Origin of the sequence: Mucilaginibacter aquaedulcis (assembly GCF_030409325.1) — a bacterium.
GTDB lineage: Bacteria > Bacteroidota > Bacteroidia > Sphingobacteriales > Sphingobacteriaceae > Mucilaginibacter > Mucilaginibacter aquaedulcis.
Genome location: NZ_JAUFPR010000001.1, coordinates 519,042 through 575,863 on the forward strand (window position 1 = coordinate 519,042; position 56,822 = coordinate 575,863).

The 56,822-nt window shown below is 42.1% G+C and carries 61 protein-coding genes (1 of these 61 only partly in view); 24 read left to right on the forward strand and 37 right to left on the reverse strand.

The features are described 5' to 3' along the window. Window positions 1-201: 201 nt before the first annotated feature. The 3 genes from QWZ01_RS02020 to QWZ01_RS02030 form a co-directional block, all read right to left on the reverse strand. Complete coding sequence (locus QWZ01_RS02020; protein ID WP_290321545.1) at window positions 202-714, reverse strand: GNAT family N-acetyltransferase; 513 nt, start codon at window positions 712-714, stop codon at window positions 202-204. A gap of 63 nt (window positions 715-777) precedes the next feature. Then, window positions 778-1,272: a c-type cytochrome gene (locus tag QWZ01_RS02025; protein ID WP_290321546.1), complete on the reverse strand. Its 495-nt coding sequence runs from the start codon at window positions 1,270-1,272 to the stop codon at window positions 778-780. Window positions 1,273-1,368: 96 nt separating this feature from the next. Further along, window positions 1,369-2,223 (reverse strand): SDR family oxidoreductase, encoded by an 855-nt coding sequence (locus tag QWZ01_RS02030; RefSeq protein WP_290321547.1) that lies wholly within the window; start codon window positions 2,221-2,223, stop codon window positions 1,369-1,371. Between the two features lie 174 nt (window positions 2,224-2,397). Between QWZ01_RS02030 and QWZ01_RS02035 the strand changes: the two genes are divergently transcribed. Further along, complete coding sequence (locus QWZ01_RS02035) at window positions 2,398-2,754, forward strand: BlaI/MecI/CopY family transcriptional regulator (RefSeq protein WP_290321548.1); 357 nt, start codon at window positions 2,398-2,400, stop codon at window positions 2,752-2,754. Between the two features lie 11 nt (window positions 2,755-2,765). Then, complete coding sequence (locus QWZ01_RS02040; RefSeq protein ID WP_290321549.1) at window positions 2,766-4,358, forward strand: M56 family metallopeptidase; 1,593 nt, start codon at window positions 2,766-2,768, stop codon at window positions 4,356-4,358. Between the two features lie 5 nt (window positions 4,359-4,363). On the opposite strand, the gene QWZ01_RS02045 is transcribed toward QWZ01_RS02040, so the two are convergent. Both QWZ01_RS02045 and QWZ01_RS02050 read right to left on the reverse strand, forming a co-directional pair. Further along, window positions 4,364-5,449 carry a DNA topoisomerase IB gene (locus QWZ01_RS02045; RefSeq protein ID WP_290321550.1) on the reverse strand — a complete coding sequence of 362 codons (1,086 nt, stop codon included), beginning with the start codon at window positions 5,447-5,449 and terminating at the stop codon, window positions 4,364-4,366. A 97-nt stretch (window positions 5,450-5,546) separates the two neighbouring features. Then, window positions 5,547-6,080, reverse strand: coding sequence for a hypothetical protein (locus tag QWZ01_RS02050; RefSeq protein WP_290321551.1), 534 nt, complete (start codon window positions 6,078-6,080; stop codon window positions 5,547-5,549). A 225-nt stretch (window positions 6,081-6,305) separates the two neighbouring features. Between QWZ01_RS02050 and QWZ01_RS02055 the strand changes: the two genes are divergently transcribed. Then, the gene (locus tag QWZ01_RS02055; protein WP_290321552.1) at window positions 6,306-6,824 is read left to right on the forward strand and encodes a YceI family protein; all 519 of its coding nucleotides are present in this window, start codon (window positions 6,306-6,308) and stop codon (window positions 6,822-6,824) included. Between the two features lie 93 nt (window positions 6,825-6,917). Here the strand turns inward: QWZ01_RS02055 and QWZ01_RS02060 are convergent, their stop codons facing one another. Then, window positions 6,918-7,937 (reverse strand): threonine aldolase family protein, encoded by a 1,020-nt coding sequence (locus QWZ01_RS02060; protein WP_290321553.1) that lies wholly within the window; start codon window positions 7,935-7,937, stop codon window positions 6,918-6,920. A gap of 185 nt (window positions 7,938-8,122) precedes the next feature. Here QWZ01_RS02060 and QWZ01_RS02065 point away from each other — a divergent pair, with 185 nt between their 5' ends. Continuing rightward, complete coding sequence (locus QWZ01_RS02065) at window positions 8,123-8,797, forward strand: hypothetical protein (protein WP_290321554.1); 675 nt, start codon at window positions 8,123-8,125, stop codon at window positions 8,795-8,797. 56 nt (window positions 8,798-8,853) lie between these two features. On the opposite strand, the gene QWZ01_RS02070 is transcribed toward QWZ01_RS02065, so the two are convergent. After that, window positions 8,854-9,351 carry an NADH-quinone oxidoreductase subunit C gene (locus QWZ01_RS02070; protein WP_290321555.1) on the reverse strand — a complete coding sequence of 166 codons (498 nt, stop codon included), beginning with the start codon at window positions 9,349-9,351 and terminating at the stop codon, window positions 8,854-8,856. Continuing rightward, window positions 9,348-9,995, reverse strand: coding sequence for a pyridoxamine 5'-phosphate oxidase (gene pdxH / locus QWZ01_RS02075; protein ID WP_290321556.1), 648 nt, complete (start codon window positions 9,993-9,995; stop codon window positions 9,348-9,350). Before pdxH ends, QWZ01_RS02070 begins: the two co-directional genes overlap by 4 nt. Window positions 9,996-10,102: 107 nt before the next feature. Between pdxH and QWZ01_RS02080 the strand changes: the two genes are divergently transcribed. Continuing rightward, entirely contained in the window at window positions 10,103-10,663 is a 561-nt protein-coding gene (locus QWZ01_RS02080; RefSeq protein WP_290321557.1) for a YqgE/AlgH family protein, read from the forward strand. A gap of 101 nt (window positions 10,664-10,764) precedes the next feature. Here the strand turns inward: QWZ01_RS02080 and purE are convergent, their stop codons facing one another. From purE to QWZ01_RS02100, 4 genes are all read right to left on the reverse strand, one after another. Further along, window positions 10,765-11,262 (reverse strand): 5-(carboxyamino)imidazole ribonucleotide mutase, encoded by a 498-nt coding sequence (gene purE / locus QWZ01_RS02085; protein WP_290321558.1) that lies wholly within the window; start codon window positions 11,260-11,262, stop codon window positions 10,765-10,767. 47 nt (window positions 11,263-11,309) lie between these two features. Then, window positions 11,310-11,660: a four helix bundle protein gene (locus tag QWZ01_RS02090; protein ID WP_290321559.1), complete on the reverse strand. Its 351-nt coding sequence runs from the start codon at window positions 11,658-11,660 to the stop codon at window positions 11,310-11,312. A gap of 77 nt (window positions 11,661-11,737) precedes the next feature. Next, window positions 11,738-12,877, reverse strand: coding sequence for a 5-(carboxyamino)imidazole ribonucleotide synthase (locus tag QWZ01_RS02095; protein WP_290321560.1), 1,140 nt, complete (start codon window positions 12,875-12,877; stop codon window positions 11,738-11,740). A gap of 63 nt (window positions 12,878-12,940) precedes the next feature. Further along, window positions 12,941-13,324, reverse strand: a complete 384-nt coding sequence (locus QWZ01_RS02100; protein WP_290321562.1) for a hypothetical protein — start codon at window positions 13,322-13,324, stop codon at window positions 12,941-12,943. A gap of 181 nt (window positions 13,325-13,505) precedes the next feature. On the opposite strand from QWZ01_RS02100, the gene QWZ01_RS02105 reads away from it, so the two are divergent. The 4 genes from QWZ01_RS02105 to QWZ01_RS02120 all read left to right on the forward strand — a co-directional run bounded on the left by QWZ01_RS02105 (window position 13,506) and on the right by QWZ01_RS02120 (window position 17,114). After that, window positions 13,506-14,960 carry an NADP-dependent isocitrate dehydrogenase gene (locus QWZ01_RS02105; RefSeq protein WP_290321563.1) on the forward strand — a complete coding sequence of 485 codons (1,455 nt, stop codon included), beginning with the start codon at window positions 13,506-13,508 and terminating at the stop codon, window positions 14,958-14,960. Window positions 14,961-15,099: 139 nt separating this feature from the next. Then, window positions 15,100-15,762, forward strand: a complete 663-nt coding sequence (locus QWZ01_RS02110) for a hypothetical protein (protein ID WP_290321564.1) — start codon at window positions 15,100-15,102, stop codon at window positions 15,760-15,762. Beyond that, window positions 15,763-16,302 carry a hypothetical protein gene (locus tag QWZ01_RS02115; protein ID WP_290321565.1) on the forward strand — a complete coding sequence of 180 codons (540 nt, stop codon included), beginning with the start codon at window positions 15,763-15,765 and terminating at the stop codon, window positions 16,300-16,302. Window positions 16,303-16,520: 218 nt separating this feature from the next. Next, entirely contained in the window at window positions 16,521-17,114 is a 594-nt protein-coding gene (locus QWZ01_RS02120) for a fasciclin domain-containing protein (protein WP_290321566.1), read from the forward strand. A gap of 103 nt (window positions 17,115-17,217) precedes the next feature. Here the strand turns inward: QWZ01_RS02120 and QWZ01_RS02125 are convergent, their stop codons facing one another. Continuing rightward, window positions 17,218-17,709: a hypothetical protein gene (locus tag QWZ01_RS02125; RefSeq protein ID WP_290321567.1), complete on the reverse strand. Its 492-nt coding sequence runs from the start codon at window positions 17,707-17,709 to the stop codon at window positions 17,218-17,220. A gap of 116 nt (window positions 17,710-17,825) precedes the next feature. On the opposite strand from QWZ01_RS02125, the gene QWZ01_RS02130 reads away from it, so the two are divergent. After that, a complete protein-coding gene (locus tag QWZ01_RS02130) occupies window positions 17,826-18,437 on the forward strand; it encodes a hypothetical protein (protein ID WP_290321568.1) in 612 nt (203 codons plus the stop codon). A 243-nt stretch (window positions 18,438-18,680) separates the two neighbouring features. On the opposite strand, the gene QWZ01_RS02135 is transcribed toward QWZ01_RS02130, so the two are convergent. Together QWZ01_RS02135 and QWZ01_RS02140 are read right to left on the reverse strand one after the other, a co-directional pair. Further along, entirely contained in the window at window positions 18,681-19,163 is a 483-nt protein-coding gene (locus tag QWZ01_RS02135; RefSeq protein ID WP_290321569.1) for an NADH-quinone oxidoreductase subunit B, read from the reverse strand. Then, entirely contained in the window at window positions 19,156-19,770 is a 615-nt protein-coding gene (locus QWZ01_RS02140; protein ID WP_290321570.1) for an NADH-quinone oxidoreductase subunit A, read from the reverse strand. The genes QWZ01_RS02135 and QWZ01_RS02140 overlap by 8 nt, the downstream gene beginning before the upstream one ends. On the opposite strand from QWZ01_RS02140, the gene QWZ01_RS02145 reads away from it, so the two are divergent. Further along, window positions 19,769-20,983: a BaiN/RdsA family NAD(P)/FAD-dependent oxidoreductase gene (locus tag QWZ01_RS02145; protein ID WP_290321571.1), complete on the forward strand. Its 1,215-nt coding sequence runs from the start codon at window positions 19,769-19,771 to the stop codon at window positions 20,981-20,983. The two genes, QWZ01_RS02140 and QWZ01_RS02145, sit on opposite strands and share 2 nt — an antisense overlap. Before the next feature lie 369 nt (window positions 20,984-21,352). Here the strand turns inward: QWZ01_RS02145 and QWZ01_RS02150 are convergent, their stop codons facing one another. Then, window positions 21,353-21,814, reverse strand: a complete 462-nt coding sequence (locus QWZ01_RS02150; protein ID WP_290321573.1) for a DinB family protein — start codon at window positions 21,812-21,814, stop codon at window positions 21,353-21,355. Window positions 21,815-21,826: 12 nt separating this feature from the next. Beyond that, complete coding sequence (locus QWZ01_RS02155) at window positions 21,827-22,708, reverse strand: glycosyltransferase family 2 protein (RefSeq protein ID WP_290321574.1); 882 nt, start codon at window positions 22,706-22,708, stop codon at window positions 21,827-21,829. Between the two features lie 240 nt (window positions 22,709-22,948). Between QWZ01_RS02155 and QWZ01_RS02160 the strand changes: the two genes are divergently transcribed. Further along, the gene (locus QWZ01_RS02160; protein ID WP_290321575.1) at window positions 22,949-23,797 is read left to right on the forward strand and encodes a cupin-like domain-containing protein; all 849 of its coding nucleotides are present in this window, start codon (window positions 22,949-22,951) and stop codon (window positions 23,795-23,797) included. 356 nt (window positions 23,798-24,153) lie between these two features. Beyond that, entirely contained in the window at window positions 24,154-25,350 is a 1,197-nt protein-coding gene (locus QWZ01_RS02165) for an NADH-quinone oxidoreductase subunit D (RefSeq protein ID WP_290322078.1), read from the forward strand. A gap of 326 nt (window positions 25,351-25,676) precedes the next feature. Here the strand turns inward: QWZ01_RS02165 and QWZ01_RS02170 are convergent, their stop codons facing one another. The 3 genes from QWZ01_RS02170 to QWZ01_RS02180 form a co-directional block, all read right to left on the reverse strand. Further along, on the reverse strand, window positions 25,677-25,871 hold the full coding sequence (locus QWZ01_RS02170; RefSeq protein WP_290321576.1) for a hypothetical protein: 195 nt from the start codon (window positions 25,869-25,871) through the stop codon (window positions 25,677-25,679). A gap of 107 nt (window positions 25,872-25,978) precedes the next feature. Further along, the gene (locus tag QWZ01_RS02175) at window positions 25,979-27,088 is read right to left on the reverse strand and encodes a S1C family serine protease (protein ID WP_290321577.1); all 1,110 of its coding nucleotides are present in this window, start codon (window positions 27,086-27,088) and stop codon (window positions 25,979-25,981) included. 19 nt (window positions 27,089-27,107) lie between these two features. Further along, entirely contained in the window at window positions 27,108-27,674 is a 567-nt protein-coding gene (locus QWZ01_RS02180; RefSeq protein ID WP_290321578.1) for an RNA polymerase sigma factor, read from the reverse strand. A 344-nt stretch (window positions 27,675-28,018) separates the two neighbouring features. Here QWZ01_RS02180 and QWZ01_RS02185 point away from each other — a divergent pair, with 344 nt between their 5' ends. From QWZ01_RS02185 to QWZ01_RS02195, 3 genes are all read left to right on the forward strand, one after another. After that, complete coding sequence (locus QWZ01_RS02185; RefSeq protein ID WP_290321579.1) at window positions 28,019-28,237, forward strand: hypothetical protein; 219 nt, start codon at window positions 28,019-28,021, stop codon at window positions 28,235-28,237. Window positions 28,238-28,414: 177 nt separating this feature from the next. Continuing rightward, window positions 28,415-28,627 (forward strand): hypothetical protein, encoded by a 213-nt coding sequence (locus QWZ01_RS02190; RefSeq protein WP_290321580.1) that lies wholly within the window; start codon window positions 28,415-28,417, stop codon window positions 28,625-28,627. A 122-nt stretch (window positions 28,628-28,749) separates the two neighbouring features. Beyond that, complete coding sequence (locus QWZ01_RS02195) at window positions 28,750-29,193, forward strand: hypothetical protein (RefSeq protein WP_290321581.1); 444 nt, start codon at window positions 28,750-28,752, stop codon at window positions 29,191-29,193. Between the two features lie 70 nt (window positions 29,194-29,263). Here QWZ01_RS02195 and QWZ01_RS02200 read toward each other — a convergent pair whose 3' ends face one another. Continuing rightward, complete coding sequence (locus QWZ01_RS02200; RefSeq protein WP_290321582.1) at window positions 29,264-29,725, reverse strand: PA2169 family four-helix-bundle protein; 462 nt, start codon at window positions 29,723-29,725, stop codon at window positions 29,264-29,266. A gap of 101 nt (window positions 29,726-29,826) precedes the next feature. Next, on the reverse strand, window positions 29,827-29,997 hold the full coding sequence (locus QWZ01_RS02205) for a hypothetical protein (protein WP_290321583.1): 171 nt from the start codon (window positions 29,995-29,997) through the stop codon (window positions 29,827-29,829). A 716-nt stretch (window positions 29,998-30,713) separates the two neighbouring features. On the opposite strand from QWZ01_RS02205, the gene QWZ01_RS02210 reads away from it, so the two are divergent. From QWZ01_RS02210 to QWZ01_RS02225, 4 genes are all read left to right on the forward strand, one after another. Next, window positions 30,714-32,219 carry an ATP-binding cassette domain-containing protein gene (locus tag QWZ01_RS02210; protein WP_290321584.1) on the forward strand — a complete coding sequence of 502 codons (1,506 nt, stop codon included), beginning with the start codon at window positions 30,714-30,716 and terminating at the stop codon, window positions 32,217-32,219. 202 nt (window positions 32,220-32,421) lie between these two features. Beyond that, complete coding sequence (locus QWZ01_RS02215; protein ID WP_290321585.1) at window positions 32,422-35,961, forward strand: DUF8693 domain-containing protein; 3,540 nt, start codon at window positions 32,422-32,424, stop codon at window positions 35,959-35,961. Between the two features lie 158 nt (window positions 35,962-36,119). After that, window positions 36,120-39,698, forward strand: a complete 3,579-nt coding sequence (locus tag QWZ01_RS02220) for a DUF8693 domain-containing protein (RefSeq protein ID WP_290321586.1) — start codon at window positions 36,120-36,122, stop codon at window positions 39,696-39,698. A gap of 4 nt (window positions 39,699-39,702) precedes the next feature. Beyond that, a complete protein-coding gene (locus QWZ01_RS02225; protein ID WP_290321587.1) occupies window positions 39,703-39,933 on the forward strand; it encodes a hypothetical protein in 231 nt (76 codons plus the stop codon). Window positions 39,934-40,010: 77 nt separating this feature from the next. Here QWZ01_RS02225 and QWZ01_RS02230 read toward each other — a convergent pair whose 3' ends face one another. From QWZ01_RS02230 to QWZ01_RS02255, 6 genes are all read right to left on the reverse strand, one after another. Next, entirely contained in the window at window positions 40,011-40,673 is a 663-nt protein-coding gene (locus tag QWZ01_RS02230; RefSeq protein WP_290321589.1) for a DUF4136 domain-containing protein, read from the reverse strand. A 67-nt stretch (window positions 40,674-40,740) separates the two neighbouring features. Continuing rightward, window positions 40,741-41,319, reverse strand: a complete 579-nt coding sequence (locus tag QWZ01_RS02235) for a Maf family nucleotide pyrophosphatase (RefSeq protein WP_290321590.1) — start codon at window positions 41,317-41,319, stop codon at window positions 40,741-40,743. Window positions 41,320-41,461: 142 nt separating this feature from the next. Beyond that, window positions 41,462-41,983 carry a KdsC family phosphatase gene (locus QWZ01_RS02240; protein WP_290321591.1) on the reverse strand — a complete coding sequence of 174 codons (522 nt, stop codon included), beginning with the start codon at window positions 41,981-41,983 and terminating at the stop codon, window positions 41,462-41,464. Window positions 41,984-42,071: 88 nt separating this feature from the next. Beyond that, on the reverse strand, window positions 42,072-42,314 hold the full coding sequence (gene iscX / locus QWZ01_RS02245) for a Fe-S cluster assembly protein IscX (protein ID WP_290321592.1): 243 nt from the start codon (window positions 42,312-42,314) through the stop codon (window positions 42,072-42,074). 96 nt (window positions 42,315-42,410) lie between these two features. Continuing rightward, window positions 42,411-42,743: a 2Fe-2S iron-sulfur cluster-binding protein gene (locus QWZ01_RS02250; protein ID WP_290321593.1), complete on the reverse strand. Its 333-nt coding sequence runs from the start codon at window positions 42,741-42,743 to the stop codon at window positions 42,411-42,413. A gap of 19 nt (window positions 42,744-42,762) precedes the next feature. Further along, complete coding sequence (locus QWZ01_RS02255) at window positions 42,763-43,545, reverse strand: Rossmann-like and DUF2520 domain-containing protein (protein ID WP_290321594.1); 783 nt, start codon at window positions 43,543-43,545, stop codon at window positions 42,763-42,765. A gap of 82 nt (window positions 43,546-43,627) precedes the next feature. On the opposite strand from QWZ01_RS02255, the gene QWZ01_RS02260 reads away from it, so the two are divergent. Next, window positions 43,628-44,548, forward strand: coding sequence for an alpha/beta fold hydrolase (locus QWZ01_RS02260; protein ID WP_290321595.1), 921 nt, complete (start codon window positions 43,628-43,630; stop codon window positions 44,546-44,548). A 257-nt stretch (window positions 44,549-44,805) separates the two neighbouring features. Here QWZ01_RS02260 and ccsA (QWZ01_RS02265) read toward each other — a convergent pair whose 3' ends face one another. Beyond that, the gene (gene ccsA / locus QWZ01_RS02265) at window positions 44,806-47,268 is read right to left on the reverse strand and encodes a cytochrome c biogenesis protein CcsA (protein ID WP_290321596.1); all 2,463 of its coding nucleotides are present in this window, start codon (window positions 47,266-47,268) and stop codon (window positions 44,806-44,808) included. Between the two features lie 9 nt (window positions 47,269-47,277). Then, complete coding sequence (locus tag QWZ01_RS02270; RefSeq protein WP_290321597.1) at window positions 47,278-47,688, reverse strand: cytochrome c maturation protein CcmE domain-containing protein; 411 nt, start codon at window positions 47,686-47,688, stop codon at window positions 47,278-47,280. A 277-nt stretch (window positions 47,689-47,965) separates the two neighbouring features. Between QWZ01_RS02270 and QWZ01_RS02275 the strand changes: the two genes are divergently transcribed. Further along, window positions 47,966-48,145 (forward strand): hypothetical protein, encoded by a 180-nt coding sequence (locus tag QWZ01_RS02275; protein WP_290321598.1) that lies wholly within the window; start codon window positions 47,966-47,968, stop codon window positions 48,143-48,145. A gap of 419 nt (window positions 48,146-48,564) precedes the next feature. On the opposite strand, the gene QWZ01_RS02280 is transcribed toward QWZ01_RS02275, so the two are convergent. From QWZ01_RS02280 to QWZ01_RS02295, 4 genes are all read right to left on the reverse strand, one after another. After that, window positions 48,565-50,001 carry a Glu/Leu/Phe/Val family dehydrogenase gene (locus QWZ01_RS02280; protein WP_290321599.1) on the reverse strand — a complete coding sequence of 479 codons (1,437 nt, stop codon included), beginning with the start codon at window positions 49,999-50,001 and terminating at the stop codon, window positions 48,565-48,567. A 157-nt stretch (window positions 50,002-50,158) separates the two neighbouring features. Then, entirely contained in the window at window positions 50,159-50,368 is a 210-nt protein-coding gene (locus QWZ01_RS02285) for a CcmD family protein (protein ID WP_290321600.1), read from the reverse strand. Further along, a complete protein-coding gene (ccsA, locus tag QWZ01_RS02290; RefSeq protein ID WP_494337319.1) occupies window positions 50,368-51,048 on the reverse strand; it encodes a cytochrome c biogenesis protein CcsA in 681 nt (226 codons plus the stop codon). Before ccsA (QWZ01_RS02290) ends, QWZ01_RS02285 begins: the two co-directional genes overlap by 1 nt. Window positions 51,049-51,326: 278 nt before the next feature. Then, a complete protein-coding gene (locus QWZ01_RS02295) occupies window positions 51,327-52,517 on the reverse strand; it encodes a carboxypeptidase-like regulatory domain-containing protein (protein WP_290321602.1) in 1,191 nt (396 codons plus the stop codon). 217 nt (window positions 52,518-52,734) lie between these two features. On the opposite strand from QWZ01_RS02295, the gene QWZ01_RS02300 reads away from it, so the two are divergent. After that, window positions 52,735-53,334 (forward strand): hypothetical protein, encoded by a 600-nt coding sequence (locus QWZ01_RS02300; protein ID WP_290321603.1) that lies wholly within the window; start codon window positions 52,735-52,737, stop codon window positions 53,332-53,334. Window positions 53,335-53,358: 24 nt separating this feature from the next. Here QWZ01_RS02300 and QWZ01_RS02305 read toward each other — a convergent pair whose 3' ends face one another. Next, a complete protein-coding gene (locus QWZ01_RS02305) occupies window positions 53,359-54,042 on the reverse strand; it encodes a heme exporter protein CcmB (RefSeq protein ID WP_290321604.1) in 684 nt (227 codons plus the stop codon). Window positions 54,043-54,154: 112 nt separating this feature from the next. Here QWZ01_RS02305 and QWZ01_RS02310 point away from each other — a divergent pair, with 112 nt between their 5' ends. Then, the gene (locus QWZ01_RS02310; protein ID WP_290321605.1) at window positions 54,155-54,640 is read left to right on the forward strand and encodes a methylated-DNA--[protein]-cysteine S-methyltransferase; all 486 of its coding nucleotides are present in this window, start codon (window positions 54,155-54,157) and stop codon (window positions 54,638-54,640) included. 6 nt (window positions 54,641-54,646) lie between these two features. On the opposite strand, the gene QWZ01_RS02315 is transcribed toward QWZ01_RS02310, so the two are convergent. Further along, window positions 54,647-56,575 carry a hybrid sensor histidine kinase/response regulator gene (locus QWZ01_RS02315; protein ID WP_290321606.1) on the reverse strand — a complete coding sequence of 643 codons (1,929 nt, stop codon included), beginning with the start codon at window positions 56,573-56,575 and terminating at the stop codon, window positions 54,647-54,649. Between the two features lie 26 nt (window positions 56,576-56,601). Continuing rightward, window positions 56,602-56,822: the end of a chemotaxis protein CheB gene (locus QWZ01_RS02320; protein ID WP_290321607.1), read on the reverse strand. 349 nt of this gene lie beyond the right edge of the window; only the last 221 of its 570 coding nucleotides appear in the window; the start codon falls outside the window, past its right edge; it ends in the stop codon at window positions 56,602-56,604.

Sequence of the window (56,822 nt, forward strand, 5' to 3'; positions counted from 1 at the left end):
AATAATTAAGGGGATCTTGAATAACAATGATCTAATAAAACTGCAACTAATACCTAATAGTTAAATTTACTCATTTATTAAGTAATAAATTATTTTTTTACATTATCCTCCCTAAAGTATAGGAAAACCATGAAGTTTTGATGATTTTTAAGAGAAGTAACGGTTAGGATGAAACTAACATGCAAAAAATACAATTGGGAGTTAATCGCGCTCATCAAGCAGTAATTCCATAAAAAGCAGATCGAGCCAGCGGTTAAACTTAAAACCCACCTCTTTAAAATGAGCCACCTGCCTGAATCCGAGCGACTGGTGTAAATGATAGCTCACCTGGTTTTCGCTATCAATACCGGCTATCATGGCATGGATACCGTTTTGCTGCGCCAAATTGATAAGCGGCCTAAGCAAAAGCTTGCTGATGCCCTGCCCCCTGAACAAAGGATCGATATATACAGAATGTTCAATGGTAAAGCGGTAACATGGCCATGCCCTGAAATGCCCGTACGAACAAAAGCCTGCAACTTTGCCGGCTGCTTCGGCCACCAATACCGGGAAACCATTGCTTAGCCTTTCCTGGTACCAGGCCTGGCGCATTTCAATGGTGTGGGGCTCCTCGCTGTAAACAGCGGTAGTATTCAGAATGGCATCGTTATAGATGTTAAGTATAGGTAAAAGATCGTTGTCACTCGCGTTCCGGATATTTACTACACTGGCCATAACTGTTATAAATTAAAAACACCCCTGATTTTTGATCAGGGGTGTATATTTTGTGTTAAAATATTAGTTACTTTTTTCGGGAGCGGCGCCGGCTGGTGCAGGTGCCGGGGCTGGTGCCGGACCAGGTCCTGGGCCATGGCCTTCGGGTACCACAACTTCTGGGTGGGCCGTACCGCGGTGGCAGGTATTACAATTAACGCCTGATTGCATGATCATACCTAATGAATCTTTTTTGGCACCAAAATATTTCTGGTTCAATTTATTCATCATTTTGTACATATCACGGGCCATTTCTTTTTCAGGTTTCGATTCATTTGCCCAATCCATCTTTTTGGTTTCCTCATTACGCACATGGCAAAAGTTACAATGTACACCTAATGAATGCTCCCACTCTTCCATTATCTTATGAAGATTATCGCCGGAGATATTTTTAGGAAGCACCTTCAGGTTTTTGAATCCTTCATCCTGAGGCTTTTTAGGGGTCATGGATGTCATGGCACCAAGTACTACAACCGATAATAAACCGAGGGTAGCTATAAATTTTTTATTCAAAGGCATTATTGTCATATTTAAGTCATCTAAAATAACCAATAACTTTCAATGTTACAACTTTTAACCTTTATACTGAAGGTAATTTTTCAGATACAAGAAAGCCTAAACCTTGGGCCAAACCAGGTAGCGTGAAAGTAGCTTTTCGCTGATAGCCCAAAGTTTATTCCTCGATTCAGAATCAGTTGCTACGGCCGATGTATTTGTTTTCTTTTTCTTTTTAAAGTAGGCGCCATTATATTGATCAAGCCTTGGGGCAGTAGCCAAAAATATGGTTGTTTCGGCACCCTGTTCAGGAGTGATCATGAACGGACGCGCCAGCCGCATCAGTACTTTTCCTAAACCCTGCAGTGTACCCCCAAATGCTGTATTTACCAAACCCGGATGGAGCGCAAAAGCAAGAATACCTTTATGAGCGTATTTCTCGGCCAGCGACTGGGTAAAATAAATATTGAATAGTTTATTCATGCCATAGGCCTTAAAAGAGTTGTATGCTTGCGTCCATTGCAGATCATCAAACTGGGGTTTGCCAATTTTATGCGCCTCCGAACTTACGTTAATGATACGAGCCTGCCCTTTTTCGAGCAAAGGCATCAGGTGCTGGGTTAATAAAAAATGGCCAAGGTGATTGGTAGCCAAAGTCATCTCGAACCCATTTTTACTTAATTGCCGGCTTTCAAAAATACCACCTGCGTTATTAATGAGTGTATTAATGGCAAATAATTTTTGAGATAATTCATCAGCCGCCTCACGAACACTTTGCAGGTCGGCCAGATCGCAGTATATGATATATACTTCTTTGTTGCCCGTTTTATCGGCTATCAGTTGTTTCAGCCTTTCACCTTTCAGAATATTACGTACCAATAAATATAATGCATGGCCCTGCTTTGCCAAAGCAATAGCTGTTTCCTGCCCTATGCCAGATGTTGCTCCTGTTATGATGGTTGTTTTTAAAGCCATGCCTGTATATCCTTTTATGGAGGTGTAAGATAACCTGTTTTAGCCGATACAGTGGTAATATCCATGAGAAATTAACTTCTGTATTACAAACCTTTTAGCAGCAACTATACATTATTAAAAATAAATTTGTTTTATTACGAAACTTTCGTAGTTTTACGAAACAATCGTAAATACATGGAGAAATTATCAAAACAGGAGGAAGAAGCCATGCAGGCGGTATGGCAATGCGGTTCGGGATTTATTAAAGATTTTTTAGATCAGCTGCAGGAACCTAAGCCACCCTATACCACCCTTGCATCAACCATTAAAAACCTGGAGCGTAAAGGATTTTTAAACAGCGAAAAAATGGGCAACTCCTGGCGTTACAGTCCGGCTATACAGGAGGAAGAGTATAAAAAACGCTTTATGAATGGTTTTGTGAGCGATTATTTCCAGAACTCCTACAAAGACCTGGTTACGTTTTTTGCCAACGAAAAAAAAATAAGCGCCACCGACCTGCAAGAGATCATTAAACTGATTGAAAAACAATAAACTTTAAAACCATGCCAGTACTGTTTGTTTTTTTGCTTAAAGTAAATATTGCCCTGCTGTTGTTTTGCACGGGTTACTACCTGGTATTACGTCACCTTACCTTTTACACCCTTAACCGGGTTTATTTACTTGCCGCCATTCTTTTCGCCTCTGTTTATCCTGAAATAAACCTGTTACCTTTTTTACAGGATCATGAAGAGCTGGCCAAACCTATGCAACAGGTAGCTATTAACTGGCAGGCGCAAAACTTAGCCGATTCGCTCAACCATCATGATTACTGGCGCTGGGCCGAGGTAGTTTTCTGGATGGGTGTATATGTATTGGCCATACGGCTGGCAGTACAGTTATTTTCCCTGTACCAGTTATATAAAAATTCAAAGCCCGATGTTATCAATAATCACCCGGTTAGGGTAACCGATAAGGATATGGCCCCATTCTCTTTCTGGCAAAGTATTTTTGTTAATCCCGCCAAACATGAACCAGCTGATCTTAAAGCCATATTACTGCATGAGCAGGTACACGTGAACGAATGGCATACTGCCGATATTTTATTAGCCGAACTAAGTAGCATTTTCTACTGGTTTAACCCCGGCATCTGGCTCATTAAAAAGGCCATCAAAGAAAACGTTGAATTTATAACCGACCGCAAAATACTGAGTAAAGGTGTAGATAGTAAAGCTTATCAATACAGCCTGCTATCAGTAGGTTTTAATTACACCGGGCATAGCATAGTTAACCACTTCAATTTATCAACCATCAAAAAACGAATTGTCATGATGAACACCAAAAGATCATCCAGAATAAACCTTACCCGCTATGCCTTCATGGTACCGGTATTAATTGCCCTGCTGCTGGTATTTAGCATATCAAAAGCCGATTTTGCCAAACCCATCCGCACAAAACTGATCTACACGGCTCCGGCCTTGGCAAAGATCATGAGCGTGAACGAAGGGGAGAAATTTTCTACCAAACCAATTGTTGCCAAAGCAAAAATGACTAATAAAAAAGTGGCCGCGGCTTTACCGCAGGTACAAAAAGCAGATACCGTTAAAAAAACGCCTGACAATAAAGATCATGAATATAAAATCACTACCGACGATTCGGTAAGAGTGGTCATTGTAGAACCTAAGGTAGCAGTTAGCAGTAAAGTAGCCATTAATCCGAAAGTTGCAACCACTGTAATTACCAAAGCTACCACAAGCAGTACCGCAATTGCCCAGGTAAACGTTCAGCCCAATGTTAATGTAAACCATGCCATCTACAGGATAAAGGTTGACCCTAAAGTTGTGGTTGATACCGCTAAAGGCAAAGTCACCCGTGTCAGCACCTCAAAAATTGTTATGGTAACCAGCGATGGTACCAACTCAAAAACTATTGGCGTAAATAAAAATAAGGGTGTGGATATAATTACATCAAACGGTGCCAAACCTTTAATTTTAGTGGATGACAAAGAAACCTCAGAAGCTGACATGAAAAAAATTGATCCGGCTACCATAGAAAGTATGAACGTTATTAAAACCAATGACGATAGTATGGTAAAAAAATACGGGGAAAAGGCTAAAGACGGCGTAATCCTAATCACCACCAAAAAATCAAAGAATTAACCTGATTAACTGGCTACGGCCAGTTTTTCTGTTTCAAGCAGGCTTAGTAAAGCTTTCTCGGCCAGGTTCAGTTCAGCAGCCTCAATATCACGGGTTTCATCAAGCTTGCTGATGTATTTAAATATGGTGCCCTCCTCATAACTTTTAATTACCGATGGATGCACATAATACTTTTTACAAACCGAGCGGGTATTACCCAGGTTAATAGCAACCTCATCAAGCACGCTTACAATTTTTTTACGGCATTCGGTTACATTGGTAAATTCACCGGCTTCTTTAAAGGCATAAAGGGCACTTACACTGCCGCTCCAGGTACGGAAATCTTTGGCCGTAAAATCTTCGCCGGTTATATTTTTCAGGTAATCATTAATATCGCCCGAGCCTACGCTGCAATGTTCGCCTGTTTCGTTATAGTACTGAAAAAGTTCCTTACCGGGTATATCTCGGCATTGTTTTACCAGCCTTGCAAGCTTTTTGCTTTGCAGGGCTATTTTATGCTGCACCCCTTTTTTACCCTTAAATGCAAACTGCAGTTTGGAACCCTCAATTTTGATATGCCTGTTTTGCAGCGTGGTTAAGCCAAATGAACCATACAGTTTTTTGTATGATTCGTTCCCGATACGGATACCGGTAAGCTCCATGAGCCTTACAACCAGGGCCACCACCTTTTCATGATCAAGATTGCGGCGTGCAAGGTCTTTATCAACCTGCTCGCGTATGGCGGGCAAATGGGCGGCAAAAGTTTGCAAGCGATGATATTTGGATTGATTACGGATCTGGTTCCAGCCCGCGTGATAGCGGTATTGTTTACGTCCGGCGGCATCAATACCTGTAAATTGCAGATGGCCGTTTTCGTAGGGAGAGATCCACACATTAGTGTAGGCCGGCGGAATAACCAGTTTTTTGAACCGTGTAATGAGTTCTTTATCTTTCACAGGCTTACCATCGGCATCATAAAAGCTCCAGCCTGTGCCGCTCTTTTTACGGGTGTACCCCGGAGATGTGTCTGACACGTATCTTAACCCTACGGCCTTCGCGGTAACTTTAGGGTCGCGGCCAATTTTTTCGAGCTTTTGAAGTAAGCGGTTCATGCTTAAACAACAAGACGAACCGCATTAAGTTTTAGGTGCCCGCATCTGTTATTATTATTGTTATGAAGAACAGAGCAGGCACCAATATTTTCAGGTATTATAAACCAAAGCCATAACCTATACGCAGGCCTAACAATCCAAAATGATCAACTGAGTTTGAGAAGTTTTCATAGCGAAAACTGAAATCCCAATGCTTGTTAGCATAACCAACACCTGGCGACAGGTCAAGCCTGTGCGGGCCCCAGCCTTGCTCCAGTTTTTCCCACGCAACACCAACCTCGCCGGCAACATATATATTAGGCAAAAAGAATTCTTTTAAACCAACCTTTACGGGTATCTCTCCAAAACTCTGGTACCTTACATCTTGTCCGGGTATTTTGATCGGGAAAAAGTGGTAGCCGCCGGTAGCCAATGTAGCTGCCAGGTTATCTGTAATACCGTAATGCAGGCGTACCGTTCCGCCTAATGTAAAGTGCGAACCAAGGCGTGCGTTACCTAAAGGATTTCCGGTTTCGATACCTAAACCTAAGCTGAAAGTATTTGCAGGAGTTGTTTGTGCTTTTACCTCTGTTGTAAAAAATAAGGCGGCGGCCATAAACGCTACAGCCCCAATTTTTAATAGTTTTTTCATCTGTTGTGATTTTTGTGACAATATTTATAATAGATAATACTGCCATAATTATTAATTGGTTGCCTGCCTTAACTTTTATTTTGCCGGGCATTTAATAAATAATTATCAAGAGGATATAAAACACAATATTTATATCAGGAGGCAACCCACAACACAAACCCACCGTATTTTTTACAGAGCTTGCAACGGAAGCATAAACTATTATTCATGAAAACAATAAATCTTATGAAAAAAATAATCTATCCGGCACTGATAGCATTAGTTATTGGTGTTACAGCTTTTGCCGCCGCCATTGAGTGGAAGGTAAAAGATCCTTATGAAGTAAAATTTGCCAACGGGAAAATCCACGGCGAGTTTCAGGGCCTAAAAGCCAATATACAATTTGATAAAGCACACCCGGAAGAATCAAAGATCTCGGCCACTATTGATGCCACTACACTAAGTACAGGTTTTTTCATTAAAACCAGCCACTCCAAAGATGCTATTGATGTGGATCATTATCCCAATATCACCTTTACCTCAACGGCAGTAAGTAAAACCGGCAGCGGTTATGATGCCAATGGTAAACTAACCCTAAAAGGTGTTACCAAACCCATAACCATACATTTCACATTTGATGATAAAGGCAACGAAGGCCTTTTTAAAGGCACGTTTAAAGTGATAACCAAAGATTTTGGCATTACCAAACACGGAGCTCCAGACTTTCTGGATATCTCCCTGAATGTTCCGGTAAGCAAAGGATAGTTTGATTAGTGAGTTTTGAATTTAGGGAAAGGCCCCTTAGTTGTTGCAGCTAAGGGCCTTTGTTTTTTATAATAGCTTATTTTACCCGAATGATTAAAAATCATTCTTCAGCACCTTTACCAGGTACTCTATCTGCTCGGCGTGTACATCCAGATGCGTTACAAAGCGGATGCGGTGCTTATCGGTATCGCCGGCTTTAATGCCGTGTTCGGCTAATTTGGCAAGCACTTCTTTTGCCGGTTTTACGGTATCAAATAAAACTATATTGGTTTCAACAGGTATTACATTGCTCACCCAGCTTAGTTTGCTTAACTCCTCACCCAATATACGCGCATGACTGTGATCAATCTTCAGGCGTTCTACATGATGATCCAGGGCATAAATACCGGCCGCGGCTAAAAATCCTGCCTGGCGCATACCTCCACCTAAAACCTTCCGGATCCGGCGGGCGTATTTGATGGTTTCTTTATCGGCCAGTAAAACAGAGCCTACAGGAGCACCCAAACCTTTTGACAGGCAAACAGATATCCCTTTAAAATACCGGCCATAATCGGCAGCTTTATCGCCTGTATGGGTCAACGCGTTGAATATACGTGCACCATCCAGGTGTAGTGTTAAGCCCTTGGCTTCGCATAGTTCGGCAATGGGTTTAATATCGGCCAGTGTATAGCAGCTGCCGCCACCCTTATTAACCGTGTTTTCAAGCACAACCAGGCTGGTACGGGGGAAATGGATATTTTCGGCATTAATTTCAGGTTCAATCATTTCGGCAGTGATGATGCCCCTGTAACCATTCAGCAAACGGGTTGATACGCCCGAGTTAAAGGCAATGCCTCCACCCTCATAACGGTACACGTGCGCGGTTTGATCGGCAATGAGCTCATCAAGCGGCTGGGTAAAACATTTGATGGCTATCTGGTTGGTCATGGTACCCGATGGGCAAAACAATCCGTCTTCCATACCAAAAATGGCTGCGGCCTTTTGTTCAAGCGCGTTAACGGTTTCGTCCTCACCAAAAACATCATCCCCTACTTTGGCGCTCCACATGGCCTCCAGCATACCCGGAGTTGGTTTGGTAACGGTATCGCTCCGTAAATCAACAGTTAATTGCATGATAATTTATATTGCTATTTAGATGCTCCAAATCTAAATGCTTACACGTTCAGTTTTACTATAATTATGTATTTTATGTGTTACTACCTTGTGCTGGTTTAAGTATGGCATTTGGTTTGGCTGCGTAAAGCATCCGTTACATATTAAATGTGCAAAAATTACGTTCTTTGTGTTTTAAACATGTTATGCGCTCAATTGTAATCCTACTATTCTTTTTACTGGGCTATACCGCTGTACAGGCCCAAAAATGGCAACCGGGTAACTTTACTGATGTTAAGGGTAACCGCGAAACCGGCCTCATCAGGATAAATCCATCGGGCAAAGCCCCCATAAAAGACGAGGGCTTTATTGAGTTTAGAGAAGATGAGAAAGCCAACCCTTACAAATTAAGCGCCAGCGACCTACGCTCATTTGTAGCCGGCAAGGATAGCTTTGTAGTGGCCCACGCCCCTCAGAACGCATCATGGGGTAAGGAAGAAACAGATTTTGTAAAGGTAATACTTGACGAACCTACCAAGCTTTATTTGGCTCAGGGTGGCAAAGGAAGCGGCGGCAGTGGCTTTGGTATTTCGCCGGGAGTTGGATTGGGTTATGGCACCGGCGGATATGGCGGCGGTGTAGGCGGCGGAATTGGTATATCGCTCGGAGGTGGCCATGGCGGCCGCGGAGGCAAATCAATTTACTATTATGGCTCCAACACGGCTGATATGAAACAGCTAACCGACGAAAACTTTGAAGACATCATGACAGATATTATGGGCGATGAACCCGATGTGGTAGAAAAAATACACGCCCACCAGTTCACCCTAAAGAATATAGACAAGCTGATAGCTTATTTTAAGAGCCCCCCGGCCCCCTAAAGAGAGAATAAGCAAATCAAAAGTTCCCCCTTTAGGGGGTTAGGGGGCTTCGCCTCCTAATCTATCTTGATCCCTTTATAATACTCGGCAGCTTTATAATCTTTACGGAGTGGGAAACCTTCCCAATCATCGGGTAATAATATGCGGCGCAGATCGGGGTGACCCTCAAAAAATATCCCGAAAAGGTCATAAGCTTCGCGTTCATGCCAATCGGCAGTGCGGTAAACGGTTACTATACTTTTAAATTCAGGCAGTTCGGCACTCTCGCGGTCGTGGGGTTTGCTTACTTTTAGGGTAAGCTGTGTTTTGTAAGGTATTGAAGCCAGGTGATAAACTACCCCATAACGATTATCATCGTCATTATAATGCACCCCGCTCAGGCTCGATAGAAAATCGAAATACGTTTTGGGGTTATTGCGCAATTCAAGACATACCGCGGCAATATCATCGGGATTTATAAGCAAGGCGGGTTGCAGCCCGCCTGTTTCTTCGCCCGCAATTACGGTTTCACCAAATTTTTCGGTGAGCAATAATTTAATATCGTTAAACATCATGGTGCTAAACGTACTTTTTTCCAGTTTTTCTTGTCAACCTTTTTATACAGGATACGGTCGTGCAGGCGGCTTGAACGGCCTTGCCAAAACTCAACCAGCTGCGGATTCAGGATATAACCTCCCCAAAAAGATGGTTTAGGTACTTCCTTACCTTCGTATTCAGCTTCAAGTTCGGCCCACTTTTTCTCAAAACCATCACGATTTTCAATTTCCTGGCTCTGCGGAGAAACTACCGCAGCTATCTGGCTGCCCTTTGGGCGCGAGTGAAAATACCTTTCAGAATCTTCCTTGCTCAGTTTTTCGATGGTGCCTTCAATACGCACTTGTCTTTGCAATTCGCCCCAGAAAAACATTATAGCCCCCTGCGGGTTCTTGGTAATTTCCTTACCCTTGCGGCTTAAGTAGTTAGTATAAAATATAAAACCATGCTGATTAAAGCCTTTTAACAGCACAATACGGGCCGATGGCTTACCATTTGCAGTGGCTGTAGCAAGCGTCATGGCATTGGGTTCATGCAATTTTGCCGCCAAAGCTTCGTTAAACCATTGATCGAACTGATTTATAGGATCACCTTTGGTATCATTTTCAGATAATGTAGCGGCAGTATAATCCTGCCTTAAATTTTGTAATTCCTGCTGATTCATTTACTGCAAACTTACAAATTAATTATACCGTACATATTGTATATAATTCAATTTAAAAATTGAACATATTTTTATTATGCTTGTTGTGTTAAATAAATACTAACCTTATGCTAAGTCCAATATCGGCTGCCGTGGGGCATTTATTAATTTCGGAACCCTTTATGATGGATCCGAACTTTAAAAGATCGGTGATCATTTTAACAGAATATTCTGCCGATGGAGCTATGGGTTTTATCCTGAATCACCAGAGCAAATACATGCTTGGCGATGTTTTACCTGATGTATCGTACTCAGAAATGCCGGTTTATGATGGCGGGCCGGTAGCCAAAAATACACTTCATTTCATACACTGCTGCCCCGAAAAAATTGACGGCGGTATTGAAATAGCAAACGGCGTGTTTTGGGGCGGTGATTTTGAACAGGTTAAAGAACTGGTATCAAGCTACAATTTAACCGAAAAAGACATTAAGTTTTTTGCCGGATATTCTGGCTGGACATCACAACAGCTCGACGAAGAAATTACGCAGGACAGCTGGATAGTTGCCGATAATTTTAAACCGGCCAACCTGTTCACCAACGAACAGAACCTTTGGAAAGAGGTTGTAATAGGCATGGGCCAGCGCTACGCCCACATTGCCAACTTCCCGGAAAACCCGGCGCTGAATTAGGTTTTGAATGAAGACGTTTTACGTTGGACGTAGTACGTTATACGTTTGAAAGAGAAAATTCTAAAAACGTAATACGTATAACGTAACACGTAAAACCTATACTACCCTTCCATTTCTTTGGCAGAATCTTCTACCTTCTTTTTAAGATCATCTTTAAAGTTGATGAGGTTTTGAACCAGGTATTCATCGGCGGTTGACAGGATCTGGGCAGCCAGGATACCGGCGTTTTTCGCTGCATTTAATGCTACGGTGGCAACCGGAATGCCGTTAGGCATCTGCAGTATAGACAGGATTGAATCCCAGCCATCAATAGAATTGCTTGATTTTACAGGAACGCCAATTACCGGCAAGTGTGTTAACGAAGCCACCATGCCCGGTAAATGCGCGGCACCACCTGCTCCAGCAATAATTACCTTAATACCACGATCTGCAGCGGCACGGGCATAGCTGAACATACGATCGGGCGTGCGATGTGCCGATACCACAGTTATTTCATACTCTACACCTAATTCTTTTAAAACATCGGCGGCATCCTGCATCACATTCAGGTCTGACTTGCTGCCCATAATGATGGCTACTTTTGGTTCTTTATTGTTCATAGTTGATGGTTCATGGTTGATAGTTCATGGTTCATAGTAAAAATTTGTCAAATAGAATTTCTGAGCGACGTAATCATTTTTACCAGCACCTCATAATCAATATATAATGTCTTAAAACTTTCTTCTAAAATATATCCTCTTCTCTTAGCAATAAACAGACAGCTTACTACTTCTATGGCTGATCTAAGGGAGTATCCTAAAAATACTTTAAAAACAGCTTTGCTTTGTCCCGTAGATCCTTCGGCAATATTCAAAACTACGGAATCAGCGGCTCTTTTAATCTGAGATGTTAGTACATATATTTCTTCCTTGGGAAATGCTTTGCAAAGCTGATTGATTTGATCGTCCAAATCCATAGCTTTTTGCCAAACTTGTAAATCTTCAAATCTGAATGCCATTGTTAAAATTTGTATTTATTGAGAAGCGTTGTAGTGATTTTTTGCTATGAACCATCAACCATGATCCATGAACTAAATCAACTAACTACCTTCAGCGTTTTTTGTACAAATCGTGCTTTTTCAATGGCTTTTTCACGATCAACGTCAACAATAGTAACGTGGCCCATTTTACGAAACGGCTTGGTAAGCGCTTTACCGTATAGGTGAATATACACCCCCGGAACATTCAATATTTTCTCAATACCTTGATAAATGGCCGGGCCTTCGTATCCGGCTTCGCCCAAAACGTTTACCATAATAGCATTGTTCAGGCAAGCGGTATCACCCAGTGGCTGGTTAAATATAGCCCTCAGATGCTGTTCAAACTGCGATACCACGTTACCCTCAATAGTTTGGTGACCACTATTGTGCGGACGCGGGGCCAGCTCGTTAACCAGTATTTTGCCATGTTTATCTAAAAACATCTCCACTGCCAGCAGGCCTACAATCTTGAGGCTCTCGGCAATTTTTTTGGCTATCTGTTCGGCTTGTTGCTGTATTTCAAACGATAGTGTTGATGGTGATATTAAAAACTCTACCAAATTGGCTTCGGGATTAAATTCCATCTCCACCAGTGGGAATGTGCTGATGTCGCCTTTTTCATTGCGGGCCACAATAACGGCTATCTCCTTCTCAAAATCTATCCATTTCTCAATAAGGCTGGGCTCTTTAAACGCACCCGGCAGATAGGTTTCGTCGGCAACCTTATAAACTCCTTTACCATCATAGCCATCTTTACGCAGCTTTTGAATATAAGGAAATGGGATAAAACTCTGTTGCAGCTGCTGTTGTGATGAAATGATCTGAAAATCGGCAGTGGGAATATCGTTTTCTTTAAAAAATTGCTTCTGAAGCCCCTTATCCTGTATCAGACGGATAATGCGCGATTGAGGGAATACCTGTACCCCTTCTTTCTCTAATTGCTCCAGGGCATCAACATTTACCTTCTCTATTTCAATGGTGAGGAGGTCTACATTTTTCCCAAAGTTGTATACGGTTTCATAATCGCCCAGTGAGCCTACTGTAAACTCATCGCATAGTTTGCGGCATGGGGCTTCCCGGTCGGGGTCTAAAACCTTAACAGTAACATTATAATTTATAGCCTGTTGTATGAGCATACGGCCTAATTGACCGCCACCCAAAATACCTAATTTTAAATCTCCGTAAAATGCTTTCATGTTAATGTTGCAAGTTTACCTGAAATCTTTCAAAAAGCCATAAAATGCTTAAACATCAATAAATCAAGCGCGCTTTTTTACCCACAGATAGTAAAAAACGGCATGCACCACCAGGAAAATGCCCCCGGTTAACAAATAAACAACTTTTGATTGGGGCGGCAGGTTAAGCAACAAAGAAGTAATTAAAAAAACGATAGATCCAGAAAAATAAAGGATTAGCCTAACCGGCAAATTATTCCAGTAAACCTGGTTAACCAAAAATAACGATGGCAGCGACATCACAAACACGATAATGTTTAGCAAAACTATACCCTCAATAACCTTCGGTAACGCTTTATCGTAATCAGCCCCTTTTTGCGTAATTGAATAATAAATACAATTTGCCGCAATTGATATGATAGCCGCAAATAAAAAGGTTTTAAAGAGTTGCCGTGCGAATGCCTTCATGATAAGTTATTAATGTAAAATATGCCCCCGAAGGGCATGAACCTTGAAGGTACAAATAAACAGATGAAAGGCCAAAAAGCCCTAATCTTAATGTCACAAATTGGTTGCCATGGTTAGCCAATCCTCCTAAAGAGGCTTAAACGACTATATTTACACCGTTTTTTACTAAATATATTTTTCTATGAAAACCAAAATAGCAGTTGCAAGCGGTGATGGTATCGGCCCCGAAATAATGCAGGCCGTACTTAAAGTTTTTGAGGCTAATGATGTACAGCTTGAATATGAGTTTGTAGAAATGGGCAAATCGTACTTTGACGCGGGCCACTCCACCGGGATGACCGCTAAGGCAAAGGATACTATTGAAACCTTAGGCATCCTGTTTAAGGGCCCTATGGAAACCCCGAAAGGCAAAGGCGTAAAAAGTATCAACGTAACCGCGCGCAAAGTTTGGAACACTTATGCCAACCAGCGCGACTTCCGTACATTAAACGGTGTTGATACCGTTTTTTCAAAAGCGGGCATCCCTATTAACCTCACTATCATACGTGAAAATATTGAAGATACCTACGGCGGCATTGAGCATTTGCTTACCTATGATGTTGCCGTTGGCCGGAGGATCATAACCCGCCCTGGTTCGGCTCAGGTTATCCGTTACGCCTTTGAAATGGCAAAGCGCAAGGGCTTAAAAAAATTAGCCTGCGGCCATAAGGCCAATATCATGAAACTTACCGACGGCATGTTCCTGGAAACCTTCCAGGCAATTGCCAAAGAATACCCCGAGATTGAGGCATCAGACATTATTGTTGACGATTTGTGTATGAAACTGGTAACCCGACCTGAAACATTTGAGGCCATTGTTTTAACCAATCTGCAGGGCGATATCGTATCTGACCTTTGCGCAGGCTTGGTTGGCGGTTTAGGTTTTGCACCGTCGGCCAACATTGGCGATAACATATCCATATTTGAGGCCGTACACGGCACAGCTCCTGATATTGCTGGCAAGGGCATCGCTAACCCTACCGCATTGCTGCTTTCAGGTATCTCCATGCTGCGTTTCCTGGGATTTTCAAAAAACGCCGCTGATATTGAAAACGCATTATTATATACGTTAGAGCAGGGCGTTCATACCGGCGATTTTGGCGATAAAACCACCCCATCATCTAATACCAATGCCTTTACTGATGCTATTATAGCCAACCTGGGCAAGGTTCCGGCAAATGGTGGTGTGTTCTCTAATCCCGATTTTGAGACTAAGGCCAACCAGGCTCAACCGTTACAAAACAAACTGACCGTTACCCGCAACATTAAAGAAGAAATGATCGGGGTTGATGTTTTTGTGGAGGCAAAAATTCAGCCCAATGAACTGGCCGATCTCGCCAAAAAAGTACTTACCGATAATTTTGATCTGGTAATGATCTCCAATCGTGGTACCCAGGTTTGGCCTACAGGATCTATTTACACCGAGCTGGTTAACGAGTACCGTGTGCGTTTTGAAAAGAAAGCCGGTGAAGAAATTACCCAGAAAGAGCTGTTGCACATTGCTGCTAACTTCTCCGAACAGGTAAAGGTTTGTTCTGTGGAGTTCCTGATGAATTTTGACGGTAAAATTGGCTATACCCTGGCGCAGGGTCAATAAGCCTGATTCCATAATATATTGGAGCGCCTGTGTTAAAACACAGGCGTTTTTTTTGTGCTATTGGCAACACTATCCTGTTTGATAAAAACCTCATTTTTATTAATTTAGACTGATATTATCAACCCCTAATCCCCTACTTATGAAATTGTTATGTTTTATAAAAACAGCGGGTTTAATTGCAGTCTTTATTTTAAGCCGGTACTACAATGGCTACGCGCAGCAACATGCCGACTCAGCCTCAGCAGTTCAGCAAACTGCCCCCGGTAACGATTCTACACTGCTTTCTTTTGTGCATATCAGTTACAGGCCAAAATGGGCCAAACCGCAATCGTTCAGGTTATCGTTCAGCAATAATGAGATACAATGGCAATCTAACGAGTTAAAACCTATTACCCTTGATTCCTTAGGCTTTTTGGTTAAAGTAAATGTGCCCATAAAGCTTTACCATTTAAACCCTATGTATAGCTGTACCGCTACCATTAACCCCACAAAAAAAATTAGCTACGGAGGGGTTAATATCCATGGCATACAACTCGAACTAAGATCAAACCCTCAAAAGGCCGAAGTTTACCTCATACCACGCCGTATATGGCTCAACCAGATACAAAATAGTAACTGGCAAAAGAATAATGCACTGATAGAAACCTTTTTGGTTGATAGTGATAAAACCGACACCACCGTAAATATCGACGAAACCGTGTATACTGTTATTTTTAAGTTGAACGATAAATTCCTGGTACGTACACACTATACCAAACCGCAGCAGGTTGAGCCCCGGCAAAAAGTAAGCGTAGATTTTTAAATGAAAAAGTTAAAAGCATCATTAAAGGCAGCTTCCGGTGTATTCGCCATTATACCAGGGTTGGCGGTATTGGCCACCAACATTGGTGTACCGCCCAACTGTTCAAAGGTGATGTTTTTTGCTACGATCGAATCATTCGGAATTTTTGCATTGCTGCTTTTAAGGCTAAATCAGGATACTTTTAAATCATTTAGTATAAAAGCAATTAATGCGATTGCTTTAGGTGCTATGGCTGTGTTCGCGCTCAGTTTATTTGGTTACCTGTACTTATATAACGAATACGTGGTTGACGTTAATGGATCAAGCCCCTTGTTTTTCCCGGTATGGCCCCGCGGCGAATTACAGCATGGCCTGGCCACTATTGGCAGCAAGGCAGCCTTGATAAAAGAATGGGGTCGCGATGATGTATTCCAGGTCATCAATTCATCATCATCGCTCATGCTCACCTATACTACGCTGCTCTTTTTGTTTGTTTACCAGCTCGTATTTGTGAGCCTTACCTTCGCCTTTGGCATCCTTGCGCTGAGGGTTGATGAGTAGCATTTTCTGCCGGTTTACCTCTCTTTCAGCAAGGTTTTTACCTGCTCTGCTTTAGGTGTTTAGCCGCCTTTTTCAATTAATTAAAAACTATTTAATGTAATTATAGGTTATAACTCTACATTAAATAACAAGTACAATTATTTTAAAAGGAAATTTTATCGAAAAAACTGATACTCATTACATGCTATTAAGAACTAAAATTAAAAAGAAAGATGAACATGAAAAGATCAGTTTTAATTGCCATTGCATCCCTGACTATTGGATTTTTATCAAATAATGCAATTGCCCAAACACAACAACAAGACACTACCAAGCGCGATACAGCTAATAAAACAGCTCCTGCCGGCACTGCCGCACCATCTGCCTCTTCGGGCGATGTTGTAGGTGTGCTTGCAAGCACTACAGAGTACGCACCACTGGCACTGGCCATCAAAAATGCCGACCTGGAAACTACCCTGAAGGGTGCCGGACCATTTACCATATTTGCACCTAATGATGTGGCCTTTAGCAAAATACCAAAACCAACTATGGATGAGTTGACTAAAGACCACGCCAAGCTGGCCAAAGTACTTAAGTATCACGTTGTAGCCGGTAAATACACCAAAGCCGATATTATTAAGGCGCTGGGTGCCGGTAAAGGTAAAGCGGTATTGAAAACTATTGATGGCGAAACATTAACCCTATCGGTTAATGACAAAAGCAATCTGCAAATCACCGATGCTAAAGGAAACGCGGCACTGGTAATTGCGTTTGACCTTGCCGCCAGCAACGGTGTTATACACGGCTTAAATGGGGTGTTGATGCCTCAATAATTAATTGTATGTTTGTTTAATTTTAAATCCTTAAAGGGCCCAGGTAGCAAGTACCGGGCTCTTTTTTTATATCCCGATTTTATCCCCACTGGCTTTTTTATCCTTAACGGAACGGTATATTAAACTTACCTTCTTTTAAATGCCTGTTGGCAATAAGAGCTATAGGAAGCCCCAGGCATATAAATAAAATGGCTATCCCCATTAAAATAACCTGCGCCTTAATAACCGGAAACGCTTTTTGAGTGATGGGAATAACTACCAGGTTCATGATAAGCCATGCCGTGGTACCATACAGCAACGCTATCAGGTACACGTTTTTCAATATCCTTTTAAAAAATGGATAAAGTAAATAAAAGGCATTGGTAAACAAAATTGCGATCAGGTAATGGAACACTACCCCGGCTATAACCATTTCGGCACCACCCTTAAATGCAGCCTTACCAAATACGGCACTGGCTATAAACTTAAAAATAATAGCCGGATGTATCTTATAATTGAGTATCATGGCAGCAAGACCATCAAGGGTGCCGGTTAATAAACCAATCCAAAGAATGTGCAGGATAATGTTATTTTTATATGGTGCGTTTTTGGGCATAAGGCAGAGTTAAAGGCTATAAAGTTATAGTTTTTATAAAAAGTGTATTTTGTAATGTTCAATTAATTTTTTGCTTATAAATAAATTATTGTTACAGATGCTTATTTTTATACCGGATGAATAACGATACCTGCCTTATTGAAATCCCTGCACTGTTAAACAATAAGATAAGCAAGATACTGACGTTTAAAACCGAAGGCTTAATTATTGAAAAACCGTCTGGCTTTGTCGCGCCCGATTATATCGCAGCCGAAAACATCACCGGTTTCAGGTATGGTGTCACCTGGATCAATGGCTATGCCTTTACAATCGGTCGCCAGTATTTTATTGATATTCAAACCGAGCAGCAAAAAACAATCCGTGTAAGGCTGGGTAGTTATTACGGCATCCGCAAACGATTATATGGTTCCTTATGGTCAGAAATTATACACCAGCTTTGGCGCAATTACTTTGTTAACCTGTATAATTACTATTACGATCTTTACAACATTCACCAAACATTTGAGCTTTGCGGCATCAAATTCCATTTTGGGGGCATAGGCTGGGACTCAAACAACATTCTGCCCTGGAACGTGATCAGTATCAGCAATTACTACAACTACTTCATGATATACAACTGCAACAACAAAAAGCAAAACAAAAGCAAAACCTTTGCTAAAGACTGGAACGCGGTTGTACTACAAGCCCTGCTCCGCAAAATTGTTGAAGAACGGAAAGTACTGCAATAAGCCTCTCAAATTTTCAAAGCAAATTTTTCCTACAACAGCGTAAGGCTGTCATGGTGAGCTCCGTCGAACCATGGCGGGCGGACATCCGCGCACGATCCTTCGACAAGCCCAGGATGACAGGCCTCACCTTGGCATAAATATGAAGCTGGGCCAACGTTGATCTTATCACCAATAATTTATATAATACATTATAATTTTGATGCTAACACCAATATTTCCAAGACTTGAATAAATCTACTCTCCTTACCCCCTCACCAAATGTTCCTGCTCAATTTTCTTTTGCAGCTCCAGGATGGCACCTATCAGGGCTTCTGGGCGTGGGGGGCAGCCTTGTACGTATACATCAACAGGAATTACCCTGTCTACCCCTTTTACTACGTGGTAGCCGTGCTGCCAGTAGGGGCCGCCGCAGTTGGAGCACGAACCCATGGATATTACGTACTTAGGGTCGGGCATTTGCTCGTAGAGGCGCTTAATGCGTTCGGCCATTTTAAAGGTAACCGTTCCGGCAATGATGATCACATCGGCCTGGCGGGCAGATGGGCGCGGGAAAACGCCGAACCTGTCCAGATCATAGGTAGATGCCATAGAACCCATCATTTCAATGGCGCAGCAGGCTATCCCAAAGCTCAATGGCCATAAAGATGATAACCTTGCCCAGTTAAGCAGATCGTTCATTTTGGTGACAACTACACCACCGCTTTCACTCGTTACATCACTACTCATTTGCAGGCTTTTTAAAGGTGGGTTTAAACATAGGTTTGCGTACAGCCGGGGCTTCGGCAGGAGCTGTTTCGGCTAAAATAGCCTCGGCAACCACTGGCTCGTTAGTCATACTGAAGGGTTTCACAACAAATTTGCCCTGTTCCATGTTCAGCTGTTCGTACAGCGAGGCCGGAATGGTTACATCAGTAGTAGGCACAACGGGCTTGGCCTTTATCCATTCCAAATCGCCTTTACACCAAACGTAAACCAGCCCTAATATCAGTATCCCCAGGAAAATAAACATTTCGGCCAGCGAAAACCAGCCCCAGCGGGCATCCTGCGCTATAATTTCATGACTGCCAAATACCGTTGCCCATGGAAAAATAAAAACCATCTCTACATCAAACAACAAAAATATAAGCGCTATCACATAAAACCTTGAATTAAAAGGCAACCAGGCATTTCCGGTTGGCTCTTCGCCACATTCATAGGAAGTTAGCTTTTCGTAATTGGGGTTATTTGGTGCAAGCAGGCGGGTAACAAAAAATATTACGCATACCATAATTATTCCGGTAATCAGAAAGATGAGTATCTTTCCAAATTCTGATATTTGCGAAACATCGGTCATGACTACAAATTTAACAAAACAAACCCATTTTGATGCAATAATTATTGGTGGCGGTGCCTGCGGATTAATGTGCGCCGTGCAAGCCGGCTTTTTAGGCAAGCGTACGCTCATCCTTGAAAAGGCCGACCGTGTAGGGGCCAAAATTCTCATCAGCGGGGGCGGCAGGTGCAATTACACCAATTTGTACGCTACCGATCAACAATTCATCTCGCAAAACCCACACTTCTGTAAATCAGCTTTTTCACAGTGGACAGTTGACGATACCATCGGCTTTTTTGAAACTTATGGTATTGAGGGGAAGGAAAAAACACTGGGCCAGCTATTCCCCGTGAGTGATAAGGCTAAGGATGTGGTGCAGGTATTTACCAGCCTTTGCGCCGACCTTGACCAGGAGATATGGTGCAATACCGAAGTAAAAATGGTTGAAAAAACTGACGATGGTTTTACCGTTCGGGTTGAAGTTGACGGCAGCCAGGAGTATATCAGCGCGCCCAGCGTGGTTATTGCCGCAGGCGGTTCGCCCATACCTAAAATGGGCGCAACCGATTTTGGCCTGCGTACTGCCCGTAATTTCAACCTGCAAATTATAGATACCGCCCCTGCCCTGGTTCCACTTACTATCACCGGGAAAGATCAGCCCTGGTATGAGCAACTGAGCGGCAACAGCATTTTTTGCCGTGTATGGAACGATAGGATCAGCTTTGAAGAGAATATCCTGTTTACCCACTGGGGATTGAGTGGCCCTGCGATATTGCAGATCTCCTCTTACTGGAAACCGGGCGAATACATCAACATCGACCTTTTACCCAACCAAAACATTGCCGAACTGATACAACAGGAAAAGGAAGCCAACGGCAAAAAAATGCTGCTGGCCTATTTAGCTAACCTGTATACCCGCAAGTTTGCCGAGGCCCTGAGCGATAAGCTCCCGGTTGAAAAGAATCTGGCATCCCTTACTAAAACCGATATTGAAAACATAAGTCAACTGATCCATGAATTTAAAGTAAAACCTGCCGGCGATAAAGGTTACGACAAAGCCGAAGTAATGCGCGGTGGTGTATCAACCGATGAGCTTTCATCCAAAACACTGGAAGCCAAAAAAGTACCGGGCCTATTTTTTGGCGGAGAATGTGTGGATGTTACCGGATGGCTTGGCGGCTACAATTTTCAATGGGCCTGGGCCAGCGGTTTTGTAATAGCGCAGAACCTGTGATATTTTGTCTGAACCACGAGTAAAGAGATTTTGGGATTGAGGGATTTTATTCTCTTGAAAAGTAATAGCATCCTTGCGCTCGTTTTAAACGAGTGCTTAACATAGAATGGCGATTGCATCGCCTTTAATAGCTCCTGTCAGTTGCGTTTAAAACGCAAACCTATATTAAGCCCTCGTTTAAAACGAGCGCAAGGAAAAAAAAGAAAACCAACTTGCGCTCGTCTGTGACGAGTGCTTAATATGGCTGGGCGATTGCATCGCAATAACTGTTTTGAATATTTGCGTTTAAAACGCAAACCCATATTAAGCACTCGCTTAAAACAAGCGCAAGGAAAAAAAAGGAAAACCAATCCTGGTTCAGACAAAAAATCACTCTCTTATCAACCCAAACTGCGTGAAGTGGTGTGCAAAATGTTTTCCGTGCCATATCAACCACTCCTCATGGTTCATAGGGCCAAAGCCACCGTGGATAGCTACGGCGCCGGGCTGCAGAAAATATTGATCGAAAGCGTCCAGTTCCTGCACCAGCGCGTTGATAGCGGCTACCATGCTGGAATATTGATAATTTTCGGGTAAGTGGCCTGAAAATATATTCTGCGGTATCAGCATGTCGCTATAAACCATCAGCATTTTACGCTGATGGGCCTCATCGGCAGGCCTTTCGCAGGTAGGTGTTTTTTTGCCGTTTGTCCATTGTACCTGGTCAACCAAATGCTCAACCATTTGTTGCGCCTTCATATTACCCCAAAGCGGCGCTGTATCAGGATCAAGCGATAGCAGTTGCTCGCGCAGTAAAGCTCGGTTAGTAATATCAACTGATGGGTGGTTCATGCTTATATTTTTCTATCGTTCTACAATTTCATAGTTACGGTATTCGCCAATGCGCCAGCCGGTAAGCTGCTCTACCCTTTGCAAAAATTTGCGCCTGAAGGTCATGTTTTTCCGCAATGCCTTGGTGCTGAAGTCAATTTTCCAGTTGGTGGCGGCTATGCGTTTTTGCATAGGCGCTGGGTGCGTGCTTGTAAAGTGCACCAGTTTATCAGCATTCCCGTAATCAAACTCATAGGTTTCGGGTAAGTTTTGCTCCATCCAGGCGTCATCATGGTAAAATTTGTTAAAATTGCGCACCTTATTGTTGAGCCCCTGCGGCGGTTTGGCCCAGCCGTAATGGTATATGTATGCATCAATCAGCTTAACTTTTATTTTACGGTCATCAAGTCTGAAACCCTGCGCATCGCGGTAAGCTTTGATGCCTTTAATATTTTTAAGCAGGCGGATCTCCCGGCGGTACCAGCGCCTCGAATCGCCATAGAAATCGTAAGAACCATAAAAGTGCAGGTATTTAAATAACAGGCCTTCAATATTGGGTTTATGTAAAGCCTGCTCCATCTCTTTTTTAATAAGCGGATGATATTTTTCATGCACGGCTTCATCGCCCTGAATGTAAAAGGCCCAGTCGCTATCCGGCGATATGGCATCAAATGCCTTATCCGTTTCCACCGCGAAAACCCGGCCGCCATCTTTCAATGAATCGTCCCAGACAGAATCAATGATCTTGATTTTTGGCGAACCGATGGCTTCGATAAGCTCCCGCGTACCATCGTCAGAGTTACCGGCCATCACTATAAATTCATCACAAAGCGGTAAAATAGAAGTTATGGCCTCAACAACAGGGTAATCGTTTTTAACGGCGTTTCTGATAAAGGTAAATCCGGATACTTTCATTAAGCCAAAGGTATTTAATTTGTACAAACCCCATTCAATGATTTGTGCATTAAGCCTATACTTATCGCCGTAAATTATTACTTTTAGCACAACATGAAATGCTCACTGAAAATTCATGGCTCTTTGCAACCTTTATTTCCATATTTTTCGTAAAACGTTAAATATAAGCCACTACTCATCAAACCGCTATTAATTAACTATTATATATAATCCCAACACCTTACCCCTACTTTTTCAAACATGGATATCATCAGAAGAGACAACATTACCTACGACGAATTTATGGAAGAGCATTATAAACCCGGCGTTCCGCTGGTTTTTACTAATGCCGCCAAGGTTTGGAAAGCCAATGGCCTGTTTACTCCCGATTGGTTCAGGAAAAATTACCCCGACCGCAAAACTGATTGCCGTGGTAATACCTATACCATGAAACAGGTAATGGATATGGTTGAGGCCGCCACGGTGGATGCTCCGGCTCCATATCCTATCATATTTGATATACCATCAACACTGCCCGAGATATTGCCGCTGATAGAGCCGCTTGATTTGAACTATGCATCGCCCAACTGGCTTACAAACAAAATGTTTCAGCTTGGTAAATGGGGCTATGCTACCGAAATGTTTGTTGGAGGCCCCGGAGGCCAGTTCCCATACATGCATATTGATTATTATCACCTGAATGCCTGGATAACCCAACTTTACGGCGAAAAGCGCTTTACTGTTTTCCCACGCGGACAAGAGCACATGCTTTACCCGCTGCCTGATCATCCATGGCGCTCAGAAGTAAATATCTTAGATCCTGATTACGAAAAATATCCGCTTTTTAAAGACGCAACTCCTATACATTTTGTAGTTGGCCCCGGCGAAACGTTGTTTATACCTTTTGGTACCTGGCATACGGCCCATTCGCTTACACCAACCATATCTATAGCATTTGATACCCTTAACAGAAAAAACCATAAAGACTTTATGAAAGATGTTTGGGCCTTTAAAAGCCGCGACAGTAAACTGAAGGCCATAGCCATGTACAGCTATGCAGCTGTAGCTACACAGGCATCAAAAATAGGCGATGCTTTGAGGGGGAAATAAATTATCTGTCATTGCTGCATTTGTTTACCCTTCTTTTCGGTTTAGCCGAAAAGAAGGGATTTTTTTTTGATTAACGCCGCAATCATGGAAATTGCGTGTTACGCAAACGACTCACCCGGTCTACGCTTCGCTGGACCACCCTCTCTTCAGCTTCGCTGGAAAGAGGGCTTAAGAAAAATGAAACAAAAAGTAAAATCCCCCTCTTTGCGGCGAAGCCGGAGAAAGGGGCGACAAGCGCAGCGATGTCGGGGTGAGTAAAGACTACAATTTTTATAGATTTTTACACCAATTTGGCCCGATAAAACAAAAAAATGTTGATTTTTGACACCTACTAAAAACAGCATACAACATTGGTTATCACAAATTCTAAATACGAGCAGGCGCTTATTAACTACAATAAAAAAATCGCTGATGCCAGCGTGGAGGATATGGTACTCAATATGGGTCCGCAGCACCCCTCTACCCACGGCGTTTTACGTTTGGAACTGATAACAGATGGCGAAATTGTGAAGGAGGTTATCCCCCACCTGGGTTACCTGCACCGCTGTTTTGAAAAACACGCAGAATCATTAACCTACCAACAAACCATCCCCTTTACCGACAGGATGGACTACCTGGCCTCTATGAACAATAGCCACGCCTTTGTTATGGGGGTTGAGCGTATGATGGGTATTGACAAGGATATCCCTAAGCGGATAGAGTACATTCGCGTGTTGGTTTGCGAACTTAACCGCATAGCATCGCACCTGATAGCTATTGGTACCTACGGTATTGATATTGGTGCTTTTACCCCCTTTTTATGGTGCTTTAGAGATCGTGAACACATCATGGGCCTGCTGGAGTGGGCCTCGGGCTCGCGAATGCTGTATAACTATATTTGGGTTGGCGGTTTATTTTACGATTTGCCGGTGGGTTTTGAGGAGCGCTGCCGCGATTTTGTGGAATATTTTAAACCCAAAATGGTAGAGCTTAACCAACTGCTTACCGATAACCAGGTATTTATATCGCGCACGGCCAATGTAGGTGTGCTGCCGCTTGATGTGGCCATAAACTACGGCTGCTCGGGCCCTATGCTGCGTGCTTCTGGCCTCAAGTGGGATCTGCGTCGTATAGATAACTACTCGGCCTACCCTGAGCTTGATTTTGAGATTCCCGTTGGTCAGGGCCTTATGGGTACCTTAGGCGATTGCTGGGACCGCTACAAAGTACGTGTTGATGAAATTGAACAATCATTAAGAATGGTAGAACAATGTCTTGACCGCCTGCAAAAGGAGCTTAAACGCACACCCGATTTTGATCCGCGTGCCAAAATGCCACGTAAAACCATTCCAAAAGCGCAGGATTATTACGTGCGTTGCGAGGGAGCCAAAGGCGAACTCGGTTTTTACTTTATGGCCGATGGAAAATCGGAGATACCTACACGCGTAAAATCGCGCGGCCCAAGTTTTAACAACCTCTCCGTACTACCCGAAATTTCCAAAGGTGTACTCATTGCCGATCTGATTGCCATTGTAGGCTCTATTGATTTTGTTTTGGGAGAGGTGGATAGATAGATCAGGAGGATGATGTAGTGAGCTTGCAAGGCGAAGTCCCGCTCTTGGCCGCGGGAGGGCCTTTACTTTTTTCTTGATAAAAAAGTAATCAAAAAATCAAGACAAAAAAAGCTTTTACCCACAGGCAAAACTCCCGGCCCGCTTTTTTGTCAGGCATTTACCCGCATTGTTGATCATTTCACCCTTGTCATCCTGAACGTTTCTTCTTTTATTTTAAATTCTATTCATTCTTCAATTCAATAAATTTTGTTCTCTTCCCCATTCAGCAGATCAGCTTCGGGTGAAAAGCAGGCAGAACATGTTGGCCTGTGCGACTGGGAGGGGCATTAGCAAACCTTGCCGAAGCAGGGGCGCTGAGCGAACGAAGTGGCGGTAAGGTTTAGCAGCCCGTGGTTCTGACTGCTTTGCGGGGTAAAGGCTTTGTGCGGTAAAGAAGCCTTTCTGCTGAAAGCCTTTTTGGTTACTTTTGTGGCGACAAAAGTAACTGGGCCCTCCCGCGGCCAAGAGCGGGACTTCGCCATGCAAGGCCACTATGCTAAGTTAATAGAGATCTACTTCATCCAAAACAAAAAAAGAGACACCTTTCGGTATCTCCTTTTCAATTATTAATTTTTATGGGTTGGGCAAATTACTGGTTGTAAACTTTAACCATGAAAACATAGTTTTTAAGTTTCTTTAATTGTTGCGGACGGCTTAAGCCTGCCAGCGTGTTCTTGCTATTTAATGTTAATGATTTGGTTAGTGAATCGGAAGGGATATTTTGTATCGCCTTTAACAAATAGCTTGATTTTACCGCGAAGGCAGCTCCTGCAACCTGCGTTTGTTTTCCGTTGATGATACCGATCACATTACCTTTATCATCAAGCAGCGGACCGCCGCTGTTGCCCGGATTAACCGGTATGGATACCTGGTATTCGGTGGTATCGCCCTGGTACCCTGTTGCTGATGTTAACGCGCCCGGACCAAAAACCACTTCGCCACCCGGATAGCCGAATGTAAACACATTCTCGCCCAGGTCAGTTGATGATTTTTTGAAGTTATACGGAACGGCTCCTAAGTTTTTAAAGGTAGAATCGTTAATTTCCAGTATGGCTATATCATTTTGCGGCTCGGTGTATATCACCTTGCTGTGAAACGATTCGCCCATGGCATTTTGTACGTATACCGAATCAGCATCCTTAATTACATGGTAATTGGTAACAATATACCCGTTTGATGAAAGCGCGAAGCCTGTACCCCTGAAATTACCAGGGTTTGATGGTTTTGGTCTGGTAGCCTTGGCATTAATTAGGCTTGTATTAACCGTTTTTTTAAGCTGATCATTTGATACCTTGATCCTGTTTACCTCATCCCTCAGTTCAACAAACCGCGAATCATGACTGTTAAGCTTGCCTGTAAAAAACAGGGTGCTTAATATGGCAAATATGGCAATAGAAGCCGCTACCGATATTTTTGAATGATGGTGCCTCCACAACTGCACAATCCAGGCAGGGTGTATAGTTACTTCTTCTTTTAAAGCGTGTACATCAATTTCATCATGAATAGCGTCAAGGCGTTTTTGTAACTCCAGGCGCTCGCCATATTGCTTCAGCAAACCAATAAACTGTTTGTGCTCGGTTACCCGGCTATCAACAGCTGCATCATTTTTGCGGAGCAATTCAAACTCGATACGCTCGTCATGACTCATCTCGTCATTGAGGTAGCGTTCAATTAATTCCGTAAGTTGGTTATCGCTCATCTCTTTTTCACTCCTTTTATTATTGCTGAAAAAATAGTTTTTTCAGCCTTTGCAGGCATTTATATTTTTGCGTTTTGGCATTATCGGCATTGGTATAACCAAAACGTTCGCAGATATCCTGCATTGATCTGTTATGTATATAAAAATCTTCCATAATGGTTTTGCAGGGTTCGCCTAATAACTGGAGCGCATTTTCCATCTTATCAAACTGTATATCCCGTTCATTATGGTTGTCAACCTCATCATCAACAGGTAAGTACTCTTCAAAATCCCTGATATCGCCCCCGTACCTGTTCATCTGGCTTAGCCTTTTGAGCCAAAGCCTGCGGCAAACCGAATAAATGTAAGTTTTTAGCTTACTGCTTAACTCAAACTGGCCCGATTTAACCTTATTATAAAGAACTATGATCGCTTCCTGGTAAATATCCTTGGCATCATCCTCATTCCCGTTGTTATTGATAATTAACTGTAACACCATCGGAAAATAGGTGGTATATAATTTTTTTAATACAATTTCCGAATTGTTAAGTATACCAAGAACTATCTCGCTATCTGTTGGCGCCGAAGCTTTTAACTCTTTATTCACTCTTAATACTATTTATACGAAATTGTAACCCATTAATAAAAAAAATAATTTAGCTGCCTAAATTATCCCTCTCCGGCCTGTGTGCAATACGCAATAACAATTATACATTATAATTATTAAGTTGCCATTTTTTATACTGCAAACCAATAAGGCTACCCCTTGTTTTAACGGGGCCGCAAATCTGCAACAAAAAGCCGGTTTCAAAAAACATTCCGCACAGCTATAAAGACTACATTACCTATAGAAATTTAAAAAAAGTTTTTTTTCGTGGGTTACCTTTTCACTTATGCCGTATTAAGACATGAAAACGATCACAAAACAATAAAAATTTTAAAATTTACAAAATGAAAAATTCATTCAAAACCGGCTTATTAGCTTTAGTTATTGCTATTTCTTTCTCTGCTTGCGGTGGTGCTGCAAAATCTGGTGCTGCTGATTCAACTAAAGTTGATTCTGCTAAAGTTGATTCTGCTAAAACTGATTCAGCTACTAAAGTTGATTCTACTGCTAAATCTGGTGCTGCTGCTGTTGATTCAGTTAAAAAAGACACAACTAAAAAATAATTGCTACGCATAGTAAAATGCCGTTAAACATATAGTTTTAATGGCTTTTTATTGATTTTTTAGTTATTTGTTAATTTATAAAGGGTAACCCTTAAATTTTTTTAAAAGTTTATGGGTTACCTTTTGTTGTTTATGGTATTAACAATAAACTATTAAATCACTTATTAAAAATCAAACATGAAAAATTCATTCAAACTTGGCTTTTTAGCCTTAGCTATCGCTACTTCATTTGCAGCTTGTAAAGGTAACTCTTCTGCTTCTAACGCAGATTCAGCTAAAATGGATTCAGCTAAAATGGACTCAGCTAAAATGGATACTGCTTCTAAAATGGGTGCTGCTGTTGATTCTGCTAAAGCTGATTCAGCTAAAGCCGACACTACTAAAAAGTAATCTTACTATTATTAGTAATAAAAAAAACGTTCTGGTTTTTCCGGAACGTTTTTTTTTGCCTTTAATTTCTTGGTCAAAACAATTTGTGCTGATATCGCTTAATGTGATAAGTTACATCTTATATGAAATACTCTGACTGGAAATCACTAAACGAAACGGAACGCAAAGCCGCCGGCTGGCACCGCCACCCTCACATTAAAACCTTTACCTTATTTACCATTGCCTTTGCAGTGGTGCTCATTATCGTGATCTTCGGTATCAGCAAAAATACTACCGTACACCTTAACCGCAAGCCCACACCGCAGGAGGCCTTTAACATAGCAAAGGTTTTTGTGAAGGAAAAACTAAAACAGCCCACAACCGCGGTATTTCCCGATCATAGTTTTAAACCAGCTATTGATACTGCCCAAAACAGTTACCAACTACAATCAACCGTGAAAGCCATAAACGCGAGTGGCAAAATGGAAAACAGCGACTGGGTGATCAGCATGCATTACACCGGTGGCGATTGGTCTGAAAAAACCAGCTGGCAGGTAGAGTCAGTAAACATGTCACCAAAAAATTAACAACTATATTATAAAACAAACAAGGGCGGCTGTAAACAGCCACCCTTGTTTGTTTTAAGGCAAATTTATTTTATTGAACGCCGTCGCGCAGTGCTTTTATTTCATCATGCGCGTCAAGCAATTCGCTTTGCTGCCTCGTAATGATCTGCCGCAAGTAAGCAGGTACATATTCTTCTTCCAGCGCCTCTTTATAGGCTTTAAGTATGGCATCTTCACCAAACTCGCACTCCTCTAATATATCATGAGCATCGTGCGAGGTAAAGGCTGCTTTTACATCAAGCCAGGCCCGGTGTATTTTACCGCTTGTGGTTGTTCCTGTTTCAATATCTTTACCCAATACCTCAATCTCGGTACCCAGTTCAAGTTTGTACCGGTGACTATCACCAATTAAAGTAGTAAATAGCGATTTAAGGTCTGTACTATTACTATCATCCTTTAAATCTTTTATAGCTCGCTCATACCCTTCAACCCTGTCATTATTGATCTGAACAAGGTCGTTTAGTACCTCTGCTGTTGCTTGTGTATTTTCCATAGCTGTATGATTTTATACAAAGAGCAACAGCCTCGATACCGAATTGTTTAATTTAAAATATAAAAATTATCTTATTTATAAATTTAAAGTCAAACAACTTATTATTTACCTCTAAACATGGAGATGATCCAGATGATAAGTAGTATAACAACAATAACAGATATAATGCCTACCGCGGCACCAGCTTTAAATATACCGGTGATAACGGAGCAACCGCTCAATGTGAACATAAACAAAGCAAAGGCGATCAATAACAGATGTAATTTTTTCATAGTGATATTTTTTTAGTAGATAGATACTGAACAGGGAAGCCTATGCTGATGTTTTACCATTTAACAAATAATCAGGAATTTATACAGAACTCGAACCCTTTAAAGGCAAAGCCCCCGTTGTGATAAAATTTATGTTTTCGCACCGTTTGGAAAGCCTTGCAATATTACCTATTAGTTAAATATTCATTCCATTCATTGCAACTTTTGCTTATTAAATTTAAAACAAGTAAAAATAATTAACGTTAATTGAGTTAATAATTACATTCTTTTCATTTTATTCATTGAAATTTTACGAATACATACTTATAGTGCAGGATTTAATGAGATTTAACCTACAATAAAATTAATTTCATATTTTTGCATCATAATATTTTTTAAAGATTTATATAATATTACCACGTACAGTATGATTATAGAAATACAACCAAACATCCAATGTGAAAATTGCAGTAAATGCGGTTCCCGTCCACACATTGAGCAACAAAAAAAATTCTGGATAGTTACCTGCCCTAACAAAGAATGTAAGAATTTTATAAAAGAAGAACTCGTAAATATTGAGGCCTGGAACAGGCTTAACAAACCCCAAACAAGCTTAAACCAAAAGCAGGATTTTAAAAGAACAGCTTAGTTAATTATTTGAGCCGAACTAAAATGTTACCGTAAAACGTAAGCCTTTTTTGTAGCAGATGAGTATTTTTACCGGCTACAATAATGCTATGTTAAACACAATTTTTTCCATAAATAATGCTACAGTAAGATTTTTGACCAACACGTTGTTCAAAAATCTTACTTTTAAAATAAACAAGGGCGAAAACTGGGCGCTGATAGGCGAAAGCGGATCGGGCAAAAGCGCGTTACTGCAAACCATTGCCGGGCGTTTCAACATAACCGGCGGCTCGGTAACCTATAATTTAAGTAACGAGCTCACAGCACCGGTTACCACTAACGAAAGTATCGGCATCAATAATAAACTGATTGCCCTTGTTGAGCCAAGGCACCATTTCCGTAATCTTTCAAACACTACTGATTTTTATTACCAGCAACGCTATAACTCGTCAGACTCTGAGGATGCCTTAACTGTGAATGATTATCTGCAAACCATTAAAAGCATCCCCCGCCCCAACTTGTATTGGACCCTTGATAAGATTCTGACACTGTTAAATCTGCACCACCTGCGCGATAAACAGCTTATAAAACTATCAAACGGCGAAACCAAACGGCTCATGCTGGCGGCCGCGCTGCTTAAAAACCCGGTACTGTTGTTACTGGATAATCCGCTAACCGGCCTTGATGTTAAAACCCGCGAAGAATTTAACGGCATTATTGAGCAGATCACAGCTTCGGGCATTAGCCTCATTATAGCAACGTCTGTGCATGAAATACCTGATGCCATTACCCATGTAGCCGTGCTTAAACAAGGTAATATTATTCACCAGATACCCAAAGCCGACTTTAGCCCTACCCTGTTTACCACCAGTACCGACGATAGCATTGATACTGTAGAGCTTAACAACCTGCTAAACATTGATAAAAACCCGGTGAAATACAACCAGATCGTGCACATGGATGCCGTGCATATCAAATACGGCGATAAAACCATACTCGACGATGTGAACTGGGACGTAAAACCCGGCGAGCGCTGGGCACTGCTCGGACCAAATGGCGCCGGAAAATCAACCCTGTTAAGTTTGATAAATGGCGATAACCCGCAGGCTTATGCCAATAACATTGTTTTGTTTGATAAAAAGAGAGGTACCGGCGAAAGTATATGGGATATTAAAAAGAAAATTGGCTTTGTATCGCCCGAGCTGCACCAGTACTTCCCTACAGATAACAGCTGCCTGCAGGTAATTGAATCTGGCTATTATGATACGCTTGGCCTGTTCAGGCCCAGTAATAAAGACCGTGCAGAAATTGCCCTGCGTTGGATGAAGGCCCTTGAAATTGACCGTTATGCGCGCACGCTGCTCAAAAATATTCCGGCCAGTGCCCAGCGCCTGTGCCTGCTGGCCCGCGCGCTCATTAAAAACCCCATACTGCTCATATTTGATGAACCCTGCCAAGGCATGGACGATCATCAGCAGCTGCATTTTAAAAACCTGGTTGATACCATTTGCAGCCTCAGCAACGTAACGCTTATTTATGTAACCCACTACCAGCATGAAATACCAACCAGTGTTACCAAAGTACTTCGACTGGATAAAGGAAAAGTGGTGAGTTAATAGGCGCTCAAAATCAATTTTTCTTTATAGTTAAATATAATCAATACCTAAAAGATATGATTTTTCCTTTAAATATCATTTCCTGTTCACTTTATTCATTGCTCCAGACAGCCTATCTTTATTAAAAAACACACGTAATAACCTCTGAATTACTTATTAGTTTAATAGCTAATAGGAATAATCTGGTTTAAACTTGTGTTTTATGAGGCAGTTAGTACGTTTTTTGACCCTATTAGTCATTTTATTTTGTGCGCAATTAAAGCAGCAGGTTAAGGCAGATACTTATGACTGGCTGGGAGCAGTTGACAATGATGTAACTAAGCCGGCAAATTGGGTAAAACTCAATTTAACCAGTTGTACAATTACAGCACCTGGCCCCGGTGATGATGTACGGTTTGGGGTTATTTCACAATATGTTCCTTATATTATAAATATTGGTGTGGTATGCGTGGCCCTACTGCAAACAAGTGTTCCCTATACCTATTCCCCAATCATCACAACCGCACAATCAGTTACATGGAATTCGGTAACTATGGGCCCGCTTAGAGTTAATAACACTATAACAGTTAACGGCGCGCTTACCGTAACTAACGATCTTACTTTGGCAATAAATAACACAACAGGCAGTACTAACCCAAATGGCTTAAATTTTTTAAGAGGTACAGGAAGTATAACCTGTAATAATATCCAAATTGGTGGGGGGACAACTGTAGTTACAACTAATGATTATCTGTTGTCATATGTAAAAACGCTAAAAGTTTTAACCAACGTAAATGTAATTATCAATACATCAGCTAATAACGGCAGTGGGTTCAGACTGGAAGATGGTGACATGTCCGTTTATGGAAAAATCAATATTAGCAATCCCAATAATGTGGCTGTAGTAAGTGGAAGCAAAGCTAATTTTGGATATTTTACAATAAATGGTACTACATCTACCGGAACAACTGTAAAAACAAATCCGAGTTTGTCACTATATGATGCTAATGCCTTGGTATTCCCCACAGCAACGGGCGTTGCCACTATGAATTTTAATGGTAACCGGCAAGGGGCTTTAGCCGGGGGCAGTATTAACATTTATTATAAAGGCATAGGCGCACAAACTATTTATACCACCTCCACCCCAGGCTTTGGATCGGCTAATTTTGGAACAGGAATTATTAATACCACTGTTCCTACCTATGACAACTTATATATACAAAATGGTGGAGTGGCAACTATAGGTGCCTCAACAGGAGGCATATTACTGGTAGATTCATTATTTAGAACCTCGGGGACCACCACTTTCGCTACTAATACAACAACAACCACAATAGGTACAGCAGGTACAATTGCCGGTACATGGCTAAATGATGCGGGCATAACTGTCACCGGAGGAGCCGGAACATTTGATATTAACGGAACTCTTACTAATAATGGCATCATGACAATGGGTACAGGTGCACTTAACATTGCTGTAAATTACACCAACACAGGCACGTTTACAGCCAATCCAACCCCAACCATTACTTTTGATGGTACCACGCAAAGTTTAACCGATGCCACTACCGCTGGAACCAATTTTTACAACGTAACCTTTACCGGAGGCGGTACAAAAACCATGAATACCGGTAGCAAATTCACCGTGGCACCTACTTATACGCTAAATGTGCTTAGCTCGTCAACACTTGCTGTAGGCAGCTCTGCCAGCACAACGGCTTTAACAATGCTTTCAACCGCTGCAGGTGATGCAAGTATAGGCGGCCTTGCTGCAGGAACCATAACGGGAAATATTAACGTTCAACGGTTTATATTGGGCGGTTTAAGGAGGTATATGCTGCTTTCGGCTCCTGTTTCTACAAGTTCGGCGTATACTCTGGCACAATTCATACCCGATACCTGGATGACGGGGCCAGGCGGTGCCACTCCAGGTGCTGGGTTTGATAGTTCGCCATCTACCAATAATAGTCCATCGGTTTTTATGTATGATGAAAATGCTCCTGCAACTGTAAATCCCAATCTGGTGCTTAATAATGAATATAGACCATTTGCCACAACTAACGAAACCGTGCCTTTAGGCAATGGATTCCTGTTTTATTTCAGAGGTAAGAGAGTAGCCGCAGTAAATCCGTTTGTGGCTCCTTTTCCTACTGCTCAGGATGCCACCTTAACCTTCTTTGGAGCGGTATTTAATCCGGGAGCCACAGGAACGCTTACTCCTAAAGTTATTAATTTCCCTGCACCTCCTGCCCCTGCAACCTATACTTCAATGGCTGGTGGCACCAACCTATCTTACGCCAGTACTGATGCCAATAAAAAAGGTTTCAATCTGATAGGCAACCCTTACGCATCAACTATCGATCTTAATAAATTTTACAATGTCAATACTACCAAGTACCAGTATTATTACCAGCTGGTGAGGAACACCGCTACCGGCACTAACAGTTCATCAACACGATTTGCTGTTTTTGATGCCCTTTCTACTTCTGTACCTCCGACTGGAGCCAGCCGGTTTATTTTATCTGGCCAGGGCTTCTTTATCAGAGCAGCATCTGCCAGTAGCTTTACGTTTAATGAAAGCATGAAGGTAACTTACAATTTTTACACTACCGTTACTTCACCTACCTCGCCAAAATCACCCGTATTTAGTATTAAAAAGCCGGGTAGCGTACTGGCAAAGTCGACCTTGAGTAATGGTACTACCCAAGCTGCAGCCAATATTAATGAAACTGCAGCGCAAAGTATCGAAGAAGATACTCCTGCTGCCAATAGCACACCTGTAGCCTCATTACGTCTTGAATTGAGCAGGGATTCTAACGTGCTTAATTCAACCGACATTAATTTCACAAAAAATAAAGACAGTAAATTTAAAATTGAAGAAGATGCTCAGTTCATTCAACCTTCGGGCCAGGGGGATCTCTTTTACTCAATAACCTCCGATTCGGTTAGCTGCTTCGTAAATTATACAAATGATCTGGAGAAAATTAAACGAATAAATTTAGGGGTAAACTTTTCAAACTATGGACTGTACAAAATAACCTCACCCATTAAACAAAACATAGATGAGCGCTATACCATTTTTTTAAAAGACAAGTTTACAGGCGACTCACTTGATGTTGTACATAATTCAACCTATAGTTTTAATGTTACTACAACCCCAGCAAGCTATGCACATGATCGTTTTTACCTTAACATCGGTATAGCCCCCGGGCACGAGTATAAACTACGCAGCTTTACCGGCTCAAAAGTTACCACCGGCTTGCAACTTAACTGGCTTACGGATAATGAAAGTACATTTACTAAATTCATCATACAAAAAAGCATTAACAACGGCACATCGTTCACAGCTATTGATAGTGTGCAATCAAGTGCAAAGGGTGAATATACTTTTATCGACCATACCCCAGGCAATGGCGATGTAACTTACCGCCTGGCGCAGGTTCTGGTTAATGGCACTACGCAGCTTTCCAAAAGCCTGGCGTTCAATTTTGATGGCAGTAATAACAGTAACGCGGCAAATTTCATGGTTTACCCTACCAATGCCTACCGGGAAATAAATATTAACCTGGGTAAAACCTATAACAATAACGTGAAGGTAAATATTGTTAGCTCTAACGGCAGCATGGTGAAAACACTAACATCAAACGGCACTAATTTACTTGAGCAAAATGTGAGCGGCTTGTTAAAAGGACTTTACGTAGTTGAAGCTATCGATGTTATTACCGGTAAACGTATAGGAAGCGCCAAGTTTTACAAACAGTAAATTTCGTCACCTTATCAATTAACTATAAACGGGCCTTATCGGGTAAAACCTGATAGGGCTTTTTTATGTGCCGCTTTAATTTGTTCATTTTGTTCACTTTAAATGCATCTTTCTATTTTGTTAACCCGTATAAAAATATTAGTTAAAACAATAATATTTTGCGTACACATATATTAAGGAGCCTGCTAATCATAATTGGTATAGGGTTATTGCATCATACTGCCTTTGCCACCATCACTTTTGACTGGAATGGAACCGGTAATACAGATTGGGCAAACAAAAACAATTGGACTATTACTGCAAATAATGGTGAAAGTCTTACCGGTGTAAATTATCCGGGTGAAAGTGCAGCCCGGACAACTGATATTGTTCAATTCGGCGTAGTAACGGGCACTTACCTTAATCAACCTGCCTTATCGGTTAATGCTACTGTTGCTTCGGTAACTTTTGGCAGGTTTCAATATGTTCCAGCCTATGTATTAACCGGAACAACATTAACCGGAACAATTGTAACTGTTAATACCGGCGCAACATTAAAAATATTGGGTGATATAGTTCAAAACGTGAACACCAATGCCAGCGGTAGTATATTTAATGATATGAGAGGTGCGGGTAGTATCACCTGCACTAACATACAAATAGGAAGTACGGCAAGCACATCAACTACCAGTTTTTCCTTCCTGATCTCTGAAGTAGCCAACCTTACAGTTAGCAATAATGTTAACATCAATGTAAATACTAATGTAATCAGGGGCAGTGGTTTCAGGTTAGAGAACGGTATCATGACCATAGGTAATCAGATAACATTTACCAATAGAATAAATACTACAGCTGCCAATGCCGCTTATTTTACTATAAACGCCATTACATCATATAAACCATCAAATACTGTAACCAACCCAACAATAATTTTAAATACTTCACCGGCCATAGGAAATATACCCGTGCCCGTAACGTCATGTAATTTTTATGGTGATCACGGCGGCAAGGCAACTACCATTTACAAGGGAGTAAATCCGCTGATTTACACAACCTCAGTACAAGGTTTTGGCCCGGGAGGTGGTGTTATCAATTCAGCCGCCGCAACAGCTCCAATTTATGATAACCTGGTAATACAAGGAACAGGCACAGCTGTTGTCGGTGGTACAACCGCAGGCAACCCAAGCTATTTAAATATAGATTCTACTTTAATTACAAATTCAAACGTATCTTTTTCAAACGCTACTAACACTGCCACAACAATTGGTATAGCAGGCTCCACAGCTGCCACCTGGACAAACAACTCCCCTGCAGTTATTACCGGAGGATCCGGAACTGTTGATATTAACGGAACGCTCAGCAATGCAGGCACCATGAATATGGGTACCGGTGCATTAACTATATCAAAAGACTATACCAATACAGGCACCTTTACCCCCAATTCTGCAGCCCTCATCACTTTTGATGGAGCAACGGCACAAACCCTTACCGATGCAACCAACACAGGTACCAACTTTTATAATGTAACATTCTCAAATGGCTCGTCAACAGCGGTAAAAACCATGAAGGCGGGAAGTAAATTTACGGTTGCCCCTCGTTATACTTTAACAGTAAATAGCTCGGGTGTGCTTACTGTTGGTAATCAGGCTTCGGCACCAACAACGGCGTTAACCTTATTGTCAACATCTGTAGGCGATGCCAGTATTGCCGACATGACCAATGGTACCATTAACGGCAGCATTAATATAAACCGTTATGTATCTGGAAATTTAAGGCGATATATGTTATTATCATCGCCGGTTACCAATACTACCTTTGGCGCAACTGCGGTTAAGGCTTATAATTTAAAACCACTTATAGCTACCACTTTTATAACAGGTCCGGGAGGTAGCAGCGGGGGCGGATTTGACGATGCTCCGCAAACTGGTAACAGCCCCTCAGTTTTTATTTACGACGAAAACTCACCAGTTACCGCAAACGTAAACCTTGTATTAAATAACGAATACAAACCATTTGCCGCAACATCTGACGCAGTACCTATGGCTAACGGACTTTTATACTATTTTAGAGGGAGCCGAAACATAATTAACCCGTTCGTAACACCGTTTCCTGCTTCTGATAACACAGTACTTAATTTTTTTGGCTCTGTATTTAAAGGCACGGGTACGAATGGTGCCTTTACACCTAACATAATCAATTTTCCCTCTGCTGCACCATCTACTTACGACGACTCGGGAACTGGCATGACAGCGCCTGCAACATTATCATTTAACACGGGTACCCCATCTGTTAAACGAGGTTTAAATCTCATTGGTAATCCATATGCTTCAGTGCTTGACCTTTCCTTGTTTTACGCGGCTAACAAAGGTGGTACAGCATCCACTAATTATAAATTTTACTACCAGTTGGTAAAGGATACTAAAACCGGGGCCAACAGTTCTTCAACCAAATTTGTGGTTTATGATGCAAGTTCGGCTGCTACCCCACCGGCAGGCGCCAGCCGTTATATTCTATCCGGCCAAGGCTTTTTTGTACTTGCACCTGCCGCAAACTCGGCAATTACATTCAACGAAACCATGAAAGCACCGTATGCATCATATCTGGCAACATTGAGTGGAGGCTCTGCCAACACAAACCCGGTATTTAATGTTATCAAACCAGGATCACAGTCTGTTGTAGCAAAATCAAAGCTCAAAACATCGGTTAGCGCAGTCACTAACGCTTCAATCGAAACAACAGCTGCTGCTGCCACCACTAATGCTACTGAAAGCACCGCCGAAACAACTCCAAGGCTCAGGCTTGAATTAATGAACGATACCATTGTACATAACACTACCGATATAGCTTTCACCAACAACTCCAATAGCAAATTTATTAATGGCGAAGATGCTCCCTACTATCAACCCTCGGGCCAGGGCGATCTGCTATATACCCTATCTGCTGATTCTGTAGGCTGCTTTGCCAATTACACAACCAGTCTTGAAAAAATAAAACGAATTAACCTGATTGTTACCTTTTCAAACTACGGTTTGTACAAAATAACATCGCCGTTTAAACAGAATATTGACGACAGGTACACCATATTTTTAAAAGATAAATACACTAACGATTCTTTAGACGTGGTACATAATTCCATGTACACTTTCAATGTTGATAATAACAAAGCCAGCTACGCTCATGACCGCTTCTATTTGAGTATTGGGATAGCTCCGGGGCATGATTATAAATTACTTGGCTTTTCGGGCTCAAAACAAGCCGCGGGAGTCAAATTAAACTGGCTAACCGATAATGAAAGTAACTTTACCACATTTTTTATAGAAAAAAGCAGTAACAATGGTGAAACATTTACAGTTATTGACAGCCTGCAATCAACAGGAGTTGGTACCTATAGCTATACTGATGTTGATCAAAGTTCGGGACAGGTAATTTATCGTTTAAAGCAAAAATTAGTTACAAACATTATTAGTTTATCACAAAATTTAATTTTTAATTATCTAACTACAAGCACCTTAAGGTTTGTTGTGTACCCAAGCACTACATCACAAAATATTAATATTAACTTTGGAAAAACCTATAGTAAATCTGTAAAAGTGAATATTGTGAGCTCATCGGGCGGTTTGGTAAGAACCGTTACCGCCAGCAATACCGATTCGATACAGCAAAATGTAGGTAACCTGCTTCATGGTCTTTACGTAATAGAAGCTGTTGATGAATCAACAGGGAAAAAGATTGGAAGCGGAAAATTTTTCAAAGAATAATAATATGAATACAATATCCCGTGTAAAAAACAGCTGTAAATTTTTACTGGTTTTATTCATTTACTTACTAAGCACTATAACTTGCTTCGCCGACCCGGGTGACGGTCTTTGCGATGGTAATGATGGGGGCCCCGATGGTTGCCCGCTTGATACCTGGGTTTTTGTTTTGGCTTTGGTAGCCCTTGTATTTACGGTTATTCACCTTCATAAAAAACAAAAATCCCTTCAGGCTTAAAGGCTCCGAAGGGATTTGATATATTTTATTTTCTTGCAGGAAGTTATCAATATACTATAGAAGAAGATATTTTCTTTTTATCCTCTTTTCATCTGAAGCTGGCTCAGCTGATTTATTTGCAGTTGTTTTAACACACCATCAACCACTTTTGGTAGTTCGTCAAGGGTTCTTTTTGGATTGTGCAGTTCGCCGACGCCAAAGCCTCTCCATACCAGTCTGCGGGTATTGCGGTCAATAATATCAATGATGAGTGTACCTTCTTTATACGGAACACGGGCATAACCGCCACCGCCATAAGGATACCCCCAACCGCCCCAGCCGCCGCCCCAACCACCGTAGAAGCCGCCGTAGAACGGACGATAACCGTAGCCCCAACCCCAGCCCCAGCCTCCCCAGCCACCCCAACCGAAGCCGCCATAGTAAGCCGGATAAAACTCAGTTTTAACGCCGCGACCTGTTACTGTTGAATAGCTCACCAGCAGATCGGGATCATTTTCCTGTAAACGTAAGCCTTTGGTTTGTAGTGCCGAGATAGCTGCCTCTTTCACGCGCTCATCGGCAATTTCTTTTTTCACAACGCCGCCGGCCTTGTTACTTGCTTCGGGTGGTAGCCAGGCAAATGTGCGGTAAGAGGAAAGATCGGTTTTGTTTCGGGCTGCTGTGTAATAATTGTAGCTGCTGCAAGCAGACAGGGCTGAAACCAGCAACATTGCCAGCCCTGTATAGATAGCTCTTTTCATGATCAATTAACTCCCTTTATATTTATTATATTAGACTGTATAATAAAGAAAGGTTTAATTTAAATAATTATTTATTCAAATTAACGAGCTGAGCATATAACTTTTCGGTAGGGAGGCCCACTACGTTGGTATAAGAGCCGTTGATACGCTGAATACCTATCAACCCGATGCGTTCCTGGATGCCATATGAACCTGCTTTATCAAGCGGATTATACTCGGCTACATAACTCCTGATCTCCTGATCGCTCAGGTTACGGAAAAACACTTCTGATACATCAAAAAAGTTATTATAGCGATGTTTATGCAGCAGGCAAACACCGGTAATTACCTGGTGCACCTTGCCCGATAGCATCTTCAGCATCTCAACCGCGTGCTCCGGGTTTTCGGGTTTGCCCAGGATAAGGCCATCTATGCAAACAATGGTATCGGCAGTAAGTACTACCACATCGTCGGCTACGGTTTCGTTAAATGCCTCGGCTTTTTTCCGGGCTATGTATACAGCAACTTCTTGCGGAGTTAAGCCTTCGGGGTATGATTCGTCCACATCCTTCAAAACAACCTCAAACTCCATATCCATCAGCCTCAGTAGCTCCTGCCTCCTTGGCGATTTTGATGCCAGAATGATCTTAGGTACGTTGTTATGCATATTTTTTGTGACTTTGAGATTGTGGGACTTTTGGACTTTGGGATTGTTGGACTTAGGGACTATTGGACGATAGACTTTGGGACAAAAGATAGAAGTTTTTTTTGAATTTTAACTTTTGAATTTTGACTTACCCCACCCAAGCTTACCAGCTGTAGGCCTGTTCGCTCATCCATTTATCCTGTACTTTGAGCACTTTTTCTATAATGTCGCGCGCGCAGCCTTTGCCGCCACCGTAAGGCGAAACGTAGGCACTTACCGCTTTTATCTCCTCAACCGCGTCGGCAGGGCAAACGGGAAGGCCTGCAAGTTTCATTACTTCCAGGTCGGGAATATCATCGCCCATGTACAGTACATTGGTAGCTATGATTGATTTTTCTTCCAGGTATATTTTAAAACGCTGCGATTTGGTATGCGTACCCATGTAAACATCCTGTATACCCAGACTGTTTAAACGGTAGATAGCACTTTTTGAGCGGCTGCCAGATATAGCACAAACGTTATAACCACATTTTACGGCAAGCTGCAGGGCATATCCATCCTTAATGTTAAAGGCCCTGCTTTGCTCACCCTTATCGGTCACATAAACAGAGCCATCGGTTAGTACGCCATCCACATCAAAAATAAGTGTGGTGATATCTTTTAATTTATGTAGAAATGATTCCACTGAGCTAATTATTGAATTAGTGAGTTAGTGATTATTGGAATTAGTCAGTTTAATTGCCAACTGACCATTGAAAACTGCTAACCGCCAATTATTGATTATCGCGCCACTCATAAACCCAAGCCGATTGAATCTGCTCCAGGTGTCCTTCGTTTGATTCGGCCTTAGTACCGGCAAAATTAGGCAAGCTCAACACCCACTCCAACAGTTCGGTGAAGCGGATACGGTATATTTTCGATTCGTCAAAATCGTCACCAAACTTTTCATAAAGTTCAATAGCAATATCTTCGTAGTCGTTCCAGTGAATCGGTAAGGCAAATTTATTGTCTGTCATGTTAGTATGTTGTACGTAGTAAGTTTTACGTGGTACGTTTTTTATCTTAATTATTGTTTGTCACGCATAACGCAGCACGTTAATCGTAAAACCTTATTAGTGCCCCAGGAATTGTGACTGATCTGGTAGTGTTACCTCAATATCGCCATCAATAATTACACACTGGCAACCAAGGCGTGAATTTATGCGTGGATTTACAGCTCTGTCAATAAAATCTTCTTCTTTATCAGCTATCTCCTGAATGTTGTCCATCCCCTTGTTCACATAAACATGGCAGGTACTGCAACCGCAAACACCACCGCAGTTATGTTGTAGTTCAATACCATTTTCCAGGCACACATCCAATACAGATTCACCTTCGGCTATAGGCAGTTCAATACTTTCGTGCCCTTTTTCCTCAAAATTTATCTTTACTTTAAATATGTTCATTTAGGCAAAAGTAACAAAATTACTTGTCCCCGTGCGGCTCAATATTGTTTTTGATAATACCCTGACTTAATAAAGTATATATCTCCTGTAGTTGCAGCTGATTGTTAAGGAGTTGCAGGTGCGCATCCATGGTAACACGGTCATTACGCACTGCGGGGCCTGTTTGTACCTTATCGGGGAGCTGTTCCTGTACTTTCTGCGCCGTTTCCATAATAAGCGGTTTCAGCATATCGAAACCCATATTGTGTTCTGCCAGTAATTGCTGGGCTATGCCATATAAATAATTAGGGAAGTTACAGACAAAAACCGCCGCAAGGTGCAGTATTTTACGGTCGGCCGAGCTTACCACGTAAACATTATTGCTGATGGTTGCTGCAAGTTCCTTTAGTTGAGCCGTGATGGTGCTGTCGGCACCCTCCACGCATAATGGAACGGTAAAAAAATCAACTTCTTTGCTTTTGCTGAAGGTTTGCAACGGGTATAAAACTCCGGCATCATCTGTAAAGGCGCGTATGGTATTCAAACTGGTGGCACCCGAAGTATGCACTATAAGTTTCTGATGACGGGTTAATACCTCAACCACGCCTGCAATGGCATCGTCCTTAACAGAGATAATAAATATATCCGTATCGGGTAAAATGGCTTCCAAATCGTCGGTGGCCTCGGCCCCAACATGATAGGCCAGCATAGCAGCATGTTGAATTTGCCTGCTGTAAACCTGCACAATGCGGTGCCCTGCATTTTTAAGCGCGGCCGCCATATGGGTGGCCACATTTCCTGATCCTATAATAGTTATCCGCATATATTTTTCAGTTTTAAGGGTAGATACCAACAAGTATGGCCTAAATATTTATGTATTTTAGTGAGCATCATCATATTACCCCATGAAAATACTAAAAGTAAGCCTCATCATTATTCTATTCCTGACGGGTGTCACGGCCCTGATCATGTTTAGCTTTTATAAGTACAATGATAAAGAGAAAAAAATCTTAACCGCCGCCGATCGTAAAAATATTGGCGGCGATTTTATTAAATTAAGCAGAGGCATTACCCATTACCAGCTTGAAGGACCTGCCAATGGACAAGTTGTAGTCTTGGTTCATGGCTTTAGCGTTCCATATTATATGTGGGATGGCACCTATGAATACCTGGTTAAAAACGGTTTCAGGGTGCTGCGTTATGACACTTATGGCCGAGGGTACTCTGACAGGCCAGATGCAGTTTATAATCAGGAATTTTATAACACCCAGCTGCTGGATTTGATAAATGCCTTAAAGCTTCAGGGACCGGTTAACTTAGCCGGTATTTCCTTTGGCGGCAAACTGATCACCAATTTTACCTGCCAGCATCCCAACCTGGTGAACAAAGTTATTTTGATTGACCCTGTGTATCAAATTTCAAAGCCCACCGCTCCAAAGTTTTTTACCCTGTACAATGAAGCCGTAAACTCCGACGAGCGCGCTACAAATCAACTTAACGATTTTCTTAACCCTAAAAACCATCCGGACTGGGTAAAAAAATATTTACCACAAATGAGCTACAAAGGCTTCCGGAATGCGCTGATATCAACCCAATATGATTATAAGCCCGACGGCCGCCAAAGTAATATATGCCTCAACAGCGCCAATAAAAAGATACTGCTCATTTGGGGCGAACAGGATAAAACCTTACCATTGCGCCTCAGCGACTCTATCCGAAGCGTACTAAAGGTTGATTTCTTCCCGGTAGCCGGCGCGGCCCACCTCCCATCCATCGAAAAACCAGACACCGTGAACAGTAAGATTTTATCGTTTTTGAAGGGATAAGAAATATAGACTATCCACATTATTATAATTTGTCATTGCGAGGGAGGAACGACGAAGCAATCGCGGACTATGCAAATCACCCTCGTTAAGTACGCGATTGCCACGCTGCGCTCGCAATGACATGGAGTTATGCTTTTATCATTATTGTAAGGAAGAACGAAAAAGCGATCTCCGATTTACAGAGAAACTCTGTAAATCGGAGATCGCTTTGTTTCTTGCAATGACACGTGGAAAAAATGCGAAATAACCAAAAAACCTTACGCCACCTTCACTTCCTTTTTCCGGCGCCTGATTGAGAGGAAGAAACCGATAACCATGATGATGGTTCCTGACCAAAAGAAGTTGATATACGGGAACTGGATAGCCTTCATTACAATAAATTTCTTTTTGCTTTCGGGCTGTTGATAAACCATGATCTCCACTTTCTTATTTTCAGGTATCACTTTGCTGAAACGCAGCTTTAAGCCTGCATCTTCAACCTTGCGGGCAAAGTCAAACACGTTGCCGTTCTTGATCATGTAAACCGGGGTAGCTTCGTAAGTTTTGCCGTGCGTTACAACCTCAAGTTTAGCGCCGATGGCAACGTCGCTGTCTGAAAGTGGAATATTCTGCACCTTGGCTTCTTTGTTAAGGCTTTTCAGCAAAATATAACCATCGCGGTATTTGATGGTATCGCCGGGGGCAACCTCATGGCTTACCGGCGCATCATAGCTCTTGTCATCATTAGCTTCATCATGAGCCGCTGCACCGCCATCAGGGCCACCTAAAGCGGCTGGCACCGGATAAAACATGGTGATGTGCGTATACATATCATGCAACAGATAGTGCTTCGTATCGGGCGAAGCCGACATCTGTCCGCGGTTTATAAGCGCCTTTGGTTTCAGCACAAACTCGTTCTCTACCTTACCCGCGGCATTAACCTTTTTGTAATCTACCTTAAAATAAATATTCGGGGTCGAGATAGAATCGCCGGTGTAGGTTACCAGGTAGTCGCCCATTTTTACAGATTGGTTCTGATACACCAGGATATTTTCGCGTGGATTTTGCTCCTTGGCAAACTCAGGTGAAAAACCTTCGCCAGTGTTATTGATCGAGATAATGTTGCTGGTACCCGCCGCAATTAATGCGCCCACCATCAGCAAACCAAAACCGATATGCGCCACTGCCGAGCCAGCCAGTTTCACCTGACCCTTAAACGCCTCGGAAAGTATTTTACCATTGGCAATAACCGAGTATACTGAACCCCACATTACCAATACAAACACAAAGTTAAGTTTGTAAACACCTGTAGCATAAACCACCAGCGCGGTAACCAAAGCCGCGAACAGCAGGTAAATACCTGTGGTGATAAAAAAGCGGGTAACATCAGTTTTTTTATATTTTAAAAACTGGGCCACACCCGTAAGCAGGGTTACTATAAAGGCAAACGATGATTGTATTACATTGTAATGTTTAACAATATCAGATGGCGGCGCTATCTTGGTTTTAAACATGGCGTTCCAAACCGGTACTGATGTTACTACCACGAGGTGGAAGCATGACAAGCCTAAAAACACGGCCCCAACAAACATCCAGAACTCGCGCGAGTAAGTTTCTTCATCTTTTTTGGTGATCGGCATTTCCTTCCACCTTGCTACCAATGGCACTACAGAAAGTACCAGGAACAGCAATACGCCAATTACCAGTTGCCAGAACATACCATTGTCGGTAAAGGAGTGTACGGAAGTATCGCCCAGGATACCACTGCGTGACAGGAACGACGAATACCAAACCAGCACAAAGCTGATGAGCACCAAAAAGGTAGCTGTAAAATAAGAGTGACCTGTATTTTTATACACGATCAATACGTGTACCGCGGCTACCATCGTGATCCACGGGAAGATAGAGGCGTTTTCTACCGGGTCCCAGGCCCAGAAACCACCGAAGTTAAGCGACTCATAAGCCCAGAACGAACCCATGATTACGCCTGTACCCAGTATCATACAGCCAAACAAGGCGTATGGAATAGCCGGGCCAACCCACTCTTTATATTTTTTTTGCCAAAGGCCGGCCATCGCGTAAGCAAACGGCACTACCATTGATGCAAAGCCCAAAAACAAGGTTGGCGGGTGAATGATCATCCAGTAGTTTTGCAGGGATGGGTTCATGCCCTGACCATCTTTTATGAAAGATAGGTAGTCGGGGTTTGAGAAGATAGGGCCCTCAAGCGCGTTACGCAGCAATAAGAACGGCGAACTGCCTATCCTGACGCCAAATATCTCCACACCCAAAACCATGGTACCTAAGGCCACCTGCGACAAGGCCACAAAGGTCATTACCGGGCGCTCCCATGATTTTGCTCTCCAGATAAGTATATTTCCTAAAACGGCCTGCCAGAAACTCCACAACAGGAAACCTCCCTCCTGTCCGTTCCAAAAACCCGAAACTATATAGTAAACAGGCAATGAACGCGAGGTATAGGCCCAGGCGTAATGATATTCAAAATAATGATTGTAGATAACATAAAACAGGCACACGCCCATACCCAGAATAGACAGGGAGTTGATATAAAACCCTATTCGGCCAAGGCGCTGCCACGAACTGTCGGCTTTGCCGGCATCTTCAGTGGTTGAAAAGTAATAACTCAGGAATGATAATAGGGCGGCTCCAAATGAAAGTACGATAAAAAACTGGCCGATCTGCCCCGGTAAAAGGTGTTCACCTTTAAAAACTGTATCCATCAAAATGATTTATATGCTGGCTTGTTTGGCCGTAGCTTCTGTAACTTCTAACTTATCCTGCGTGTATTTCGACGGGCATTTCATGAGTATTTTTTTGGCATGAAACTCGTTGCCAACCATGGTACCGGTAAGTACCAGCTGCTCCGAACGTTCAAAATCTTCAGGTTTGGTACCTGTAAAAACAACCTTGCGTTCTTCGCCTTTATTATCTTTCATATAGAAAGAAAAATAGTTGGCATCCTTAGTAGCATCATAAAACAACTCCTTTGATTTGTTTAAATGACCAACAATATGAAGCTCGCTTTTAGTTTTCAGGGCATCATCAAAAGAGCCGTAAGTACTTGAGTTGGAGTAAACACTTATGATAACCGCTATAGCTATCGCTATAACAACAAGACCAAAAATTGCACTTTTTTTCATCTGCGGTTTATATATCTTTAAATCAGAACGCAAAAATACAAAACGTACAGCTAATAAAGTTTATTACAAGACATATGTTTTATTTAGAATTATTCTTGATTGGAAGACTTTTAGACTTGGGGATTGTGGGACTTTGAGACAAAGGACTATTGGATAAAGGACTTTTTACGGGCTGTCATGCTGAGCCCCGTCGAAGTATGATGGATAGGCCTTTACGCACACCCTTCAACAAGCTCAGGGTGACAGGCTGTGTTTTTTATGCTTATATTTATTATCGATGAGCAACCCCAAAATGATCAAACCGGAGTGGATACCGGCAGCTTATAAAGATTCTAATGGTTCCGCAGCTGAAGCATTAGAAAAGCCTGTTACCGGTAAGCCCGCTGCTTTGTTGTACAAAAGCATATTGATATCAAAGGCAACTTTGGGTTTGAAGCGTAAAAAATGGACACACTAATTTACCACAAGCGGGACGCTTGCGGTAGCAGGAGCAAAAAAAGAAATTAAATTTTTGTCATTGCGAGCGATAGCGTGGCAATCGCGAACTGTACAGAGCAAACTTGCATAGTTCGCGATTGCTTCGTTCCTCGCAATGACAATATGGTTTAAAAATGTCTGAACCATGATTAAACAGATTTATTGGATCAAAGGATTTTATTACACTTTCGGGTAATCGTGGCAATCATTTAATCCTAAAATTGTAGTTCAGACAATCTCCCAACATAAAACAAAACGAGGTCGGGTTCATTGAACCCGACCTCGTTTAATAAACTTTTGTCATTGCGAGCGATAGCGTGGCAATCGCGAATTGTATAGAGCGACTTGCTTAGTTCGCGATTGCTTCATTTCTCTCCATGACAGCCTTTTCTTTTCTACTTACGGCCAGATACCCAGATTCTGGTACGATACGGCTATTTTGTTGATAGCGCCTACCATGGCTGCGCTTCGCAGGGTATCTATCTTAGGATTGTTTTTGTAGATCTCCCTGATCTCGTGGTACGAACGTATCATGGTATCTTCCAATCCGGAGTTTACCAGTTCCAGTTCAGATGCTCCTTTAATGATGGTTGAACGCTGCATCGGGGTTAATGATACACCAGTAATTCCCTCAACCATGTTTACCAGGTTAAGATTGGAGTTTTCCTCAAATCTGCGATTCATGCGGCCAAATGCCACGTGACTCAGGTTTTTAAGCCACTCAAAATATGATACCGTTACACCACCTGCGTTGGCATACATATCAGGGATGATGAGGCCGCCGTTGGCGTAAAATATAGCCTCCGCTTCGGGTGAAGTTGGACCGTTTGCACCCTCGGCAATAATTTTAGCCTGAATGTTACGGATATTAAACTCGGTGATCTGGTTTTCCAACGCTGCCGGAACCAGGATATCGCATGGTTGCTCCAAACCTTCCATGGTGTTTTTAAACTCCTGAAGGGCACCGGCATAACCTAATATTGATCCGGTTGCTTTGCGGTGCTGGAAAACAGCTTCTACATCAAGTCCGTCTTCATTATAAATGGCACCTTCAAACTCGCAAAGGCCAACAATAATAGCCCCAAACTCAGCCAAAAACTTAGCCGAATAGTAACCCACGTTACCCAAGCCCTGTACAATAACCTTTTTACCTGCCAAACCTGGCAGCAAGCCCAGTTTCTGCATATCCTCGCCAACGCTAACACACTCGCGGATGGCGATTGCCACACCACGGCCGGTAGCCTCGCGCCTCCCTGCAATACCATGCAAAGCAATTGGCTTACCCGTTACAGCACCCATCGCATCCAGCTGACCTGGGTTCATGGTGGCATAGGTATCAGCGATCCAGCTCATTTCGCGCTCGCCCGATCCATAATCAGGGGCAGGTACGTCAATGCTGGGGCCAATAAAGTTTTTCTTGATGAGTTCAACAGTATAGCGGCGGGTAATGTTTTCCAGCTCACTTACGGTGTAGTTTTTCGGATTTATTTTGATACCGCCTTTGGCGCCGCCAAAAGGTACGTTTACAATGGCACATTTGTAGGTCATTAAAGCGGCGAGGGCCATTACCTCATCCTCATTAACCATTTCGCTGTAGCGGATACCACCCTTGGTTGGCGATTGATGGTGAGAATGTTCCACACGCCAGGCATCTATTACCTCAAATCCATTTCCACGGCGTATAGGGAAGCGGAAACGGTAAACACTGTTACATGATTTGATCTGATCAAGCAAACCGGCATCGTGCTTGGTGAACTGCGCGGCGTAATCAAAATTTTTACACACATCGCCAAAAAAGTGTGTGTCTTGTTCAGCGACTAAAATATTCGTAGCCATAGTTGTTATTGTATGATATTATTAAACTCTTAAAAAAGTACGCAAATTTGATGCTAATTTTATCAATATTGCAAATATTTTATAGTTAGTGTCTTATATACACATCTCAACCACGCCAGGAAATCTATGTTTAAACAACACAGATAAATTTTTTAGACTACTTTTCCTTTTCGATTTTTTTTAATCTGCGGTCGATAGAGAACAAATAAATGGCCAATCCAACAAAAATAATGGCAATGGTTACCACAACAACATATATTTTCCCCGAGCTGCGTAATGCATCGGCCATTTCAACACGTTGAGCCTGCTGCGCAAAAACACTGCAAAAACTCAACATCAACAACAACAGAACTGCTAATTTCTTCATTAATTTATTTCGTTCTTTTTATATTCAATTAAACGGATGCGGTAACGGATAGATGCTACCCACACACCCAAAAAGCTCCAGGCTATAAAAGCCGGATATAGTACAATACGCATATGATTATCCAGATCAAGCTTACCAAATGCCGGGTTACCGCCGTTGCCGGGGTGTAAAGAATCCGTCATCCGCGGTAGCACCATAATCAATACGATCATGATAGGGAAAGCGAAAATATTGTATATAGCCGATATTTTAGCCCGTTTTTGCTCTTCGTCAATAGAGTTTCGTAATACGGCATAGGCACAGTATAGCAAATAAGCAATGGCGGCACTATTTTGCTTAGGGTCGTTACTCCAATAATCGCCCCAGGTGTATTTAGCCCATAGCATACCTGTTATAAGCCCTAATGTAAAAAAAAACAAGCCTGTATTAACGCACTCTACCGCTATCAGATCATATTCTTCCTTACCAGTTTGTAAATATTTTATACTATAATATACCGAAATAGTAAAAACGGTGAACATAGCCATCCACATAGGCACGTGGAAATAAGTATTTCTGATTGTTTCGTGAACTATTGGTAAATGCGGTACATCAAGCAAAATGCCTGCTATGAGTGTGTAAAGAATAACAAGCACTGTTGCTATCTTCCACCATGTTTGATAAATAAATTTCATATCGATTGATGCAGCAAAGGTAGTGAATTACTTTATTTGTTCATTAGCTATTTGGTTCATTAATCCAGCCTGCACATTGGCAATTAAGGCCATAATTTTGACTGACGATGAAATCCTTTCTGAGATCAGAACTTTGGCTAAAAGCCGATGTTAGGCATCCCTGCCCGTCCCATAAATGGGACGGCAATGAATAAAAAGCCTTAGATTTTATTGCAATTAACATTGCCGTTGGCTTTAGCTAAACCGAAAATCTATTCAAAAAGATAAACTATTGCACGATTAAATCAATTGCCCGGCTCGTAATCAACCGGCAGCAGATCGGCCAATTTGGCTTTTGACCAGGTACCCTCATATAGCGGGCTGGGGTTTGATATAACGATGCCGTTCATATCAAACAGGATGTATTTATTATAGAGGGTAATGATGCTGGTTTCAAAGTTACCCATATCCAGCGGACGGTAAACATCTTTAAATTCAGTTGTTTCGGCCTTTTTGGTGTATACCACATATAAAAAATGCGGAAACACCACCGCGTAAATCCCCTGCTCGGGAGTTTTGCGCAATATCTCCATTGATTGATACGGCAGCCTCACCAGGTTTTCGCGGTTCCACTTGGTAAGGTTTGAGAGCTTGTACCAGTACATCAGCGAATCGCGGTTGGGGGTTATATCCCGGTAGCGTTTTATCTTTTGTGCCAGTAAAACTTCGTCTGGCCGTTCATGGTTCAGGAAACGGGTAAAGTCATGCGCCTCAAAGCCCTCTTCCTTCAGTCTGTCTTTATATAGTGAGCGGTAAAAATGCTGTGCCGAACCATAGTAGGCATCCTCGCGTTTTTGTTTCCAGATCTTTTTTTGTTCGGCATTACCGGGTAGCTCTTCAAAAAGCGCTTTCCCTGCATAACTGATGGTATGTTCGATACCATCGCTTACAAAATTCTTGAGTAAAAATTTGGTTCTATAACCCAGCGCTTTGTTCTCTACCACTAAAAACTCATCGCCCGAGGCTTCCAGCTGCTGCTTATTGCGATGATAAATGAGGTTTAAAATATGCGGATTAACCACATGGCAAAGTTTGGAGTTTTCGGTAGTTCCAATAAACTCCCGCCTGAATTGCTCATAGTTCTTTTTCCAGTCGGCGGCACTGCTGATCACCACTTCGCGCAGCATCAATACTTTTTGGGTAAGTTCAATATCAAGCTTTATAGGGGCATTGCCCACCTGAATGGTTTGCGAGTAATCTTCAAAGCCAACGGTAGTTACTACAAGCTCATACTGCCCGGGTTTAACATTGGCAAGGGTAAAGGAACCATCATCGGCAGTTACGGCACCATAGGTAGCATTACTTAAAAATACACTGGCCCTGGGCACCGGGTTCTTGATACCGGCACTCACCACCTTACCGGTAATAGTTGCATTTTGAGCCAGTACAATAAACGGGCATAAAATAAAGGTTATAATTATCCAGTAAGGCCGCATTAAATAGGAATACTACAATATTTTTTCAAGATACTAAAAAACGCATTTTTTATGAACGCACGATGAAATTGTACGCTATTTTAAATTATTTCTGCCGAGGAGGCTTTATCTGGGTAACAATCACCGTATTATCTAAATTCAAAAACAAATACTAACCGTATTTGCCTGATGAGCATGCTTATAAATCAGTTATATTTAAGCTATTACGCCATCAGCAATGTTTAAACTACGACAATTATTATCAGGATCACGGCAAGGTAGAAACGATATAAACAGGGTAATTACGCTATTGTGGCTGCTGATCCTGATCGGGCTGTTGTCGCTTGCTTTTCCGGCAACCGTTAAAATACTGCAAAACGATTGGGCCGGGGCGCTAACAACCATTGGTTCAGGTCTCTTTTTGGCTGGCGCTGCTACCCTTGTGGGTTCTATTATTGGTTTTTTGTTTGGTGTGCCCAAAAACAATAATGAAACAGATGGAAACAAAGAAACATCTCCCTCCTATCAGCAAACATTATATCAGCCCAATACCAATCTGGAGCAAATATCCGACTGGCTTACAAAAATTATTGTGGGTGTGGGCCTGGTAGAGATCAACAAGATCATTGCCTTTTTTAAGTTCATAGGCGATTACTGCGGACCAGCCTTCAGCAATCATCCGGCTGGTGAGATCATTGCCATTTCCATATGCCTGCATTATACGCTGGTAGGCTTTGTGCAGGGCTTTTTACTGGCCTATTTATGGTTACCCTCCGCATTTGCCCGGGCACGTAAAAACGCCGAAGAAATAATGAAGGATAAAGAAAAGGATCAGTAATATTTAATAATGATACCTTCCCCCTTAATCCCTCCACAGGTACGGGAATAGCAATAGCGAAGTAGTGATCACAATGGCATTAATAGCCAGCAGTACGCCAACATTACCCAGGTTAAAGCTGCGGTCTACTCCATCCATAGCATTTTTGCTGAGTTTGATAAGCACCAGTATCACGGGTATAATAACCGGGAAGCTTAATATGGCCATCAGCGTGCCGTTATTGCCTGCCTTTGATGCAATGGCCGAAATCATGGTAAATACCGTTGAAAAACTTAAGCTGCCCAGCAACACGGTAAAAAAGTAATACACAGGATCGCCAAGGGTATTGGTGAAGAACACCATGTACACCAGCAAAGCCAGTATGCTTAATAACGACATCAGCATGATGTTATAAATGGTTTTAGATAAGATAATAGCCTGCGGACTTGCTATGGAGTAATAGTATAGCAAACGGTTCTTACTCTCCTGCATAAAGCTCTTGGCTATAGCGTTAACAGATGCAAACAGCATAATTATCCAGAACAGTACGTTCCACACTACCTGATATCCTGTACTGCCGCTAAAACCTGCCGTTAGGTTAAATGAAATGTAACAAACAAATACAGTGGATACCACATACAATAAAACACCGTTAAAGGCATATTTTGACCGCCACTCCAGCAAAATTTCCTTTTTTAGGAGGTACCATGTTTCGTTAACCAGTTTCATACCACGCAAAGGTAATAATTAGTTTTTGGGTTTATTTGAGCACTTGTTTGATTAGGGCTATTGCATTAGCTTTGAATTTAATTAAACCAGCATCCGCTAAAATATATTTAAAATGCCCGAAGTCTATTGCCATACACCATTGGGAATTACCCGCATTACCGAAGATGAAGGTTTTATTTCGGGCGTATCGGTTTTAAACGAGGAGTACGAAGTTACACCCGCGCCTACCCCGCTTTTGCAAACGGCCATTAACCAACTGGATGAGTATTTTAAAGGCGAGCGCAAAACATTCGACCTTCCCATTAAACAACCCGGGTCAGATTTTCAACAAAAGGTATGGGAGCAGTTGTTAAAAATCAATTATGGCAGTACCATAACCTATTCGCAGCAATCAAACCTGATGAATAACCCATTGGCCATAAGGGCCATTGCGGCAGCAAACGGTAAAAATAATTTGTGGATAGTGGTACCCTGCCACCGGGTAATTGGTGCCGATGGCAGCCTTACAGGTTATGCGGGAGGCCTGTGGCGTAAAAAGTGGCTGTTAGAGCATGAGGCCCGTACCATGGGCACGGGCCAAACCAGGCTTGAGTTTTAGTATATCTTAGACTTCTACATTAAGCAGACGGCTCATTTTTTCATGCAGCTGATAAGGCTGAAATGGCTTTGCCAATACATCATTCATACCGGCGGCAAGTGCTTCCTGCTGCTCATGGCCTAATGATGATGCCGAAAGCGATATGATAGGAGTACTCCTTTTGGGCTCTTCAAAATCAACACGCATGTTACGGGCAGCCTCGTAGCCGTTCATTTCGGGCATGTGGGTGTCCATTAAAATAAGGTCGTAATTTTTAGCTTTTAGCTTGTCAATAGCTTTGCGGCCGTTATCAACCATATCAACATCTACATTCCAGTCCTTCAATATTTTTGAAAGCATAAACTGGTTAACCATATTATCCTCGGCCACCAAAACGCTTATGTTATTAAACGGCAGCAGGTCTTTCCTGGCTTTAGCGTTGTTATTTTCGATCGGTTTGATTGCAATGGTATGCCAGTTTATAAAATTAAACACGCTTCCCTTGCCCAGTTGGCTGGTTACTTCCAGCTCGCCGCCTTTTAATTCGACCAATTTTTTAACAATGGCCAAACCAAGTCCGGTACCACCGTATTTATTACCGGTATCTTCCTCGGCCTGTTCAAACGATTCAAAGATCTTGTTGATCCTGTCGGCAGGTACCCCAATGCCCGAATCTTCCACGCTGTATTTCAGCTTAACCTTATCATTATGTTTTTGCAATACCGATACTGTAAGCTTTACATATCCCCTTGGCGTAAACTTAATGGCGTTGCTCAGCAGGTTCATCAGGATTTGGTTCAAACGAAGCGAATCAACCATCAGCAATTCGGGCACCTCACTGTCAATATCCAGTACAAAATCAATATTACTCTCATCGGCCCTGAACTTAAGCAGGTCAAAAACCGATTTAATCAGATCATGTATGTTATTTGGTGTACGTACAATGTTAAATTTACCCGCCTCTATTTTTGAAATATCAAGTACATCGTTTATTACTCCCAATAATGAGCGCGATGATGTTTCCAACAGATCGAGCATACTTTTTTGCTGCTCGTTAAGGTCGGTTTTGAGCAGCAGGTCTGTTATACCTATAATGCCGTTAACCGGGGTGCGCAGCTCATGGCTCATATTGGCCAAAAAGGTTTCCTTTACTTTTTTACCGTATTCGGCTTCCTCTTTTGATTTGATCAGTTGCTCCTGATAACTTTTTTGAGGGGAAATATCACTGATATTCAGGAAGATGGTTTTATTGTGGTACGATGCACGGCATTCGGCCCAGATCACCCTTTTGTTAAAGGTTACCAACTGAACCTCAAAAACCGCAAAGCTGAGATTCTCTGTAATAATTTCACCAAGCTTGTTACGAAAGGTTTGTTGATGCCCGTCAAACGACAAGTCGACAATACTTTTGCCTAACAGTTCCTGCGGTTTAAAACCGATAATGCTCTCAACCGCCGGGTTAATGTTGCCAATGCGCAGGGTTTGCGCATCAACCGAACAAATAATATCAGCCGAATTTTTCACCACGATGGCAAAGTTTTCCAACTCTTCGTTCTTCAATTTAACTTCGGCCTGTGCACGGGCCATGTGTACAAATGAATCAACCTTTGCCGATGTAATGTACGGATCAAGCGGTTTATACAGGTAATCGATAGCGCCTGTACCCAAACCCTTAACCGCGTATTTGGTTTCTTTTGAAATAGCGGTTACAAAAATCACCATGATATCCCTGGTGCGTGGGTTTGATTTAAGCATTTCAACCAGTTCAAACCCATCCATTTCGGGCATCTGAACATCAACAAGTGCAATGGCAATATGTGTATCCCAGGCTATTTTAAGGGCCTCATTAGGAGATGTAGTTGAATATATTTTAATATCATCACGTTTGAGGAGAGCCTCAAGCGCTATGATATTTTCCTCTCGGTCATCAACAATAAGAATATTAACGGGGGTCATTTAATATTAATTATTTATTTAAATCACTATGTGAGCAAAAGCTCAAATATCTGTTCTGTATGTAGTATATAGTCTGCAGCACCCAAATTAATTGCCGATGAAGGCATTTCGTTCATCTCCGCATCATCGGGGTGTTGGGCAATGGTAGCCGCGCCGTTATTTTTTAGCTTCAGCAAACCTTCGGCGCCATCCTGGTTTGCTCCTGATAATAAAATAGCCATGCAGCGCTCTTTATAAATTTCGGCAG

Excerpts from the sequence above, each read along its gene's own strand:
- QWZ01_RS02020 (WP_290321545.1), bottom strand. The coding sequence starts at position 714 with ATGGCCAGTGTAGTAAATATCCGGAACGCGAGTGACAACGATCTTTTA.
- QWZ01_RS02025 (WP_290321546.1), bottom strand. The coding sequence starts at position 1,272 with ATGCCTTTGAATAAAAAATTTATAGCTACCCTCGGTTTATTATCGGTT.
- QWZ01_RS02030 (WP_290321547.1), bottom strand. The coding sequence starts at position 2,223 with ATGGCTTTAAAAACAACCATCATAACAGGAGCAACATCTGGCATAGGG.
- QWZ01_RS02035 (WP_290321548.1), top strand. The coding sequence starts at position 2,398 with ATGGAGAAATTATCAAAACAGGAGGAAGAAGCCATGCAGGCGGTATGG.
- QWZ01_RS02040 (WP_290321549.1), top strand. The coding sequence starts at position 2,766 with ATGCCAGTACTGTTTGTTTTTTTGCTTAAAGTAAATATTGCCCTGCTG.
- QWZ01_RS02045 (WP_290321550.1), bottom strand. The coding sequence starts at position 5,449 with ATGAACCGCTTACTTCAAAAGCTCGAAAAAATTGGCCGCGACCCTAAA.
- QWZ01_RS02050 (WP_290321551.1), bottom strand. The coding sequence starts at position 6,080 with ATGAAAAAACTATTAAAAATTGGGGCTGTAGCGTTTATGGCCGCCGCC.
- QWZ01_RS02055 (WP_290321552.1), top strand. The coding sequence starts at position 6,306 with ATGAAAAAAATAATCTATCCGGCACTGATAGCATTAGTTATTGGTGTT.
- QWZ01_RS02060 (WP_290321553.1), bottom strand. The coding sequence starts at position 7,937 with ATGCAATTAACTGTTGATTTACGGAGCGATACCGTTACCAAACCAACT.
- QWZ01_RS02065 (WP_290321554.1), top strand. The coding sequence starts at position 8,123 with ATGCGCTCAATTGTAATCCTACTATTCTTTTTACTGGGCTATACCGCT.
- QWZ01_RS02070 (WP_290321555.1), bottom strand. The coding sequence starts at position 9,351 with ATGATGTTTAACGATATTAAATTATTGCTCACCGAAAAATTTGGTGAA.
- pdxH (WP_290321556.1), bottom strand. The coding sequence starts at position 9,995 with ATGAATCAGCAGGAATTACAAAATTTAAGGCAGGATTATACTGCCGCT.
- QWZ01_RS02080 (WP_290321557.1), top strand. The coding sequence starts at position 10,103 with ATGCTAAGTCCAATATCGGCTGCCGTGGGGCATTTATTAATTTCGGAA.
- purE (WP_290321558.1), bottom strand. The coding sequence starts at position 11,262 with ATGAACAATAAAGAACCAAAAGTAGCCATCATTATGGGCAGCAAGTCA.
- QWZ01_RS02090 (WP_290321559.1), bottom strand. The coding sequence starts at position 11,660 with ATGGCATTCAGATTTGAAGATTTACAAGTTTGGCAAAAAGCTATGGAT.
- QWZ01_RS02095 (WP_290321560.1), bottom strand. The coding sequence starts at position 12,877 with ATGAAAGCATTTTACGGAGATTTAAAATTAGGTATTTTGGGTGGCGGT.
- QWZ01_RS02100 (WP_290321562.1), bottom strand. The coding sequence starts at position 13,324 with ATGAAGGCATTCGCACGGCAACTCTTTAAAACCTTTTTATTTGCGGCT.
- QWZ01_RS02105 (WP_290321563.1), top strand. The coding sequence starts at position 13,506 with ATGAAAACCAAAATAGCAGTTGCAAGCGGTGATGGTATCGGCCCCGAA.
- QWZ01_RS02110 (WP_290321564.1), top strand. The coding sequence starts at position 15,100 with ATGAAATTGTTATGTTTTATAAAAACAGCGGGTTTAATTGCAGTCTTT.
- QWZ01_RS02115 (WP_290321565.1), top strand. The coding sequence starts at position 15,763 with ATGAAAAAGTTAAAAGCATCATTAAAGGCAGCTTCCGGTGTATTCGCC.
- QWZ01_RS02120 (WP_290321566.1), top strand. The coding sequence starts at position 16,521 with ATGAAAAGATCAGTTTTAATTGCCATTGCATCCCTGACTATTGGATTT.
- QWZ01_RS02125 (WP_290321567.1), bottom strand. The coding sequence starts at position 17,709 with ATGCCCAAAAACGCACCATATAAAAATAACATTATCCTGCACATTCTT.
- QWZ01_RS02130 (WP_290321568.1), top strand. The coding sequence starts at position 17,826 with ATGAATAACGATACCTGCCTTATTGAAATCCCTGCACTGTTAAACAAT.
- QWZ01_RS02135 (WP_290321569.1), bottom strand. The coding sequence starts at position 19,163 with ATGAGTAGTGATGTAACGAGTGAAAGCGGTGGTGTAGTTGTCACCAAA.
- QWZ01_RS02145 (WP_290321571.1), top strand. The coding sequence starts at position 19,769 with ATGACTACAAATTTAACAAAACAAACCCATTTTGATGCAATAATTATT.
- QWZ01_RS02140 (WP_290321570.1), bottom strand. The coding sequence starts at position 19,770 with ATGACCGATGTTTCGCAAATATCAGAATTTGGAAAGATACTCATCTTT.
- QWZ01_RS02150 (WP_290321573.1), bottom strand. The coding sequence starts at position 21,814 with ATGAACCACCCATCAGTTGATATTACTAACCGAGCTTTACTGCGCGAG.
- QWZ01_RS02155 (WP_290321574.1), bottom strand. The coding sequence starts at position 22,708 with ATGAAAGTATCCGGATTTACCTTTATCAGAAACGCCGTTAAAAACGAT.
- QWZ01_RS02160 (WP_290321575.1), top strand. The coding sequence starts at position 22,949 with ATGGATATCATCAGAAGAGACAACATTACCTACGACGAATTTATGGAA.
- QWZ01_RS02170 (WP_290321576.1), bottom strand. The coding sequence starts at position 25,871 with ATGGCGAAGTCCCGCTCTTGGCCGCGGGAGGGCCCAGTTACTTTTGTC.
- QWZ01_RS02175 (WP_290321577.1), bottom strand. The coding sequence starts at position 27,088 with ATGAGCGATAACCAACTTACGGAATTAATTGAACGCTACCTCAATGAC.
- QWZ01_RS02185 (WP_290321579.1), top strand. The coding sequence starts at position 28,019 with ATGAAAAATTCATTCAAAACCGGCTTATTAGCTTTAGTTATTGCTATT.
- QWZ01_RS02190 (WP_290321580.1), top strand. The coding sequence starts at position 28,415 with ATGAAAAATTCATTCAAACTTGGCTTTTTAGCCTTAGCTATCGCTACT.
- QWZ01_RS02195 (WP_290321581.1), top strand. The coding sequence starts at position 28,750 with ATGAAATACTCTGACTGGAAATCACTAAACGAAACGGAACGCAAAGCC.
- QWZ01_RS02200 (WP_290321582.1), bottom strand. The coding sequence starts at position 29,725 with ATGGAAAATACACAAGCAACAGCAGAGGTACTAAACGACCTTGTTCAG.
- QWZ01_RS02205 (WP_290321583.1), bottom strand. The coding sequence starts at position 29,997 with ATGAAAAAATTACATCTGTTATTGATCGCCTTTGCTTTGTTTATGTTC.
- QWZ01_RS02210 (WP_290321584.1), top strand. The coding sequence starts at position 30,714 with ATGTTAAACACAATTTTTTCCATAAATAATGCTACAGTAAGATTTTTG.
- QWZ01_RS02215 (WP_290321585.1), top strand. The coding sequence starts at position 32,422 with ATGAGGCAGTTAGTACGTTTTTTGACCCTATTAGTCATTTTATTTTGT.
- QWZ01_RS02225 (WP_290321587.1), top strand. The coding sequence starts at position 39,703 with ATGAATACAATATCCCGTGTAAAAAACAGCTGTAAATTTTTACTGGTT.
- QWZ01_RS02230 (WP_290321589.1), bottom strand. The coding sequence starts at position 40,673 with ATGAAAAGAGCTATCTATACAGGGCTGGCAATGTTGCTGGTTTCAGCC.
- QWZ01_RS02235 (WP_290321590.1), bottom strand. The coding sequence starts at position 41,319 with ATGCATAACAACGTACCTAAGATCATTCTGGCATCAAAATCGCCAAGG.
- iscX (WP_290321592.1), bottom strand. The coding sequence starts at position 42,314 with ATGACAGACAATAAATTTGCCTTACCGATTCACTGGAACGACTACGAA.
- QWZ01_RS02250 (WP_290321593.1), bottom strand. The coding sequence starts at position 42,743 with ATGAACATATTTAAAGTAAAGATAAATTTTGAGGAAAAAGGGCACGAA.
- QWZ01_RS02255 (WP_290321594.1), bottom strand. The coding sequence starts at position 43,545 with ATGCGGATAACTATTATAGGATCAGGAAATGTGGCCACCCATATGGCG.
- QWZ01_RS02260 (WP_290321595.1), top strand. The coding sequence starts at position 43,628 with ATGAAAATACTAAAAGTAAGCCTCATCATTATTCTATTCCTGACGGGT.
- ccsA (WP_290321596.1), bottom strand. The coding sequence starts at position 47,268 with ATGGATACAGTTTTTAAAGGTGAACACCTTTTACCGGGGCAGATCGGC.
- QWZ01_RS02270 (WP_290321597.1), bottom strand. The coding sequence starts at position 47,688 with ATGAAAAAAAGTGCAATTTTTGGTCTTGTTGTTATAGCGATAGCTATA.
- QWZ01_RS02275 (WP_290321598.1), top strand. The coding sequence starts at position 47,966 with ATGAGCAACCCCAAAATGATCAAACCGGAGTGGATACCGGCAGCTTAT.
- QWZ01_RS02280 (WP_290321599.1), bottom strand. The coding sequence starts at position 50,001 with ATGGCTACGAATATTTTAGTCGCTGAACAAGACACACACTTTTTTGGC.
- QWZ01_RS02285 (WP_290321600.1), bottom strand. The coding sequence starts at position 50,368 with ATGAAGAAATTAGCAGTTCTGTTGTTGTTGATGTTGAGTTTTTGCAGT.
- QWZ01_RS02295 (WP_290321602.1), bottom strand. The coding sequence starts at position 52,517 with ATGCGGCCTTACTGGATAATTATAACCTTTATTTTATGCCCGTTTATT.
- QWZ01_RS02300 (WP_290321603.1), top strand. The coding sequence starts at position 52,735 with ATGTTTAAACTACGACAATTATTATCAGGATCACGGCAAGGTAGAAAC.
- QWZ01_RS02305 (WP_290321604.1), bottom strand. The coding sequence starts at position 54,042 with ATGAAACTGGTTAACGAAACATGGTACCTCCTAAAAAAGGAAATTTTG.
- QWZ01_RS02310 (WP_290321605.1), top strand. The coding sequence starts at position 54,155 with ATGCCCGAAGTCTATTGCCATACACCATTGGGAATTACCCGCATTACC.
- QWZ01_RS02315 (WP_290321606.1), bottom strand. The coding sequence starts at position 56,575 with ATGACCCCCGTTAATATTCTTATTGTTGATGACCGAGAGGAAAATATC.